The organism is Actinomycetospora sp. CA-084318, from assembly GCF_050955885.1.
Lineage (GTDB): Bacteria > Actinomycetota > Actinomycetes > Mycobacteriales > Pseudonocardiaceae > Actinomycetospora.
In genome coordinates this window covers 5408727-5465291 of sequence record NZ_CP192098.1, presented here as the reverse complement: position 1 = coordinate 5465291, position 56565 = coordinate 5408727, and the positions used below count along the sequence as shown (strand labels likewise).

Genomic DNA, 56565 nt, shown 5'->3' with positions numbered 1-56565 from the left:
GACCAGCGCGAGGACCAGGTAGCTGTCACGCCACGTCAGGATCCCGGCGAGCGCCGCCGTAACCGGGGCAAACACGGTCGAGGCGAACCCCGCCACGAGCGTGAGGGTGGTCAACGGACGCAACCGGTCGGCGCCGAACCACCCGGTGATCGCGGCGAAGGCGGGCGGGTAGAAGGTCGCGGCCTGCCCGAGGCCGGCCACCGCCCACGCGAGGTAGAACCACGGCAGGGCGGGTGCCCGGGCCACGGCCAGGAGGCCGAGCACGCCGAGGACCGACCCCGTCGTCATGACCGGCCGGGGACCCACGCGGTCCAGCAACCGCCCGACGACCACCCCGGCCAGCGCCGAGACGATCGCCCCGAGCGAGAACGCCCCCACCGCTGCCGTCGACGACCAACCGGTCTCGGCCGTGATCGGACCCAGCAGCACCGGGAAGGCGTAGTAGAGGGTGCCCCAGCTCGTGATCTCGGTGACGCAGAGCGCCACCAGGCCCCGTCCGCGAGCGTCCATCGCCCGCGGACGGTGCCACAGCGGACGTCAGATCAGGAGGCCTCGACCTTCGGCATGATGTCGTTCTTGATCCGCTTGAGGTCGTCCAGCGTCTTCGACGTGGGCACGTCGGTGAACGGCGGCCAGATCAGCGGCATCGTCAGGCCGGCCTCCTTGTAGGCCTTGAGCCGGTCGGTGAGCTGGGCCTCGGTCCCGACGAGCAGGTTCGTGGGGACGCCGACGTCGGTCTGGTCGGTCTCGACGTCGGTGATGACCGTCCAGATCATCGAGCAGATCTCGAGGTCCTTCGAGCGCTTCTCGCTCCCGATCTCCTCGAACTGCTGGTCGATGGCGGTGAGCCACTTCCCGAGGCTGGTCGGCGAGTCCTGGATGCCGATGAACCCGTCGAGGTCGTACTTCGAGATCCGCTTGGCGGCCCGCAGCGGGTCCTTGAGGCCGGACATGAAGATCGGCGGCCGCGGCGACTGGAGCGGCTTGTGGCCGAAGCCGCAGGGCTCGAAGTCGGCGAACTCGCCGTGGAACTCGAAGTGGTCGTTGCCCCACACGCCCTGCAGGACCTCGATCGTCTCGCGGACGTGCTTGTGGCGCTTCGGGAAGATGTGCGAGGCGCTCGCCGCGGCGAACTCCTCGGGCATCCAGCCGGCGCCGACGCCGACGTTGAGGCGACCGCCGGAGAGGTGGTCGATGGTGGCGAGCTCGGCGGCGAGGACGCCGGGCGAGCGGAACGGCGTGTCGATGATGCTCTGGCCGATGCGGACCTTCGACGTCTTCGCGGCCAGCCACGGCAGCAGCGGGTAGCCCTGGAACCAGCGCCCCTTCGACTCCACCGGCAGCGCGTTGGGCAGGCCGTCCATCATGCCGAAGGAGTACTCCAGCTCCTGGCGGTCCGAGGCCGCGGGCACGACGATGCGGTCGAGGGTCCAGACGGAGTCGAACTCGAGCTCCTCGGCGAGGGCCGTCAGGTCCTCGAGCTCCTTGATCGACACCTCGGTGCGGAAGTTCGGCAGGTAGAGGGCGAGCTTCATGTCGCGGGTCCTCCTGGGGACGAATCGGTTCGGGTCGAACGCTCTCGGGTGCGGGGGCCGCGGCGACCGCCCGGCGGTCCCAGCCGCGGCGCTGCTCCTGCAGCGAACCACCATGGGTGACCCGCCTCACAAGATTGACAACGCTTTCTCAACGTCGGCACAACGGCGCCCGGCGCCCCCGACCCGGTACTTGTCGGCCGCCCGTGCGGCCCGGCACGATCGACGATCAGCCAGCGGAGGGGGTCGCCGTGGACCCGAACGTCGCCCCGCGGGTCCTCGTCGTCGACGACGACGAGGCCGTGCGGACGGTCGCGTCGTGGCAGTTGGAGTCCGACGGGTTCGCCGTCGACCAGGCCGGGGACGGCGCGGCGGCGCTGGCCGCCATCGACGGCACGCCGCCCGACCTCGTGGTGCTCGACCTGACGATGCCCGGCGTGGGCGGTCTCGACGTGCTGCGCCGGGTCCGCGCGGCGCCCGCGACCGAGGCGCTGCCGGTGATCGTCCTGTCCGGGCGCAGCGGCGAGACCGACCGCATCGTCGGCCTCGACCTCGGCGCCGACGACTACCTGGTCAAGCCGTTCTCGCCGGGCGAGCTCGCCGCGCGGGTCCGGTCGGTGCTGCGCCGCTCGCGGCCGACCGCCCCCGTCGTGGCCGGCGACCTCGCGCTCGACGTCGCGGCCCGCGAGGTGCGCCTCGACGGCGAGACCGTGGAGCTGACCGCCCGCGAGTTCGACCTGCTCGCCTTCCTCGTCGCGCACCCGCGCCAGGTCTTCTCCCGCGCCCAGCTGCTCTGCCAGGTGTGGCGCAGCGAGGGCTGGCAGGGCGAGGCCACCGTCACCGAGCACGTCCACCGGCTGCGCCAGAAGCTGCGGCCCGACCCGGAAGTCCGCCCGCGCATCCGCACCGTGCGCGGCGTCGGCTACCAGCTCGACCCGTGACGCCGGTCGACGACACCCGCGTCCTGCTCGGCCACCAGCACCGGGTGCTCGAGCTGCTCGCGGGCGGGGCGGCGCGCGGCGAGGTGCTCGAGGCCGTGACGCGGTCGCTGGAGGAGCTGATCCCGGGGAGCCGCTGCTCGGTCCTCGTGCTCGACGCGGTCGCGGGCACGCTGCACCACGGCGCGGCGCCGTCGCTGCCCGCCGAGTACTCGGCGGCGATCGACGGCATGGCGATCGGGCACGACGCCGGGTCCTGCGGCACGGCCGCCTACACCGGGGAGGCGGTGATCGCCGAGGACGTCGCCGTCGACCGCCGGTGGACGCGCTACCGGGACCTCGCGCTGCCGCACGGGCTCCGGTCCTGCTGGTCCAGCCCGATCCGGCTCGGCCGGGCGGACGCGCAGCAGGACGCGGTGCTCGGGACGTTCGCGGTGTACCACGAGGCCGGGCACCGGCCCGACGAGCGCGAGCGGCGCCTGGTCGCCCGCTTCACCGACCTCGCCGCGCTCGCCCTGGAGCACGACCGGCTCTACGGCGCGCTCGCGCAGAGCGAGGAACGGTTCCGCCGGGCGTTCGAGGACAACGCGGTGGGGATGGCGCTCACCGACCTCGACGGCCGGTTCCTCAAGGTCAACCCCGCGCTCGCGCGGATGCTCGGCCGCGGCGCCGCCGACCTGCTCGTCGCCGACCTCTCCGCGGTGGTGCGCCGCGAGGACCGGGCCGGTGCCCGCCTGCTGCTGCGCTCGCTGGCCGGCCGCGGCGGGCCGGTGTTCGGCGCCGCGGCGCCCGGCCCGCTGGAGGTCACGCTCGTCCGGGCCGACGGCAGCACGATCGTCGCGGCCCTCTCCGCGTCCGTCGTCGGCGCCGGGGCCCGGCGCCACCTCAGTCTCAACGTGGTCGACGTGACCGCCCGCCGCGCCGCGCAGCGCGACCGGATCGCCCGGCGCGAGGCCGAGCTGGCCGCCCGCGTCGCCGAGGACGCGAGCCGGGCGAAGTCCGAACTGCTCTCCATGCTCTCCCACGAGCTGCGCACCCCGCTGCAGGCGATCATCGGCTTCTCCGAGCTGCTCGGCACCCTCGACCTGCCCCCGGAGCGCCGCGGCGCCGCCCTCGGGCACATCGACTCCGCCGCCCGCCACGTGCTCGACCTCGTCGGCGACGTGCTCGACCTCGCCCGCCTCGAGGCGCGGGCCCTGCCGCTCTCGCCCGCGCCCGTCGACCCGGGGGTGCTCGTCGCCGAGGTGACCGAGCTGCTGGCCCCGCTCGCGGCGGAGCGGGGGATCACGGTCTCCGTTCCCGACGAGGCCTGCGGTGCGGTGCTCTGCGACGAGCGCCGGTTACGGCAGGTGCTGATCAACCTGGTCACCAACGGCATCCGCCACAACCACCGGTACGGCTGGGTGGAGGTCACCGCGCACGAGGACGACGAGGACGTCGTGCTCGCCGTGCGCGACGGCGGGCCGGGGATCGCCCCGGCGCTGATGGACCGCCTCTTCGTGCCCTTCGACCAGCTCGGCGCCGACGCGGGCGGGTCCGGCCTGGGGCTCGCGCTCGTCCGCGGGCTCGTCGAGGCCATGTCGGGCACGGTCGGGGTGACCAGCACGCCCGGGGAGGGGACGACGGTCACCGTGCGCCTCCCGGCCGCCGTCGATGCGGTCGCGACCCGGGCGGGCGTACGTTCGGGTGGTGGGTGATCAGATGCAGGAAGACGAGGTCCTCCGGCTCCTCGCCGCCCGCGGCGACGAGCTCGAGGCGCTCCTGGCGCGCGCGACCCGTCGTCGGGACGAGCACCTGGCCCACGAGGGCCGCGCGGGCACGGTGACCTACAGCCCCAAGGTCTTCGTGCCGCTCACCCGGCTCTGCCGCGACCGCTGCCACTACTGCACGTTCGCCACCGTGCCGGGCCGGCTGCCCGCGGCGTACCTCGAGCTCGACGAGGTCCTCGACATCGCGCGCGCGGGCGCGGACCAGGGCTGCACGGAGGTGCTGTTCACCCTCGGCGACCGCCCCGAGGCCCGCTGGCGGGCGGCCGGCGACTGGCTCGCGGCCCGCGGGTACGCCTCCACGATCGACTACGTCCGCGCCGCCGCCCAGGCCGTCCTCGACGAGACCGGTCTGCTGCCGCACCTCAACCCCGGCGTCATGACCCCCGACGAGCTCGCCGCGCTGCGGCCCGTGGCGCCGTCGATGGGGATGATGCTGGAGTCCACCTCGACGCTGCTGATCGAGCCCGGCGGGGCGCACTTCGGGTCGCCGGACAAGGACCCGGCGGTGCGGCTCACCGCGATCGCCGACGCCGGCCGCGCGCGGGTGCCCTTCACCACCGGCATCCTCGTCGGGATCGGGGAGACGCTGCGCGACCGCGCCGAGTCGCTGCTCGCGCTGGCCCGGCTCGCGGAGGAGTACGGGCACGTCCAGGAGGTCATCGTCCAGAACTTCCGCGCGAAGCCGGACACCGCGATGCGCGGCGAGCCGGACGCGGAGTTCGACGAGTTCGTGGCCGCGGTGGCGGTGGCGCGCCTGCTGATGCCGCTCGGCGTCACGGTGCAGGCGCCGCCGAACCTGGCGGGCGAGCTGGGCGACGCGCAGGATGCGGCCGACGACCAGGCGCTGCTGCTGCGGGCCGGCATCGACGACTGGGGCGGCGTGTCCCCGGTGACGCCCGACCACGTGAACCCCGAGCGGCCCTGGCCGGGCCTCGACGCGCTGGCCGAGGTCACCGCCCGCGCCGGCTTCACGCTGCGGCCGCGGCTCACGGTCTACCCGCGCTACCAGCGCGAGGCGGGCTGGATCGACCCGGCCGTGGCGCCCGTCGTCGGGAAGCTGGCGGACAGCGACGGCCTGGTGGCGCCCCGGTGACCTGGATCGACGCTGCTCGGGAGGACCCGGCGGGCCTTCCCGACGACGGGTACGTCGCGCTGCTGGGGGCCGACGGCGACGAGCTCGAGGAGCTGTGCGCGCTGGCCGACACCGTCCGGCGCCGGACGGTCGGCGACGACCTCACCGTCGTGGTCAACCGCAACCTCGACCCGGGGCTCGTCGTGAAGCCCGAGCACCTCGACGCGCTGGTCGACGAGGCGTGGTCGCTGGGCGCGACCGAGGTGTGCCTGCAGGGGCCGCTGCCCGACGACGCCGGGCCGGACGCGGCGGTCGAGCTGGTCGGGCGCATCACCGGACGGGCGCCGCTGCACGTCCACGCCTTCCGGCCCGCCGAGGTGGAGGCGGCCGCCGTGCGCCGCGGGTCGACCCCGGCGGAGTTCCTGACGACGGCCCGCGCGGCCGGCCTGGGCTCGGTGCCGGGGACGGCCGCGCGCATCCTCGACGACCGGGTCCGGGCCGTGCTGACCGGTGGCACGGACATCCCCGCGGCGCGCTGGACCGAGCTCGTCCGCACCGCGCACCGGGTGGGCCTGCGCTCGACCGCGACGATCGTCTACGGGCACGTCGAGACCCAGGCGCAGCAGGTGGCGCACCTGCGGACGCTGGCGGCGATCCAGGACGAGACCGGCGGGTTCACCGAACTGATCGCGATGCCGCTGGTGGACGTGCCCCCCGGGGTCGACGCCCGGGGCGCGACGGCGCGGGAGACGCGGGCGCTGCACGCCGTCGCCCGCCTGCTCCTGACCGGCCGGATCGACCACGTCCAGGCCGCCTGGCCGAAGCTCGACCGCGACACCGTGCTCGCCGTGCTGCGGGGCGGCGCGGACGACCTCGGCGGGCTGCTCCTGGACGGGACGCTCGACCCGGGTGCGGGCGCGGAGGCCGGCCGGGTGCTCACCGTCGCCGACGTGCACGACCTCGCGGCCGCGCTGGGCCGTCCCGTGCGGCAGCGGACGACGCTCTACGGCGAGGTGGAGCCGGAGCGGGTGACGGTGGCATGAGCCGCGCGGGCACGACCGACGTCGAGGTGGCGATCGTCGGCGCCGGGTTCGCCGGCCTGGGGCTGGCGATCCGGCTCCGCCGGCAGGGGCACCGCGACTTCGTGCTGCTCGAGCGCGCCGACGACGTCGGGGGCACGTGGCGGGACAACCGGTACCCGGGCGTGGCGTGCGACGTGCCGTCGCACCTCTACTCGTTCTCGTTCCGTCCGGCGCCGGACTGGTCGCGGATCTACGCGCCGGGCGCGGAGATCCAGCAGTACCTGCGCACGGCCGCCGCCGACGAGGGCGTGGCCGAGCACGTGCGGTTCGGCGCCGAGATGCGCGAGGCCCGCTGGACCGGGCGCGGCTGGGAGCTGCGCACCGACGCCGGCACGGTCCGGGCCCGCGTGCTCGTCCTCGCGGCCGGGCGGCTGACCGAACCGCGGATGCCGGACATCCCCGGCCTGGACACCTTCGACGGCCCGGTGGTCCACACCGCCCGCTGGGATCCGGCGACGCCGGTCGACGGCCACCGCGTCGGGGTCGTCGGCACCGGCGCGTCCGCGGCCCAGGTGATCCCGCAGCTCGCGGACCGGGCCCGCGAGCTCGTCGTCCTGCAGCGGACCCCGACCTGGGTGGTGCCGCGCGGCGACCGCGCCTACACCGCCGAGGAGCGGGCCCGGTTCACCCGCGACCCCGTCGCCGCCCGCCGCCATCGAGAGGACATCTTCGACGAGGCCGAGCGCGGGATCGCCGCGCGCCGGCGGCTGCGGCCCGCGATCGACGAGCTGCGCGCCCGGGCCCGCGACCACCTGCACGCGCAGGTCACCGACCCCGACCTGCGACGACGCCTGTCGCCGGGCTACGAGATCGGCTGCAAGCGCATCGTGCTCTCCGACGAGCTCTACCCGGCCCTCGACCGGCCGCACGTGACGGTCGAGGACTCGGCGCTGGTCGCGGTGGACGGCTCGACGGCCGTCGCCGGCTCCGGGCGCCGGCACGACCTCGACGTGCTCGTGCTCGCGACCGGGTTCCACTCGACCCGCCAGCCGTACGCCGGGCGGGTGCACGGCCGGACCGGCTCGTTGGAGGACCACTGGGCGGACGGGATGAGCGCCTACGCCTCGACGGCCGTGCACGGCTTCCCGAACATGTTCGTGCTCGACGGCCCGAACGCGAGCCTCGGCCACAACTCGGCCGTCTACATGATCGAGACGCAGATCGACTACGTGCTCGGCGCCCTGGCCCACCTGGGGGCGCGGGGCGGTCCGCTGGAGGTGTCGGCGGCGGCGGAGCACGCGTACGTCCGCGACGTCGACCGCGCCGCCCGCGACACGGTGTGGCTGCGCGGCGGGTGCCGCAGCTGGTACGTCGACGAGGCCAGCGGGCGTCTGACGCTGCTCTGGCCGGGCTCGGCCCGGTCGTTCCGGGAACGCAACGCGGAGTTCGACCCGAGCCCCTATCTCGGTACGGCCGGGGCCGCGACGGCGTGATCGTCCGGTTCGCTGGGTAGGTCAGTCCCCGTCAGGTGCGTCGGGGAGACGAGGGCGGATGTCGGCGACGGTGTACGGGACGGCGGAGCCGGCCCCGAAGACGAAGTTCGAGGAGATCCGCGAGCGCCACCCGTGGCTCGACCATCTCGTGCGGGCCGCGACGCGGTACACCGAGAAGCACGGTGACCACTACGCCGCCGCGATCACGTTCTTCTCGATCCTCGCGCTGGTCCCGCTGCTGATGGTCGCGTTCGCCGCGCTGGCGTTCGTGCTGGCGAACAACCAGGCGCTGCTCGACCGGTTCTCGCTCGGCATCACGCAGGCGGCGCCGCCCGGGCTGGGCGACCTCCTCAACAGCGTGATCAAGCAGGCGATCGAGCAGCGCAACGCGGTCGGGATCATCGGTCTGCTCGGTGCCCTGTTCTCGGGGCTCGGCTGGATGGGCAACCTGCGCGAGGCGCTCTCGGAGCAGTGGGACCAGCGCGGCGAGCCGCCGACGGTCGTCAAGCGCTACGCCGGCGACCTGGTCGCCATGATCGGCCTGGGGCTGGCCTTCGCGGTCTCCTTCGCCATCACCGCCATCGCCACCGGGGCCTCCAACGCCGTGGCGGAGTTCCTGGGGCTCGCCGACCAGACCTGGGTGAAGGTCGTGCTGTTCGTCGCCGGGATCGCGATCACGCTGGTGGCGAACTGGCTGGTCTTCCTCTGGGTGATCGCCCGGCTGCCCCGCGAGCCCGTGACGCTGCGCTCGGCGGGCCGGGCGGCGATCCTCGCCTCGGTCGGGTTCGTGATCCTCCAGCAGGTCATGACCTTCTACATCACGAGCGTCACCAGCTCGCCCGCCGGCGCGGCGTTCGGGCCGATCATCGGTCTGCTCGTGTTCGTCAACTTCGTCTCGCGCTTCATCCTGTTCGTCACCGCCTGGGCGGCGACGCTCAAGGAGAACGAGCGCGAGGACGTCCCCGAGCCCGCCCCGGTGATCGTCCGGCCGGCCGTCACCGTCGCGCGTGGTCCCGGCGCCCGGGCGACGGCGGGCCTGCTCGGTGCGGGCGCCGTGCTCGGGGCCGTGCTGGGGATCAACGGGATGCGTCGCCGCCGGTAGTCACCCCTGTTCCGAGCGAACGGCACCCTCGCGCACATAGATGCTGCGAGAGTGCCGTTCGTTCGGTATGGGTGGGCGGCGGACGGCCGCAGGGCCTACGCCCGGTGGCGGTACCGCGCCACGATCACGACGACGCCGAGCACGACGACCCCGCCCAGCGCGAGCCAGGTGCCCCAGCTCGTGTCGCCGGTCGCGGGGGAGTCGGGGGACCCCTGGGACGCGGGGGAGGCGTCGTCGTCCGGGGAGCCGGCGGCCCCGGGGGCGCGCTCGGTGAGCCGTCCGACGGCGGCGTCGCGCGGCAGGGCGTAGCCGTAGTCGAGCAGCGCGAGACCCTGCTCGACCATCGGGACCGGCCGCTGCTCGCCCCGCATGAGCACGACGACGAGGCGTCGCCCACCGCGGTCCTGCGCGCCGATGTAGGTGTGGCGGGCGTCGTCGGTGAAGCCGGTCTTGCCGCCGAGCGCGCCCGGGTAGCGGAAGATCTTGTTGTCGTTGTCCACGGCGAACGGCGGGGTCGGCCCGAAGCCCGGGAACTGGATCTGCCGGGTGCCGACCGCCTGGGCGAACGCCGGCTCCTGCATGCCGAGCCGGAAGATGCTGGCGAGGTCGTACGCGCTCGAGCTCTGCCCCGGCCCGTCGAGCCCGGACGGGGTGGCGGCGCGGGTGTCGAGGGCACCGATCCCGGCCGCGGTGCGGTTCATGAGGTCGACGGTCGCGGGCACCGACCCGGTGAGCCGGACGGCGAGGGCGTGGGCGGCGTCGTTGCCCGAGGCCATGAGCATCGCGTCGAAGAGCTGGCGCACCGTGTACTGCCCGCCGGGGCCGATGCCGACCCGGGTGCCCTCCTGGTTCGCGTCGTCCTGCGTGCCGGTGAGCACCTGGTCCATCGGCACCTGCCGGGCGACGAGCAGGCCGGTGAGGGTCTTGAGCAGCGAGGCGGGCCGCAGCCGCGCGTGCGGGACCTTCGCCGCGAGGACGGCGCCGGTGTCGAGGTCGGCGACGACGTAGGACTGCACCCCGACCTCGGGCGGGGCGGGCGCGCCGGACGGGACGACGACGCCGCACGTGCCCATCTGCTCGCCGCCCACCGGCTCGGCGGGCACCGGCAGCGGCGCGGGCGCGGTGCCGCCGGGACGCGGCGCCTCGGACGCGTCCACCGGCGGCCCCGGCTGGTTCACCTGCGGGCACGCCGCCTGGGCGGGTGCCGCGACGACCACCGGCGTCCTCGGGGACGCCAGGGCGGCCGGCACGGCGCCGAGCAGGCCGAGGAGGACGACGACCAGCAGGGCCGCGCAGCGGTGGAGCATCGGTGTCCGACCCTAACGGGTGGTCCTGCGGGGCCGGACGACGACGGCCCGCCCCCGGGGTGGGGACGGGCCGTCGTCGGGAACGCGGGAGGGGATCAGCCCTCGTCGTCCTCCGGGGCGTGGTCGCCGTTGAGGCTGATCTCGCGGCCGGAGGTGAGCGCCGGCTTGCGCGCCCCGCGGCGGGCGGCCGGGCGCGGGGCCGGCCCCTGCTGCTGGCCGCCGGAGCCGAGGATGATCTCGGCGAAGGTGGAGAGCGCCTCGTCGAGCTGGCCCGCCTGGCGCAGCTCGGACTCCTCGTTGGAGCGGTTGACCAGCGCGACGACGGCCTCGTGGTCGGGCCGGTTGACCAGGGTCCCGTCGAGCTTGTCCAGCGACGCCTCGAGGGAGGAGGCGAGCGAGGACACGCGGTCGCGGAGGTTGGTCTCGACGCCGTCGACGCGGGCGCCGAGCCCGCTCAGCGTCTTCTCGAGGCTCTCGGTGGTGCCGGTGAGCCGGCCCTCGACGCCGTCGAGCCGGGAGCCGACGGTCTGCTCGACGGTCTCCACCCGGCCGACCAGCGAGTGCTCCACGCCCTCGACACGGCCGTTGAGGCCGTCGAGCCGCCCGGCGAGCTCGTCGAGCTTCCCGGTGAGGTCGCGGGCCGTGGAGCCTGCCTCGTGCCGCGAGGTCTCGGCGTCCGAGCGCGCCGCGTCCCGCACGGCGGCGAGCTCCTCGGACAGGCTGCGCGAGGTCTCGGCGAGCGCGCGAGAGGTCTCCTCGACCTGGCCGCGCAGCGAGGACTCCACACCCTCGAGGCGCTCGCGCACCGGACCGGTGACCGCGGCGGGCATCCCGTCGAGGCGCATCTCGTGCCGGTCGAGGCGGTTGTCGAGGTCGTCGAGCCGCTTGTGCAGGCCGGCGATGCGGTCCTCGAGGCCGTCCATCCGGCCGGCGACGCCCTCGAAGCGGCCGGTGACGCCGTCGAGGCGGCCGTCGATCTGGGCGAACGGCGTCGCGAGCTTGTCGGCGACGCGGTCGACGACGCCCTCGACGAGCCGGGCCAGCGACGAGATCGCCGACTCCTGCGCGTCGAGCTTCGCGACGGTCTCGTCGAGGCGCTCGGCGAGCACGCTCATCTCGGTGCGGTCGGGCACCTCGGCCAGCCGCTTGCGGATGGCGCCGAGGGCGTCGAGGGCCGCGAGCCGACCGTGGATCTCGTCGAGCGAGTCGAAGATCTGCTGCTGCTCGGAGTCCCGCACCTCCGCGGCCCGGACGAGCATGCTGCGCATCCGGTCGAAGGACATGGTCTGGTTGGTGTCGATCACAGTGGAGCCCACTCCTCGCGGGGACACGGCCAGGTCACTCGACGCCGCGCGGTCGATCTCGACTTCGGTCATCGACCACGGAGGCTAGCCAGGCGGTGTGACCCTTTCGGACGCGCCCCTACCACCAGCAGGAGAGGGCCGCCCCGTACGCCACTGGGGTCACGGGTGACGCAGCCGCCCCAGCAGTCTGTCCTCGAGCGCCCGCCAGGCGGCCGCCTCGCGGCTGAACGGCGGCGACGGGGTGAGCCGGTTCGGGTCGGGCCGCAGCACGAACGACACCAGCCAGCCGAGCGCCTCGGACGGCGCGAGCGCCTCCCGCGTGTCCGCGTCGCCCGCCCAGTCGGCGGCGTCGAGGAGCAGTTCGACGGCGAGCTCGAGCTGGGAGGGGTCGACGGCCTCCGGGCCCTCGAGGAGGTCCTCGGCCAGGCCGACCAGGACGTACCGGTTCTCCGGGGCCACCTCCACCTCCAGGTCCCCGCCGACCGCCGCCGTCATGACGTCGGCCCAGGTGGAGACCTCCGCGAGGTCGTGGCCCTCGGCGCCCTCGCCCGCGATCCACGTCCGCAGCGCCCGGCTGCTCGAGAAGACCTCGATGCGGCCGTCGCGCCCGAGGAACACGGGCTCGTCGTCGAGGAAGCAGCGCAGGGTGATGACCTCGCCCTCGGCGGACAGGATCGAGATCGGGTCGATGCCGACCTCCTCCCAGAACCCCGGCTCGGGCTCCTCGGCCTCGTCGACGAGGTCGCTGCGCACCGACTCCCCGGCGGTGTCCGAGCGCAGTCCGTCCGGGGCGTCGGCGAGCGGGCCGTCGACGGCGGAGTCCTGCGGGTCCTGCGCGACGGCCTCGGGGTCCGCCGGGTGGTTCTCGGCGTCCTCGGCGCTGCCCGAGCCGACCGGGTCGTCGTCGGGACCGGCCTCCTCGGTGTCCCCGGGCTCGGCCGGCGGGGTCGCGGTGGCCCGCAGCTTGGCGGCGAGCTCGACGTCGACCTCCGGGACGCGCACGAGGGCGTCCAGCGCGTCGACGACCTCGTCCCACCGCTCGGCGACCACGTCGGCCAGCTCGGCCCACAGGGCCGCGCCGTCCCGACCGCCGAAGACCGCGATCCCGTCCGACAGCGCGGCGAAGGCCGGCGTGGAGTCGAGGACCGCGAGCACCCCCTCGAGGTCGCAGACGTCGGCGAGCGAGCGGGTCATCGCGGTGATCTCCGCGAGGTCGTCGACCGTCCAGGTGTCCGGTTCCTCGGCGACGAGCTCCGGGACGCCGACGACGTCGTAGCGCTGGATGTCCTCCGGCGTCAGCTCGTCGACCGAGAGCCCGCCGACCACGGGCCAGGCGGGATGGTCGACGAGGTCATGGTCGAGTCCGTCGGCGTCGCTGGTGCGGATCCAGGCGGCGAGGTCGGCGGCGTCGGTGAAGGCGAAGACGTGGTCGTCGTCGCCGAGGAACGCCTCCCACTCCTCACCGTCCTCGCGCCAGCGCGGCGCCCAGAGGGTGACCAGGTCCCCGCCCGTCAGCGCGAGGGTGATCGGGACGATGTCCTGGGCCACGGTCGGCCTCCGGTGTCTCCTGCGGGGTGATCACGTGCGGCGGCCACCCTAGGGGCCGCAGCGTGACCAGGCCGTTCGGGGCGCCACCACCCGGTGACGGGCGGGCACTCGCCGGGTGGGCGTCGATGCGGCACCCTGCTCCCGTGCGGTTGCTGCGGACCCCGGACGAACGTTTCGACGGCCTCGCGGGCTTCGGCCACGAGCCCACGTGGGTGGAGGTCACCGATCCCGACGGCGGGGGTGACCCGATCCGGGTCGCCACCTACCGGGTCGGTCCCTCCGGCCCCGGTCCCACCGTGCTGCTGCTGCACGGCGAACCGACCTGGTCCTACCTCTACCGCTCGGTGCTCGACACGTTGGTCGGCGCCGGGGTGCCCGCCGTCGCGGTCGACCTGGTCGGCTTCGGTCGCTCGGACAAGCCCGAGGAGGTCGGCGACCACACCTACGCCCGCCACGTGGAGTGGGTGCGCGAGGCGGTGTTCGACGCGCTGGGTCTGGACGACCTCGTGCTCGTCGGGCAGGACTGGGGCGGGCTGATCGGGCTGCGGCTGGTGGCCGCGTCACCGGGGCGGTTCCGGGCCGTGGTCGCGGCGAACACCGGCCTGCCCACCGGCGACACGGACATGCCCGAGCCGTGGTGGCGGTTCCGGCACGCGGTCGAGCGCGCGGAGCGGCTGGACGTCGGGCGGTTCGTCGCGTCCGGCTGCGTGCGCGGGCTCGGGGCCGCCGAGCGGGCCGCCTACGACGCGCCGTTTCCCGACGACGGCTACACGGCGGGACCGCGGGCGATGCCGCTGCTGGTGCCCACCCGCCCGGACGACCCGGAGACGGAGGCCAACCGGGAGGCCTGGGCGGCGCTCGGGCGGTTCACCCGGCCGTTCCTCGTGGCCTTCTCCGACGGCGACCCGATCACCGGCCCGATGGCGCCCGCGCTGCGCGAGCACGTCCCGGGCGCGGCGGGGCTCGACCACCCCGTGCTGCACGGGGCCGGTCACTTCCTGCAGGAGGACGCCGGCAGCGAACTGGGCTCGGTGGTCGTCGGGCTGGTCCGTCAGATCGCTCGTTAGTGCGATCGGCGTAAGACTTGAGCCCGATGAGCGAGGAACGCTCGAACGAATGAAGTAACCCCGGAGGCCGTGCCCCGCTGCCGTCCCCTGCGTTGGTCGGAACGTGATGGCGCGGACCCGCGACCAGCGGGCCCGTGGACACCTCGACTTCCATGGGGGAATGAACGTGTCGATGTTCCGCAAGACCGTGTTGACGACGGCGATCATCGGTGCCGGCCTCGGCTCGATGTCGGGTGCGGCGTTCGCCGGGGACGACCCGGGCGACGGCGGGCACCACGGCAGCCACGACAAGCACTACAGCAAGTCCTCCGACAGCGGCTGCAGCAACAGCGTCGCCGCCGAGTCGAAGAACGGCTCCGGCCGCTCGCTGGGCGACACCACCGGTGGCGACCAGGACCTGTCGGCCTCGAACCTCTGCCACATCCTGACCGGCAACGAGATCCTCTCGAACAACAACGTCTCGCTGCTCGGCAACGTGACCAACGGCGACACGACGACCCGCACCTCGTCGTCCTCGGTCACCGAGGACCTCACCAGCACGATCGGCGGCGCCGCCGGCTGAGCCGAGCAGCGCGGCTGCGGGCAGGCAGTCGGCGGCCGGGATCGGCCGCACCCACCAGCACGACCCGCACGACCACGGGCCGGCACCCCGGGAGACCTCTCCCGCGGGTGCCGGCCCGTCGTCGTTGTTGCTCCGAGCGGGTGAACATCCCGCACAGATCCCCTGCTCCGGACCCGATCGTGGACGTCGTCGTCACCCGGATCGACATCGGACCGTGACCTTCACTCGATCGAGGCGTTGGAGTCACCGAGTCGTGATGCGTGCGCGCGTCATGACGCACGGTGCGCGACCCGTCCGGTCGCGCGTGCCTGACGACCAGGGGAGAGACCAAGCGTGTCCACGTTCCGCAAGACCGTCCTGACCACCGCCATCATCGGCGCGGGCCTCGCGTCCACGGCCGGCTCGGCCTTCGCGAGCGACTGCAGCCACGACGACCACCACAAGTCGCACGAGTCGCACAAGTCGGTGACGAAGGTCGACAACAGCTGCAGCAACGGCGTCGGCACCGGCGACAAGCAGGGCAACGGCGGCCTCCTGGGGATCGGCAACGTCGCGGACGTCCCGATCACCTCGAACATCTGCAACATCCTGAACGACAACGTGAAGGACAACCTGAACGGCAACACGCTCAACCTCGCCATCCTCTGAGGTCCTCCGCGGACCCCGTCGCCGCGGGCGACCCCCGATCGCCCGCCTGCAGCGACGAGCAGTGAGTGAGTGAGTGAGACGGGCCCCCGCGGGCCGGAGCCGGATCGGCTCCGGCCCGCGATCGTGCGGCCCGTTCCCCGAGTTCCGTGAGCAGGAGAACAGCGTGTCCATGTTCCGCAAGACCGTGCTGACGTCCGCCATCATCGGCGCCGGCCTCGTGACGACCGCCGGCGCGGCCTTCGCCGGCGACGCTCCCACCGGCAGCCACCACGACTCCGGCGACCACGGCCACCACACGTCGCACAAGTCGGTGACCGAGGTCGACAACAGCTGCAGCAACGGTGTCGGCACCGGTCACAAGCAGGGCAACGGTCTCATCGGGATCGGCAACGTCCTCGACGCCCCGATCACGTCGAACGTCTGCAACATCCTGAACGACAACGTGAAGAACAACCTCAACGGCAACCGCCTCTCGGTGTCGGTGGGCCAGAGCCTCGGCGGCCTCCTCGGCGGCACGAGCGCCCCGCAGGTCCAGCAGGCCGAGCCGGTGCAGCAGGCGCAGCCCGTGACCTCGGCGCAGCCGGCCTCGGCCGTGTCGCCGTCGTCGGTGCCCGCAGGCACGACCAGCACGCCGATCCAGGCCAGCTGACGCCACACCCCGCACGACCCACGGCCGGTCCGGAGCTCACCGCTCCGGGCCGGCCGTTCTGCGTTCCACCGCCGCGAGGGGCACACGGGGCAGGTTCCGGACGCCCCCGGGCTGCCTGGTGTCACTCTCGCGCTCGGCTGCGCCGCCCGGGACGCCGGAGGTTCCCGGCGCCGCAGAGGTTCACCTGAAGATCCCGGAAGGGTGACGCACTGTCATCGCCACCACGTCGGTCGCCCGCCGTAGGAGCTCGATCCCTGCGGTATCGCCGCAGGTCAGCGGAGCGTTTCTCCACGAACGGGCGAACGTCGTGACGGAGCCGTGACCTCGGTTCGTCTCCCCGCGTTGAGCGGACTGTGACTGACCGGCGCGCGGCTCGAATCGCCGCCGGACCGAGCAAGCTCCACGATTCGGGGGAATCGAAGATGCAGATGTTCCGCAAGGCCGCCGTCGCCACCGTCATCCTGGGCGCGGGGCTCGCCTCCACCGCGGGTGTCGCCATGGCGCACGAGCACGGCGACGCCGGCAAGGGGTGCTCGAACGGCATCGCCGCCAAGAGCAGCAACGGTGCGGACCGCACCCTGGGCGACACCGTCGGTGGCGACCAGGACCTGTCGGCCTCCAACACCTGCGACATCCTCAACGACAACAAGGTCCTGAGCGGCAACAACGCGGCCGCCGGTGACATCACCAACGGTGACACCGACATCCGCAACGACTCGCGCACCTCGACCTCGACCTCGACGATCGACACGGTGCTCGGCGGTCTGCTCCCCTGATCTCCCGGGGATCACCCCACACGGCCGGACCGGGCCACCACGCCCCGGCCGGACGGCTCCTCCGGGAGCCGTCCGGCTCGCTCCCCTCGCACTCGAGGGCGTGGTGGCCGGGTCCGGCTTTTTCGTGTCGTCACACGATCGGCGGAACGGCCGGAAAGTGCGTACCAGGCGATCGGAATGCGGCGATACCCCGCACGAGTCCGGAGCACGAATCGTCTCCGGCACCGTCGCACCGGGGGGACCCACCATGAAGAACGTCATCGCGCGCGCCGCTCTCGCCACTGCCGTCATCGGGGTGGGACTCGGTTCCACGGCCGGAATCGCGACCGCCGCGCCGAATGCGTCGGCCGGCTCGAGCTCCTGCTCCAACAACGTCTCCGCGGTCTCGAAGACCTCGTCCGGCCGCAGCCTCGGGGACACCACCGGTGGGTCGCAGACCATCCGCACCTCGAACTCGTGCGGCAACGGGAACGGCAACGTGATCGGCAGCGGGAACAACACCGCCGGCGGGAACATCGTCAACGGCAACACCTGGACGACCACCCGCACCACCACCGTGAACCGCACGACCACGGTGAACCGCACCCTGACCTTCGACTCGTTCTTCGGCCCGAACTTCCCGTTCTGAGCCGCACCCGCGCGCACGACCGACGGCCGATCCCCGAGCACCCGGGGGGTCGGCCGTCGTCGTGTCCACCTTCGGGGGACGTCGTGCCCACCCTCGTCACGACCACGCGCCGCGACCCGTTGAACCGGTCGGACCCGGCCCGCCACCTGGCGCTCCCCGGCCCGTCCAACCACTCATCGGGGGTTCGAAACCATGTCCGTCTTCCGCAAGACCGTCCTCGCCAGCGCCATCCTCGGCGCGGGCCTCGCGTCCACCGCGGGGATCGCGAGCGCCCACACCTCGCACCACGCCGGCGGGTGCTCGAACGGCGTCGCCGCCGAGAGCAGCAACTCCTCCGGCCGCAGCCTGGGTGACACCGAGGGCGGCGCGCAGGACCTGTCGGCCTCGAACACCTGCGACATCCTGAACGGCAACAAGGTCGCCAGCGGCAACAACGTCGCCGGCGGCGACGTCGTCAACGGCGACACGACCGACATCACCCGCACCAGCTCCACGGACACGACGCGCACCTCGACGGTCGGCTGACCGCACCCCGCCGTGCCACGGGCCGGCACCCGCCGACGAGGCGGGTGCCGGCCCGTCGTCGTTCCCGGCCCGCCTGACAGAATGTGTGGGAATAAGGTGTCACGCATTTGGTGAACGGGTAACGGCAGCGATTCGGGATCACGAACGGGGGATCGTCGTGATTGTCCCGTGACCACCCCCTGGGCCATCCGTTGACTGCCATGTGACCGTGCTGCGCAATGCCGCGGACCGGCGCTCTTCGTCAGACCGACCTATTTCGGGGGCAATCAGAATGTCGATCCTGCGCAACACTGTTCTCGCGACCGTGGTCGTCGGCGCCGGCCTCGGCGCCATGTCCGGGTCCGCGCTGGCCTGGGACCACCACGGTTCCGAGGGCAAGAGCTGCTCCAACGCGGTGAAGGCCGCCAGCGAGAACGGCGCCGGCAGCACGCTCGGCGACACCACCGGTGGCAGCCAGGACATCTCCGCGGACAACCTCTGCGACATCGCGAACGGCAACGAGCTCCTCTCGAGCAACAACGTGGCCGGCGGCGACATCCGCAACGGCGACCTGACCGACATCACGCGCACCAGCGACACCACCACGACCGAGGAGAGCACCACCACGGTCCCGGCGGCCCCGGTCGACGGCGGCGCGGGCGGCGGCCTCCCGATCCTCGGCGGGCTGCTCGGCCTCTGATCCCCGGTGGGCCGGCGCCGACGCGCCGGCCCGCGGGTCGGACGGCGCGGGGACACCCCGGTCGTTCATCGGAGCGCGGTCCGGCACCGCCGGCCGCTCCGCTCCCCTCGTGGCGCGATCCGACGGTCGCGACGCGCACCGATGACCACCCCGTCCGGGCCCCGATCCCGGACGGTCCGCGGCCCGGTCCCGGGCCCACCTCTCAAGGAGACACCATGTCGATCTTCCGTTCCGCCGCCGTCGGCACCCTGATCCTCGGCGCCGGCCTCGGCGCCTTCACCGGGGTCGCCTCCGCCCACGAGTCGGGCCACGCCGCCAAGGGCTGCTCGAACGAGATCGCGGGCGCGTCGGAGAACGGCTCGGGCCGCAGCCTGGGCGACACGACCGGCGGCGACCAGGCGTTCGACGCCAGCAACGTCTGCGACATCCTGAACGGCAACGAGATCGGCTCGGCGAACAACGTGGCCGGCGGCGACATCGTCAACGGCGACACCCGCACCGAGAACTCCGACGTCACGGAGACCTCGTCGATCGTCGAGACGATCACGGGCCTGCTCCCGATCTGACGCACTCCGCACCGAGCAGCCGGTGCCCGCTCCTCACACCGGAGGAGGGGGCACCGGCTGTTCGTCGTCGCGGGGCCCGTGCACCGGGAGCCCGTCCACCCACGGGTCGGTCGGCCCCTCCCAGTCCCAGCCCCGCATCTGCGCGCGGCTGCGCCGGCTCGAGAGCCCGCGGTAGAGCTCGTACAGGTCGACCCGCAGCACGCTGCGCACGGCGCCCTCGGCGGTGTCCTCCGGGCTGCGCCACTCCGTCCCGCCGGCCCGCACCACCAGCGTCTGCGGTCCCCGGATCCCCTTCACCACCTGCCGCACGAGCACCGACGCGGTCGGCGCCCACCCGTCCCACGGCGGCCGCGGTGCCCCGAGCGCCTCGACGAGGTCGCCCTCGTGCACGGTCAGGTCCCCGACGACGGCGGCCGGGACCCGGCGCTCGTCGAGCGCCTCCGCCGTCGCCGCGAGATGGGTCTCCCACTCGGCGAGCAGCGCGGGCACGTCGAGGCCCGCGCGTGCACGCACCTGCGCGGCGGTCCAGTCCGGCCCCGCGAAGCCCGCGGTGCGCCGGGCGGCGACGTCGGCGGCCGTCCCGACGAGGTGCGCGAGGAGGTCACGGACGGTCCAGTCCGGACACGCGGGCACCGACCGGACCCACTGATCGTCGGGAACACCCTCGAGGAGCGCGACGACGCGGGCGTGACCGGAACGATAGACGTCGGCGACCACGGGCCCAGGGTCCCAGACGACGGGTCCGACTAGGTTGTCCGGCCATGCTGCTCGTCGTGGACCACCCGCTCGCGCGCGTCCGCCTCACCACGCTGCGCGACGCCCGCACCGACCGCGCCGCGTTCCGCGCCGCGGTCCGCGACCTCACGACGATGCTCGTCTACGAGGCCCTGCGCGAGGCGCCGGTGACCGAGACGCGGGTGACGACCCCGGTGGCCGACACCGCCGGGGCCGCCCTGGCCGCGCCGCCCGTGCTCGTGCCCGTCCTGCGGGCGGGCCTGGGCATGGCCGAGGCCGCGCACGCCCAGGTGCCCGGGGCGCTCATGGGGTTCGTCGGCGTGGCGCGCGACGAGGAGACGCTGCAGCCGACGCCCTACATGGAGTCCCTGCCCGACGACCTCGCAGGTCGGCCGGTGTTCGTCCTCGACCCGATGCTCGCGACCGGCGGCTCGATGGCCCACACGATCGACCTGCTGGTCGCACGCGGCGCCGACGACGTGACCGCGGTGTGCGTCGTGGCGGCGCCGGAGGGCGTGGAGCGGCTGCGCGCGGCCCATCCCGCGGTGCGCGTGGTGACCGCCACCGTCGACGAGCGGCTCAACGAGTACGGCTACATCGTCCCGGGCCTCGGGGACGCGGGGGACCGGCAGTTCGGCGCGATGTGAGGCCGATGCAGCCCGCGCGGAGAGCGGTGGCGCGCACCGGGAGAATGAGGACATGAGCGAGTCCGTGCTGACCGCCGTCGCGTGGCCCTACGCGAACGGCCCCCGGCACATCGGCCACGTGTCCGGCTTCGGTGTGCCCTCCGACGTGTTCTCCCGCTACCAGCGGATGGTCGGGAACCGGGTGCTCATGGTGTCGGGCACCGACGAGCACGGGACGCCGATCCAGGTGCAGGCCGACGCCGAGGGGACCTCCCCGCGCGAGCTCGTCGACCGGTACTCCCGGGTGATCCAGGACGACCTGGTGGGCCTCGGTCTGTCCTACGACCTGTTCACCCGCACCTCCACCGACAACCACCACCGCGTGGTCCAGGGGATGTTCGAGGGGCTCTGGAAGAACGGCTACGTGTTCGGGGAGAAGACCCTCGGCGCGATCAGCCCGTCCACCGGCCGCACGCTGCCCGACCGCTACATCGAGGGCACCTGCCCGATCTGCGGCTACCCCAGCGCGCGCGGCGACCAGTGCGACAACTGCGGCAACCAGCTCGACCCCGCCGACCTCAAGGACCCGCGGAGCCGGATCAACGGCGAGATTCCCGAGTTCCGGGAGACCGAGCACCTCATGCTCGACCTGCCGGCGTTCTCCCAGTCGCTCGCGTCGTGGCTGGACACCCGGACGAACTGGCGGCCGAACGTCCTCAACTTCAGCCGCAACCTGCTCGACGACCTGCGCCCCCGCGCGATCACCCGTGACCTGGACTGGGGCGTGAAGGTCCCGCTCGACGGCTGGCGGGACGCGCCGATGAAGCGGTTCTACGTCTGGTTCGACGCGGTCATCGGCTACCTGTCGGCCTCGGTCGAGTGGGCGGAGCGCTCCGGGGACCCGGACGCCTGGAAGCAGTGGTGGTGCGACCCCGAGGCCAGCGCCTACTACTTCATGGGCAAGGACAACATCGTCTTCCACTCCCTCATCTGGCCCGCGCTCCTGCTCGGGCAGAACGGGGCGGGGGACAAGGGCGGGACGCCCGGCGAGTTCGGCACGCTCAACCTGCCCACGGAGGTCGTCTCCAGCGAGTTCCTGACGATGTCCGGGTCCAAGTTCTCGACGAGCCGCGGCACCGTCATCTACGTCGGGGACTTCCTGCGCGAGTTCGGGCCGGACGCGCTGCGCTACTTCATCGCCGTGGCGGGCCCGGAGAACCAGGACACCGACTTCACCTGGGACGAGTTCGTCCGGCGCACCAACTTCGAGCTCGCCAACGAGTGGGGCAACCTCGTCAACCGCTCGGTCTCCATGGCGGCGAAGAACGTCGGCGCGGTGCCGGAGCCGACGCGTCCGGAGGCCGCCGACGCCGAGCTCCTCGCGCAGTCGCGCGCGGCGTTCACCACGGTGGGCGCGCACCTTCAGCGCTCGCGGTTCAAGCAGGCCTCGTCCGAGGCGATGCGCGTCATCGGCGCGGCCAACGCGTACCTGTCGCACCAGGAGCCGTGGAAGCGCAAGGACGACCCGGAGCGGCGGGACACGATCCTGCACACCGCGCTGCAGGTGGTGCAGGACGCCAACACGCTCCTGACGCCGTTCCTCCCGCACGCCGCGCAGAAGGTCCACGAGGCCCTCGGCGGCACCGGGGTGTGGGCGGCGCAGCCGGAGCGCGTCGAGGGCGGCACGACCGATCTCGGCACCACGCACTCCGTGCTCACCGGCGACTACGCCCACGAGCAGGCCCGCTGGGAGTCGACCCCGATCCCCGTCGGCCGGCCGCTGGCCCGGCCCACGCCGCTGTTCGCCAAGCTCGACACGGCGCTCGGCGAGACGGGTCCGTCCTGGGCTCCCATTGGGTAAGGGCGATCGGAACGTCCCGCCCCCCGTCCCGGAGCCGATCCGGGGCGGGGTGATCGACGCCCACACGCACCTCGACGCGTGCGGGGCCACCGAGCCCGACGTGCTCGCCCAGGTGCTCGACCGGGCGGGCACAGCCGGCGTCACGGCCATGGTGACGACGGCCGACGACCTCGCCTCGGCGCAGTGGGCGGCGTGGGCGGCCGGCACGGACGCGCGGGTGTTCGCCGCGGTCGGCCTGCACCCCACGCGCTCGAACGCGCTCGACGACGCCGCCCGGGCCGAGCTGGAGCGCCTGACGGCGCTGCCGCGGGTCGTCGCGGTCGGGGAGTCCGGGCTCGACGACTACTGGACGACGCGCCGGGAGGACTGTGCGCCGCTGGAGGTCCAGCGCGAGGCGTTCGCATGGCACGTCGATCTCGCCAAGCGGTCCGGGCTGCCGCTCGTGATCCACGACCGCGAGGCCCACGAGGGGATCGTCGACGTGCTCCGCGCCGAGGGTGCCCCCGACACCGTGGTCTTCCACTGCTTCTCCGGCGGGCCCGAACTCGCCCGGATCTGCGCCGAGCACGGCTGGCTCATGTCCTTCTCGGGCACCGCCACCTTCCGCAACGCGAACGCCGTCGATCTCCGCGAGGCGGCCGCCCACGCCCCGGCCGACCTCGTGCTGACCGAGACCGACGCGCCGTTCCTGACCCCGCACCCGTTCCGTGGTAGGCCGAACGAGCCGTACGTCGTCCCCCACACGGTCCGAGACCTCGCGGAGCTGCGTGACGAGCCGGTCGAGGAGTTGGCCGCGGCGGCCACCCGGAACGCCCAGCGGGCCTTCCGGCTGGCCGAACAGTCTCAACCGTGACCCTCCGTCGAACGAAGGTGCACGCGGTGACCGCGTTCGTCGTCGGACACCTGCCGTTCGGCGCACCACGTTCGTGTCGGCTTGATGGTTCTGACACCCGGGTCGTTACCGTGCTGTGACTCGCCGGGATGGAACCAACCCCCGGCATCCGGGATGACCCGGAACCTTCCCCAGGGTTCCGGTCGGCTCCGACCCGGATGCGGTTCCTGCCCGGAAGCACGGATGAAGCGGATTCCTCTGTGGCCGTACTGCGCTCCCCTCTCGCGCTGATCGCTGCTCACCCCGCGGCGGTCGCCCGATGAGCACCGACTCGACGCGTACTGCGCTCGCCGACGACTCCAGCACCGCCGACACCGGCTGGTTCGACGCTCTCGAGGAGAGCTGGGACGACGGCTGGGACGGCCTCAACGCCGGGACCGCCGAGTGGCAGGCCGGCCGGCAGTCGCACGCCCCCCGCACGGGTCCGCTCCCCACCTGGGCCGATGACATCACCGGCCCGCTGCCGATCGCGGGGCCGGGCTGGGCAGGCCCCGGCCCCGCGAACGGCGCCACCGGGTCCCTCGCGGTCCCGGACCTCGACGAGTGGAACGACCTCGAGACCCGGACCGGGCTCACCGGGTCCGGCTCCACGGTCACCGCCGAGCCGACCCCCGCCGCCGCGCCGGCCGGTCTCGACCCGCAGACCTACCGCGAGCGCGACCTCACCGACACGGGCCGCTACTCGCTGGCCGTCAAGGGCGGCGTGGCCGCGGCCCTGATCGCGGTCGCTGCCGGTGGCAGCACCGCCGTGGCGCTCGACAAGGAGGTCACGGTCACGGTCGACGGTGTCGACCAGGTCGTGCACACCTTCTCCGGCACGGTCGCCGGCGCGCTGGCGTCGGGCGACATCGAGGTCGGCCCGGCCGACCAGATGTCGCCGTCGCCCACCGCGAAGATCTCCGACGGGGACCGCCTCGTCGTCAACCACTCGCGCCAGGTCAACCTCGTCGTCGACGGCAAGCCGATGTCGATCACGACGACGGCCACGACGGTCGCCGAGGCCCTCGGCCAGATCGGGATGCCGACCCAGGCGCTCGCCGCGTCGGCCCCGCTCGGCTCGCTGATCCCGTCGAGCGGCATGGACCTCGCGGTCCAGCTGCCGAAGAACGTCACCTTCACCGACGGTGGGAACGCCCCGCAGCAGCTCACCACCACCGCGTCGTCGGTCCAGGAGTTCCTGGCCCAGCGCGGGCTGCAGATGGGCCCGCTGGACACGGTCAACGCCGGCGGCCTCGCCAACGGCGCCGCCATCACCGTCGTCCGCAACGCCGTGACCCAGGTGACCGAGACCCAGCCCATCGCGCCCCCGATGCAGACCATCGAGGACGCGACGATGGACGCGGGCACCACCAAGGTCGACCAGCCCGGCCAGGCCGGCGAGCAGGTGCAGACGTTCACCGTCAGCACCACCAACGGCAAGGAGACCGGCCGGACCGCCGCGGGCGCCCCGACCGTCACCAAGGCGCCGGTCGGCGGCGTGATGCGCAAGGGCACCAAGAAGGCCGGCCCCGCCATCGGCGACACCGCCAAGTGGGACCGCATGGCCAAGTGCGAGGCCGGCGGCGACTGGAACATCAACACCGGCAACGGCTACTACGGCGGCCTGCAGTTCGACCGGCAGACCTGGAACGCCTACGGCGGCGGCCAGTACGCGCCCCGCGCCGACCTGGCGACGCGCGAGGAGCAGATCGACGTCGCCGAGAAGGTCCGCGACGCGCGCGGCGGCTACGGCGCCTGGCCGGTCTGCGGCAAGAAGTAGGCGCTCCCCTCCGGGGTGGCAGCGAAGCGTCGTTGCTGCCATCCAGCGGGAGGAGAGCCACATCGTCGAACGGGCCCCGGGGACTCCCCGGGGTCCGTTCGCGTATCCGGGTCGGGGATCATGGGCGGGTGACCCCGGCGCCCGTTCGTCTGCTCGGCGCCGGGGAGATCCGGGGTCTGGCCGCGGAGCTCGGCGTGCGGCCGACGAAGAAGCTCGGCCAGAACTTCGTCCACGACGCCAACACCGTCCGGCGGATCGTGCGGCTCGCGGAGCTCACGCCCGACGACGTGGTCCTCGAGGTCGGCCCCGGGCTCGGCTCGCTGACCCTCGCGCTGCTCGACGAGGCGGCCGCGGTGGTCGCGGTGGAGATCGACCCGGCGCTGGCCGACCGGCTGCCGACCACGGCGGCCGAGCACGCCCCGGAGCGGCCCCTGCACGTCGTGCGGGCCGACGCGCTGCGCATCACCGCGGCCGACCTGCCCGTGGAGCCCACGGCCCTCGTCGCGAACCTGCCCTACAACGTGGCCGTGCCGGTGGTGCTGCACCTGCTGGCCGAGCTGCCGTCGCTGCGCCGCGGCCTCGTCATGGTGCAGTCGGAGGTGGCCGACCGCCTCGCCGCGCGGCCCGGCGAGGCCGCCTACGGGGCGCCCAGCGTCAAGCTCGCGTGGTACGCGGACGCCCGCCGGGCCGGTCCCGTCCCGCGCGGCGTGTTCTGGCCCGTGCCCGGCGTCGACTCCGCGCTCGTGGCCTTCGACCGGCGCCCGGAACCGGCGGGCGATCGTCGGGCCGTGTTCGCGGTCGTCGACGCCGCCTTCGCGCAGCGCCGCAAGGGCCTGCGCGCCGCGCTCTCCGGGTGGGCGGGCTCCCCGGTCGAGGCGGAACGTCGTCTGCGCGCCGCAGGCATCGACCCGACCACCCGGGGCGAGCAGCTCGACGTCACGCGCTTCGCCGCGTTGGCGGCCGTGCCGTCCTGAGCCCGACGGTCCCGAGCGAACGGCCCGCTCGCAGCATCTATGCGCGCGAGAGTGCCGTTCGCTCAGGATGGGGGCCTACGCCGGCGTGGGCAGCAGCCGCCCGACGAGGTCGGAGAGCGTCAGCAGCCCCAGGGAGCGGCCGTCCGACTCCACCAGCGCCAGGTGCGCCCGCTGCTCGCGCATGGTGTTCACCGCGGCGTGCAGCAGCGTGTCCGCGTCGAGCCGCAGCACCGGGCGCATGACCTCCCGGGCCGTGGTCGACGCCGGACGGGTCAGCGTGTCGCGGACGTGCACGTAGCCGACGGGGCGTCCACCCTCGGACACCACGAGCCGCAGGTGCCCGCTGTCGCGGGCGAGGGCCTGGACGGCGGTGACGTCGTCGTCGGCGGCCACCCCGACCGGCTCGCGCGCCAGGTCGCGCACCGGCGTGCGCTCGAGCTCCAGGGCGGCGAGCAGCTGGTCCCGCCGCTCCGGGTCGAGGGCGCCGGTCTCCGCGGAGTGGTCGACGAGCTCGCGCAGGTCGTCCGGTCCGCGGCCGCCGGCCATCTCGTCCACCGGGTCCACCCCGAGGGCCTTGAGGCAGCGGTTCGCGGCCCCGTTGAGCACCACCAGCAGCGGGCGGGTGATCACCATGAAGGCCCGCATCGGCAGGGCCAGCAGCATCGCCGAGCGCTCCGGGTGCGCGATCGCCCACGACTTGGGGGCCATCTCGCCGACCACCAGGTGCAGGAAGGTCACGACGACGAGCGAGATCACGAACGACGCCACGCCGGCCACGGCGGAGGGGACGCCCCAGCCGGTGAGCAGCGGGTTCAGCGCCTCGTCGACCGCGGGCTTGGTCACGGCACCGAGGCCGAGCACGCAGAGCGTGATGCCCAGCTGCGACCCGGCCAGCAGCAGCGAGAGGTCGCGGGCGCTGCGCAGGGCCGCGCGGGCGGACGCGCTGCGCGCGGCCTCCTCCTCGAGCCGGTAGGTCCGCGCCGCGACGAGCGCGAACTCGACCGCGACGAAGAAGGCGGAGGCGACGATCAGGAGGACCGACACGACGATCGCGGTGACGCTCATCGGGAGACCTCCTGGTCCGCCGGGACGGTGACGGGGACCCAGTGCAGTCCGACCTCGGCGGGGACGCGCCGGTCGACACTGCGCACGGTGGCGCGCAGCGTCCGGTCGGGCTCGTCGGGATCGTCGTCGCCGATGGTGATCTCGACGGTGTCCCCGGGCTCGGGCAGCCGCGACAGTTCCGCGACGACGAGGCCCGCGATGGTCTGGTAGTCGCCGGTGGGCAGCTCGGCGTCGATGAGGCGGGACACCTCGTCGACGTGCCGGTCACCGGGCACCACCCAGCCGTCCTCGGCGGGGAGGGCGCGGTCGGCGTCGGCGGGGTCGTGCTCGTCGGTGATCTCGCCGACCAGCTCCTCGGCGACGTCCTCGACGGTGATCACGCCCGCGAGGTCGCCGTACTCGTCGAGGACGCAGGCGAGCTCCTCGCCCTCCGCGCGCAGCTGCTCGAGGACCTGCGGCAGCGGCAGCGTCGAGGGGACGAGCACCGGGGCGCGCATGAGCTCGGACACGGGCGCGTCGGTGGAGCCGGTCCAGGCGAGCACGTCACGCAGGCAGACGACGCCGACGAGATCGGGAGCCGCTCCGACCCCCTCGTCGGGAAGGTCCGGCGGTGTCCCGAGGACGGGGTAGCGGGAGTGTCCGCCCACCATGACGCGCGTCAGCTCGGCGACCGTGTCGTCGGCGCGGACCCACGACACCCGCGGGCGCGGGATCATCGCGGCACGCGCGGTGCGCTCGGAGAAGTCGACCGAGCGGTCGAGCAGCGCCGCGAGGTCGGGGCGCAGGTCCCCGGAGTCGCGCGAGTCGTCGATGATGGCCTCGAGGTCGCGCGGCGTGGCGGAGTGCTCCACGTCGTGGACCGGCTCGATCCGCAGCGCCTTGAGCAGCGCGTTGGACGCCGCGTCGAAGAGCCGGATGAGCCAGCCGAACAGGCCGAGGTAGACCTTCGTGGAGAGGGCGAGCGCCCGCGCGACGGGCTCCGGCCGGGCGATGGCGAGGTTCTTCGGGAACAGCTCGCCGAACACCATCTGCACCACGGTGGACAGCAGCAGGGCGAACACGGTGCCGACCGCGACGCCGACCGCGGTCGGCACGCCGGCGACCCCGAGCAGTTCGCCCACGCCGTCGCCGATGAGCGGCTCGGCCACGTACCCGACGAGCAGGCCGGTGACGGTGATGCCGAGCTGGGCGCCGGAGAGCATGAAGGAGGTGCGGCGCGTGATGTCCAGCGCCCGCACGGCGCCGGCGTCGCCGTCGGCGGCGCGGGCCCGCAGGCGGGCGCGGTCGACGGCCATGTAGCCGAACTCCTGCGCCACGAAGTACCCCGTCGCGGCGGTGATGAGGACGACGACCACCACGCCGAGGAGGATGCCGAGGATCGTGCCGATCATCGGTGGGCCACCACCTGGTCAGGACGACAGGTGGTGTCGGGACTGTGACTGGGGTCCATGGCTCCTTGCCTGAGGGAATCCGTCGGTTGAACCACCAACGTGTGTCCGCTTCGGGAGGTTCCCGGGGACGACCGGTCGTAGACAACCGGCCGGACGGCCTTCCGTACCCTGGACGGGTGCTCTCCGCCGTCGGGCCCCCGGTGACCGTCCGCGTCCCGGCCAAGATCAACCTCCACCTCGCGGTGGGCGACCTGCGCGCCGACGGCTACCACGACCTCGTCACCGTGTTCCAGGCGTTGAACCTGTTCGACGAGGTCTCGGTGGTGTCGACCCACAGCGGGCGACGGTCCGGGGCGGACGCGGTGCCGCGGGGCCCGGGTCGGCTCGACCGCATCGGTGCCGGCGCGCCCGGCGTGGAGCTGCTCGGCGACGTCTCCGAGGCGGACCGCGAGGCGATCCCGGTCGACGCCTCGAACCTGGCCTGGAAGGCGGCCGAGGCCCTGGCCGAGGTCGCGGGCCGGGACCCCGACGTCCGGATCGGGCTGCGCAAGGCGATCCCGGTCGCGGGCGGGATGGCCGGCGGCAGCGCCGACGCGGCGGGCACCCTGCTCGCGCTCTCGACGCTGTGGCGGCTCGACCTCGGTCGGGAGGCGCTGATGGAGGTCGCGGCGAGCGTCGGCAGCGACGTCGCGTTCGCGCTGCACGGCGGCACGGCGCTGGGCACCGGACGCGGCGAGAACCTCGTGCCGGTGCTCTCGCGGCACACCTTCCACTGGGTGGTCGCGCTCTCCGACCACGGCCTGTCCACCCCGACCGTCTTCGGCGAGCTGGACCGGCTGCGCGCGGCGGCGACGCCCGAGAGCCCGGTCAAGCGGGTCGGCAGCGTCGAGCCGGTGCTCGAGGCCGTGGCGTCCGGCGAGGCCCGCTCGCTCGCGCTGCTGCTGGGCAACGACCTGCAGGCCGCGGCGGTCAGCCTCGACCCGGGGCTGCGGCGCACCCTGCGGGCCGGGGTGTCGGCGGGGGCCCTGGCGGGCGTCGTCTCCGGCTCGGGGCCGACCTGCGTGTTCCTGTGCGCCGACGGCCCGTCCGCGGTCCGCGTGGCCGCCGAGCTGTCCGGGGCAGGGGTCTGCCGGACGGTCCGCGTCGCGCACGGTCCGGTGCCGGGCGCGAAGGTGATCGACGGAGACCCGGCCCGTCCGCCCCGCGGTCCCGGCGGTCCTCCCGCGCCGGACCCCGGTCCGAACATGTACGCCTGAAAGGCTGCCGTGCCCAACCTCGTCAACCTCGAGAACGTCGCCATCTCCTTCGGCGGCCCGAAGCCCGTGCTCGACGGCGTGTCCCTCGGTGTCGAGACCGGCGACCGGGTCGGCGTCGTCGGGCGCAACGGCGGGGGCAAGTCGACGCTGATCTCGATCCTCGCGGGGCGCCTCCTTCCCGACGACGGGCGGGTCAGCCCGGTACGCGGGCTGCGGATGGCGTCGGTGACCCAGCAGTCGCAGCCGACCGGCGCCACGGTGCGGGCCTCGGTGCTCGGCGGCGAGGTCCCCGACCACGAGTGGGCCGCGGACGCCCGGTCGCGCACCGTCATCGAGGGCCTGCGCCCGGGCGGCGGCCGCGGGCTCGACGCCTCGGTGGAGGGCCTCTCCGGCGGCGAGCGGCAGCGGATCGCGCTCGCCGCGGCGCTCGTGCAGGACCTCGACCTGCTCGTCCTCGACGAGCCGACCAACCACCTCGACGTCGAGGGCGTCCGCTGGCTCGCCGCGCACCTGCTCGCCCGCCGCACCGCGCTCGTCGTCGTGACGCACGACCGCTGGTTCCTCGACACCGTCGCCTCCCGTACGTGGGAGGTCGTCGACGGCCGGGTGGAGCAGTTCGAGGGCGGCTACAACGACTGGATCTACGCCCGGGCCGAGCGGACCCGACTGGCCGACGCCGCCGAGCAGCGCCGCCGCAACCTCGCCCGCAAGGAACTGGCCTGGCTGCGGCGCGGCCCGCCCGCGCGGACGTCCAAGCCGAGGTACCGCATCGAGGCCGCCGAGGCGTTGATCGCCGACGTCCCCGAGCCGCGGAACTCCGTCGAGCTGGTGACGATGGCCCGCCACCGGCTCGGGCGCACGGTCATCGAGCTCGAGGACGCCTCGCTGACGGTGCCCAGCGAGCCGCCGCGCACGATCGTCGACCGCCAGACCTGGCGGATCGGCCCGGGCGACCGGATCGGCATCGTCGGGATCAACGGCTCGGGCAAGACGACGCTGCTCCGCGCGATCGCGGGGGAGCGCCCCCTCGACGGCGGGAACCGGGTCCAGGGCACCACCGTGCGCCTGGCGCACCTCTCGCAGGACCTCTCCGACCTGCCGCTGCACCGGCGTGTGCTGCAGGCGGTGGAGGACGTCGCGGAGCGGGTGTTCGTCGGGGGCCGCGAGCACACCGCGTCGGCGCTGGCCGAGCGGTTCGGGTTCACGGCCGCGCAGCAGTGGACGCCGGTGTCCGACCTGTCCGGTGGCGAGCGCCGACGTCTGCAGCTGGTGCGCCTGCTGATGACCGAGCCGAACGTCCTCATGCTCGACGAGCCCACGAACGACCTCGACGTGGACACCCTCCAGCAGCTCGAGGACATCCTCGACGGCTGGGCGGGGACGCTCGTCGTCGTCAGCCACGACCGGTACCTCACCGAGCGCGTGTGCGACCGGGTCGTGGCGCTCTTCGGCGACGGGCGCATCACCGACCTGCCGGGCGGCATCGAGGAGTACCTGCGCCGCCGCGACCAGCAGCTGGAGACCGCTCCCACCCGGCGTGAGGGGAACCCTCAGCCTGCTGGGGCGACCGGATCCTCCCCTGACGGCGGCCTGTCGGAGGCGGACAAGCGCGCGGCCCGCAAGGAGATCCAGCGGATCGAGCGGCGGATCGAGAAGCTGGACACCCGCGAGAAGCAGCTGCACACGCTGCTCGCGGACGCGGCCAACGACCCGACCCGCCTGCTCGATCTCGACGCCGAGCTCCGCGCGCTGATCGCCGAGCGCGAGCAGCTCGAGGAGGCGTGGCTCGAGGCCAGCGTCGACTGACCGGGACGTGCCGATCGCGATGACGTGACCGCCCGAAACCGAACCTGTTAGCCTCACGCCTACAACATTTAGGTAGGGGGCGACATGGTGCGCGTGGGTCTGACGGCCGCCCGGCTGGTGGCGTCCGGCGTCGAGCTCGCCGACGAGATCGGGTTCGCCGAGGTGACGCTCTCGGCGCTCGCGCGGCGACACGGGGTGAAGGTCGCGAGCCTGTACTCCCACGTCGCGAACTCGCACGACCTGAAGTCACGGCTCTGCCTGCTCGCCCTCGACGAGATGGCCGACCGCGGCGCCGCGGCCCTGGCGGGGCGGGCCGGCAAGGACGCGCTGGTGGCGCTGGCCGGGGTCTACCGGACCTACGCCCACGAGCACCCCGGTCGCTACGCCGCCGCGGAGTACCCCCTCGACGCCGCGACCGCCGCGACGAGTGCCGGTCCGCGGCACGCCGAGATGGCGCGGGCCGTGCTGCGCGGCTACGACCTGGCCGAGCCGGACCGGACCCACGCCGTCCGCCTCCTGGGCAGCGTGATCCGCGGCTTCGTGAACCTGGAGATCGCCGGCGGGTTCGGCCACAGCGAGCCCGACGCCGACCAGAGCTGGGCGTGGTCCCTCGACGCTCTCGACGCCCTGCTGCGCCGCCCCGCGGTACCGACCTCCCCGGAAGGAAGCACCCCGTGACCACCTCCGCCGAGGCGGGTCCGATCACGACACCGATCACGACGCCGATCACGCCCGCCCTCGTGCGCGGCGCCGCCGAGCTCGAGCCGACCGACCGCGGCCTGCTGCCGCACCGGCTGCCCGCGTGGGCGCGCGCCCAGAGCGACGACCCGCAGCTCGCCGCGGCCGAGGCCCGACCCTCAGGGGTCCGCCTCGCGGTGCGCACCCGCGCGACCGTGATCGAGCTGGAGACGCTGCGCGTGACGACGGTGCACCGCGGCCTCGGCGCGCGCCCGGCCGGGCTCTACGACCTCGTCGTCGACGGTGAGCTCGTCGACCGACGCGAGGGGGCCGGCGGCGACGTCACCACGATCGACCTCGCCACCGGCGCCGCGACGACCGAGCCCGGAGCACCCGGCGTCGTCCGGTTCGACGGCCTGCCCGACCGGGTCAAGGACGTCGAGGTCTGGTTGCCGTGGAACGAGGTCACGACGCTCGTCGGCCTGCGGACCGACGCCCCGGTCGAGCCGCTGCCGGCGGGACGGGTGTGGCTCCACCACGGCAGTTCCATCAGCGCCGGGTCGAACGCCACCGGGACCACCGGGATCTGGCCGGCCGTCGCCGCCGCACGCGGCGGGCTGGACCTGGTCAACCTCGGCCTCGCCGGCAGCGCGCTGCTCGACCCCTTCACCGCGCGCACGATCCGCGACACCCCGGCCGACCTGATCAGCCTCAAACTCGGGATCAACGTGGTGAACGCCGACCTGATGCGCCTGCGCGCGTTCGGCCCGGCCGTCCACGGGTTCCTCGACACGATCCGGGAGGGGCACCCGACGACGCCGCTGCTCGTCGTCTCCCCGCTGTACTGCGCGATCCACGAGGACACCCCCGGCCCGGGCGCGTTCGACCCCGAGGCGCTCGCCCGGGGCGAGGTCCGCTTCCGGGCCACCGGCGATCCGCAGCAGGTGCTGGCGGGGTCGCTGACGCTGCGCGTCATCCGGGCCGAGCTCGCCCGGATCGTGCGCGAGCGGGCCGCGACCGACCCGCACCTGCACCACCTCGACGGCCTCGCCCTCTACGGCGAGGCGGACACCACGGAGCACCCGCTGCCCGACGGCCTGCACCCCGACGCGGCCACCCACGAGCTCATCGGGCAGCGCTTCGCCGACCAGGTCCTGCGTCCCGGTGGGGCCTTCGCCTCCCGCTGAGGCTCACCGGGCCCGGTAGGCCTCCCGGTACGCCGGGAGTGCGTCCGCGCCCCGCACCGCGTCGGCGCTGATCACCTCGTCGACCGGCCGTCCGCGGAGCACCTGCTTCACCGGCCGTTCGAGCTTCTTGCCGGTGAGGGTGCGCGGCACGGCCGGGACGGCGGCGACGAGGTCGGGCACGTGCCGGGGCGAGAGGTTGCGCCGCAGCCCGGTCGCGATCCGGCCGCGCAGGTCGTCGTCGAGCTCGGCGCCGTCGGCGAGGGCGACGAACAGCAGCAGCTCACCCGGCCCGCCGGCGTCGTCCTCGAGGTGGACCACCAGCGAGTCCTCGATCTCGGCCATGTCCTCGACGACGTCGTAGAACTCGGCGGTGCCCAGCCGCACGCCACCCCGGTTCAGGGTCGCGTCGGACCGGCCCGTGATCACACAGCTGCCGCGGTCGGTGAACCGCACCCAGTCGCCGTGTCGCCAGATGCCGGGCCAGGTGTCGAAGTAGGCCTCGCGGTAGCGCTCGCCGTCGGGGTCGTTCCAGAAGCTCACCGGCATCGAGGGCATCGGCGCGCGGACGACGAGCTCCCCCAGCTGCTCGACGACGGCGTGGCCCTGGTCGTCGAAGGCGGCGACGTCGTGCCCGACGCTCGCGCCCGCCATCTCGCCGCGGTACACCGGCTGCCAGGAGCCGCCCCCGACGAAGCCGGTGCACACGTCGGTGCCGCCGCTGAAGGGGTTGAGGACGAGGTCGGGCCCCAGGTGCTCGTAGACCCAGTCGAACGCCTCGGCGGGGAGCGGCGCGCCGGTGGTGCCGATCTGGCGCAGCTCCGGCCACCGGGGCGGGACGACCTCGGCCCTCCGGCACGACATCAGGTAGCCGGGGCTGGTGCCGAACAGGGTCACGCGCTCGTCGGCGGCGAGCCGCCACTGGGCCTCGAGATCGGGGTGCAGCGGGTTGCCGTCGAGCAGCACGATCGTGCCGCGGTGCAGCAGCACCGAGATCGTGATGTTCCACATCGCCCAGGCGGTGGTGGTGAACCACAGCGTCCGGTCGCCCGGGTGGATGTCGAAGTGCAGCCCGAACAGCCGCAGGTGCTCGAGCAGGATGCCGCCGTGGCCGTGCACGATCGCCTTCGGCAGCCCGGTGGTGCCCGAGGAGAACAGCACGTAGAGCGGGTGGTCGAAGGCGACCGGCTCGAACGCGAGCTCTCCCGGCCCGGCGAGCAGCTCGTCCCAGGTCATGGCGTCGGGGACCGGGTGCGACCCGTAGTCCAGGCCGATCGTGTGCCGCACGCTCGGCATCCCCTCGCGGATGCGGGCGAGCTCGTCGCGCTGGTCGATCTCCTTGGCGCCGTAGCGGTAGGAGGCGACGGCGAGCAGCACCGTGGGTTCGAGCTGTCCGAGCCGGTCGACGACGCTGCGGGCGCCGAACTCGGGCGCGCACGCCGCCCAGATCGCGCCGAGACTCGCCGCGGCCAGGAACACGACGATCGTCTCGGGCACGTGCGGCAGGTAGCCGACGACGCGGTCGCCCGTTCCGACGCCGAGCCGCTGCAGGCCGGCCCGCGCCCGGGCCACCTGGTCGCGGAGCTCGCCGAACGTCAGCTCGCGTCGGTCCCGGGTCTGGGAGTGGGCGACGATCGCCGTGCGGTCGGTGTCCTCGTCGGTGCCGAGCATGTGCTCCGCGTAGTTCAGCTGCGACCCCGGGAACCACTCGGCGCCGGGCATCGTCGACGACCCGAGCACCCGCTCGTAGGTGCCGCGCACGCCGTGGAAGTCCCAGATCGAGCCCCAGAACGCCTCGGGCTCGGCCACCGACCAGCGCCACAGTGCGGCGTAGTCGTCGAACTCGAGCCCCCGCTCCGAGGCCAGGTGCCGGAGGTAGGCACCCATCCCGGTGCCCTCCAGCGGGCCGGGCGGGCGGAGCAGGGTGGGGCCGGCCGGATCGCTCACGATCACCCATGATGCCGTGACGGGGGCCACACGGCGAGGGGCGGGTTAGCCTGCGAGCGTGCCCCGCCCGCGTCAGTTCGACGAGGACCGGGTGCTCTCCGCCGTCCGGACGGCGTTCTGGGATCACGGGTACGCGGGCACGTCCCTGGAGACGCTGCTCGCGGCCAGCGGGCTCGGCAAGGGCAGCCTCTACGGGGCGTTCGGCGACAAGCACCGGCTGTTCCTGCGGATCCTGCGGGACTACGACGAGGCCAACGACCGCATGCTGCGGGACCGGCTGGCGCACGCGGAGCGGGGCGTGGACGTGCTCCGGGACTTCGTGCTCGGCGCGGTGGGCGATCCCGCCGGCGAGCACGCCCGCCGCGGCTGCCTGCTGGCCAACTCCGCCGTGGAGCTCTCCGCGACCGCGCCGGACGTCGCGGCCGAGGCCCGCCGCAGCTACACGGCGACCACGGCCGTCCTGGCCGACGCGGTGCGGCGCGCGCAGTTCGAGGGCGACGTGGCCCGGGACGCCGATCCCGACGAGGTCGCGCGGACGGTCCTCGCCGGCCAGCTCGGGCTGGTCGTGCTCGGTCGGATCGGCGAGGACCCGGGGGTGCTCGCGACGCTCGCCGGGGCGTTGCTCGACCGGCTGCTGCCCGCCTGAGCCCTCGCCCGCCGGGGTGACGACCGGCCCGGGCCACGTTCTTGACCGAACGGTCCAGATCGACGAGAGTTCTGGACCGAACGGTCAACAACGGGTGGAGGAGTGTCATGGCGGTGCTCGCGGGCAAGGTCGCGGTGGTGACCGGCGGGAACTCCGGGATCGGTCGGGCGATCGCGCAGGCCTACCGGGTCGAGGGTGCGCAGGTCGTCGTCACCGGCCGTCGTCAGGAGCAGCTCGACGAGGTCGAGGCCGAGCTCGGCCCGGAGGTCACCTCGGTGCGCTGCGACGTGGGGCGGCCCGCGGACCTCGACGCGCTCTACGCGACGGTCGCCGAGCGGTTCGGCCGGATCGACGTCCTCGTCGCGAACGCGGGGATCGCGATCGCCGCGCCGCTCGGGGAGATCACCGAGGAGCAGGTGGACGCGATGTTCACCACCAACGTCAAGGGCACGCTGTTCACCGTGCAGAAGGCGTTGCCGCTGCTCGCCGACGGGGCCTCGATCATCCTGACCGGCTCGACGGCCGCGCACCGGCCCGAACCGGTCCTCCCCGTGTACGGGGCGACGAAGGCCGCGATCCGCAACCTCGCCCGGGGGTTCGCGCACGGCGCCGGGAAGGGCCGGTACCGCGTCAACGTGCTCTCGCCCGGGGCCACCCGGACCCCGGGCCTGCTCGACCTGCTCCCCGCCGACGCCCTGGCGGCCGCCGGGACGAGCACCCCGCTCGGACGGCTCGGCGCCCCGGACGAGATCGCCGCGGCCGCGGTCTTCCTCGCCTCCGACGCCTCGAGCTTCGTCAACGGCTCCGAGCTCGCCGCCGACGGCGGGTACGCGCAGGTCTGACCGGGGTCAGCCGGCCGCGGCCGCGAGCGCCGGCTCGCTGTGGTCCGAGTGCTCGCCGCCCGGGGCGAGGAGCTCCAGCGTCCGCTGCTGGTGCGCCTCCTCCGTGGCGACGTTCACGACGATGAGCTCGTCGGCCTGCACCTCGGCGGCGAGCGCGTCGAGGCCGGCGACCACGTCGGGCCCGGTTCCGACGAGAGTGCGGCGCAGCATGCCGAGCACCTGCCGGCCCTGGGGGTGGTCGCGGAGCACGGCGAGCTGCTCGTCGGTGAGCTCCCGGCCGCGGCCCAGGATGGAGCGCAGCCACTCCAGCTCGGTCCTGCGGTACTGCTCGGTCGCGGTGTCGGGGTCGTCGGCCGCGATCACGTTGGCCGCCGCGATGAAGTGCGGCGCCGCGTCCGGGCCGGCGAGGGGGCCCGCTGGGTCGAACCGGTCGCGGTAGGTGCGGGCCGCCACCTCGAGGTCGTCGGGGGCGAAGTGGGAGGCGAACGCGTAGGGCAGGCCCAGGTGCGCGGCGAGCTGTGCGCCGTAGAGCGATGAGCCGAGGACGTAGAGCGGCACCCCGGAGCTGCGGTGCGGATAGGCGTGCACGCCCGGGATCCGCGTGTCGCCCCGCAGGTAGCCGTCGAGCTCGACGATGTCCGAGGGGAAGTGCTCGGAGGCGCGGGCGTCGCGTCGCAGGGCCTGCATGGTGGCGCCGTCGGTGCCGGGTGCGCGCCCGAGCCCGAGGTCGATGCGCCCCGGGAACAGGGTCTCGAGCAGGCCGAACTGCTCGGCGATCACGAGCGGGGAGTGGTTGGGCAGCATGATCCCGCCGGACCCGACGCGCACGTTCGTGGTGTGGGCGGCGATGTGCTGGATGTAGAGCGAGGTCGCCGAGGAGGCGAGGCCGGGCATGTTGTGGTGCTCGGAGATCCAGATCCGGCGGTACCCGAGACCGTCCGCGGTCTGCGCGAGGCGCACGCTGCGCGCGATGCCGTCGGCCGCGGTCTCGGTCGGCTTCACCCGCGCCAGGTCCAGGAGGGACAGCGGGACGGACGTGGGCATGGCGGGTCCTCTCGTGCTCCTGACGGAACTCTCCGGCGCCCCGCCCCGAGCGGAGGCAGCCTCCGGTCAGCGTACACGGAGGCCGCCTCCGCTAAGCTCCTGAGCGTGAGCGTCGACCGGCCCATGCGCGCGGACGCCCGGCGGAACCGGGATCTGCTGGTCGCGGTCGCCCGGGCGCACGTGCGGACGCACGGGGTGACGACGTCACTGGAGGCCATCGCGCGCGACGCCGGCGTCGGTCCGGGGACGTTGTACCGGCACTTCCCCGACCGCGAGAGCCTGCTCGCCGAGGTCCTGCAGGTCGAGAGCGACGAGCTCGCGCAGGCCCGTGACCGGGTGGCCCACGAGGTCGACCCCGCGCGGCGACTGGACGCCTGGCTCGCCGAGGTGGAGCGGCACATGGCGACCTACCGCGGCCTGTCCGGCCCGCTCGTCGGGGCCCTCGACGGTGCGGCCACCCCGCTCGGCCTCGCCTGCCAGGAGATGGTCGCGACCACCGAACGGTTCCTGGCCGAGGCCCGCCAGGCCGGGGCGGTCCGCGCCGAGGTCACCGCCCACGACCTCGTGGGCTGCGCGGCCATGCTGGCCTGGCTCGCCTCGACCGGCCCCGCGGGCGCCCGCCAGGCCGACGGGGCCCGGGGCATCCTCCGGCACGGTTGGTGCGCTCCGCGCACGTGAGCAGAAAGGGGGGTGATAGCCCCACTTTCTGCTCACCTGGCCGGAGGCCGACGGGGAGGCCCGGCCCGGTGCTGCCAGGCTGTGGCGGTGCCCCGCTGGTTCCGCCGCCGCACCTCCGACGACGACGCCGGAGCCGCTCCGTCGCCCCCCGCGCCGCACCGCGACCCCGCGCCGTTCACGGACCCCGAGCGCGACGCCCTCGCCGCGCACGGCTTCGCCCTGTTCGCGGGCCGGATCGTCCTCGACGCGGAGCCGCCCCTGCCGCCCGCGCGCCTCGACGAGATCGAACGGGCTTGCGCGGGCCCGCTCCCGACGGCGCTGCGGGAGCTGTGGTCCACCACGGCCGGCGGCCGCCTGGACTACGACCTCGACGCCCGCGTCGGCGACCACCTCGTGGCGCTGAGCTGGAACGAGCTCTTCTTCCGCGGCAGCGACGGCTACCGGGACCTCGACGGCTGGATGGCCCACGAGCTCGAGCTGGCCGAGGACGCCGCCCGCGAGCACGGGACCGAGCCGGTCACCCGGCTCGACGCACTCCCGATCGGCGGGTTCGAGTACCTCGACCGCATCTACGTCCGGACCGCGCCCGGCCCCACCGCGGGGCACGTCGACGCGTGGGTGCAGGGCCTCCCGCCCGGCTGGCCGCACGCCCTGCACGGCGACGCCGTGCTCCCGCTGGCCGACGACCTCCGCTCCGCCCTCGCCGACCTGCACCTCACCCACGACCCGCTCGACCCCGAGCGGAGGTACGGCGCCGGGAGCGATCTGCTCGACCGGCTCGAGCAGGCCCGGGCGGCCGGACTCGACCCGGCGCTCGCCGACCGGCTGCTGGCCCACTACCGCGAGGCCGTCGTCGACTGGCGGGCGCTGCTCGACGAGGGCCGGCTCGCCGAGGATACTCGCGCGGCCCGTCTCGCCCTGCGCCACGCCGTGACCACCGACGACGCGGCTCTCGTCGCCCGCCTGCACGAGGTCGGCGTCGACCTCGACGGCCCGCTCGCCGGGAGCGCCCGCGCGACCGACGTCGCCCTGACCCACGACGCCGGGGCCGCTCTCGCCGCGCTGCTCGACGTCGACGCCGCCGTCGCGCCCGACCTCCTCGACGGGATCCACGGCCCGATCTCCCCGGACCTCGTACGCCGCCTGCTCGCGCTCGGCGCCCGGCCGAGCGGGCAGGCCGTCACCCGCTGCATCGAGCACGGCGCGGATGCCTCGGCCGGGCTGCTGCTCGCCGCCCTCGGAGACCGGGCCGACGAGGCCGAGCAGCACCGGGCGCGCACGCTCGCCGACCTGGAGCGCACCGTCGCCGAGGTCCGGTCCGGCCGCGCGGGCCACTACCTGACCATCGACGAGCTCGAGACCCGGATCGAGCGCCTGCGGGGCGCTGCGCGCTCGTGAGCAGACAGGGGGGTCATCGCCCCACTTTCTGCTCACGTGGCCGGAGGCCACTCAGTGGAAGCGGTTCTGCGCCGGTTCCAGCCCCTCGGTCAGCAGCGCCTCGACGGCGTCCGCGGCGAGCTCGAGGGAGACGTCCAGCTCCTTGCGCTCGGTCGACGACCAGCGCTTGAGCACGAAGTCCGCCGGGTCCTGCCGCCCCGGCGGGCGGCCGATGCCGAAGCGCACCCGCAGGTAGTCCTTCGTGCCGAGCGACTTCGAGATCGACCGCAGACCGTTGTGCCCGCCCTCGCCGCCGCCGCGCTTCAGCCGGACGACACCGAAGTCCAGGTCGAGGTCGTCGTGGACCACGATCAGGTCCTCGGCGGGGACCGAGAAGAAGCGCAGGGCGTTCGTCACCGGGCCGCCGGAGAGGTTCATGTAGCCGCGCGGCTTGACCAGCACGGCCTTCCGACCCACGAGCCGCCCCTCGGCGACGTCGGAGCCGGACTTCCGGTGCGCGGAGAACCGGCCACCGACGCGCCCGGCGAGCACGTCGGCGACCGCGAACCCCACGTTGTGCCGGGTGCCCTCGTACTCGGCCCCCGGGTTGCCGAGCCCGGCGACGAGCACGGGACCCGCGCCCGTCGTCGGGAACGTCATCAGCTCTCGTCCGAGCTCTCGGCGTCGGAGGAGCCCTCGGCGTCGGCGTCGGAGTCGGAGGCGCTCTCCGAGTCCTCGGCGGCCTCGTCCTCGGGTGCGTCCTCCTCGACGCCGGCACCCTCGATGTCGAGCTCCTCCTCGAGCTCGTCCTCGGTCGGCGCCTCGGTGACGTTGACGACCAGGAGCTCGGGGTCGGAGAGCAGGGTGGCGCCGTCGGGCAGCCGGATCTCGCCCGCGAGGAACTGCGTGCCGATCTCCGCCTCGTCGATCACGACGGTGATCTCCTCGGGGATGTTCAGCGCGTCGGCCTCGATGGAGAGCGTGTCCTCGTTCTGGAAGACCAGCGTGCCGGCGGCGGCCTCGCCCAGCGTGACGACGCGGACGTCGACCTGGACCTTCTCGCCCCGCTTGATCGACACCAGGTCGACGTGCTCGATGAAGCCCTTGATGGGGTCCCGCACGACGCTCTTGGTGAGCGCGAGCTGCTCCTTGCCGACCCCGGTGACGGTGAGGACGGCGTTGCGGCCGTTCTCGCGCATCACGGCGGCGAACTCGACGGTGTCGAAGCTCAGGTGGACCGGGTCGGTGCCGCGCCCGTAGAGGACGGCGGGGACGCGGCCGGCGCGGCGGGTGCGGCGCGCGGCACCCTTGCCGAACTCGGTGCGGGACTCGGCGGCGATCTTGACGTCAGCCATGGCTGGTGGTGCTCCTGCGGTGGTGCGGACTCGGCGGACGACGCCGGGCACCACGGCGGGTCACGCCGGGATGCTCACCGCGTCGATCACGGCCGGTGGACCGGCCCTCGCCGAAGTGGATCGTCGCCGAGTCTACCGACCGCTCAGGCGTTGCCGTCGAACAGGTTGGTCACCGAGCCGTCCTCGAACACCTCGCGCACCGCGCGGGCGATGACGGGGGCGATCGAGAGCACCGTGAGCTGCGGGAACCGCTTCTCGTCCGGGATCGGCAGCGTGTTGGTGATGATGACCTCGCGGGCGCCGCAGGTCGAGAGGCGCTCGACCGCCGGCCCGGACAGCACGCCGTGCGTGGCGGCGATGACGACGTCCGACGCGCCGTCGGCGAGCAGGGCCTCGGTGGCCTTCGCGATCGTCCCGCCGGTGTCGATCATGTCGTCGACGAGGATGCAGCAGCGGCCCTGCACGTCCCCGACCACGCGGTTCGCGACGACCTCGTTCGGGCGCGTCTTGTCGCGGCTCTTGTGGATGAAGGCCAGCGGGACGCCGCCCATCGTGTCGGCCCACTTCTCGGCGACGCGCACGCGGCCGGAGTCCGGGGCGACGACGGCGAGGTCCTCGTCGGCGTACGCGTCGCGCAGGTGCTCGGCGAGCACCTTGTTCGCGAGCAGGTGGTCGACCGGCCCGTCGAAGAAGCCCTGGATCTGGTCGGTGTGCAGGTCGATCGTCATGATCCGGTGGGCGCCGGCGGTCTTGAGCAGGTCGGCCACCAGGCGCGCCGAGATGGGCTCGCGGCCGCGGTGCTTCTTGTCCTGCCGGGCGTAGCCGTAGAACGGCACGACGGCGGTGATCCGCTTGGCCGACGCCCGCTTCAGGGCGTCGATCATGATGAGCTGCTCCATGAGCCAGGTGTTGATCGGCGCGGTGTGGCTCTGGATGACGAAGGCGTCGGAGCCGCGCACGGACTCCTCGAAGCGGACGAAGATCTCGCCGTTGGCGAAGTCGTACGCGGCCTGCGGGGTGATGGTGACGTCGAGCTCCTTCGCGACCTCCTCGGCCAGCTCCGGATGGGCCCGCCCCGAGAAGAGCATGAGGTTCTTCTTCGGGGTCGTGGACACTGCGCTCACGTCTACTGCTCCTCCTGGTCACGGCGGTCGGGCGCCGATGCCGATCCGCCCGGTCCCCCCTCGGGTGACGACGCCCGGCCGGCGGCCTCCGCGGCCGCGGTGCCCGGTCGTCGTCGTTCCACCCAGCCCTCGATCGTCCGTTGCGGACCCGATGACACCGCGAGCGTGCCCGGGGGGACGTCCTCACGGACCACCGTGCCCGCTCCGGTGTAGGCGCCGTCCCCGATGGTGACGGGCGCCACGAACGTGTTGTCGCTGCCGGTCCGGACGTGGTCGCCCACCACGCTACGGTGCTTGGCCACCCCGTCGTAGTTGACGAAGACGCTCGAGGCGCCGATGTTGCTGCCCTCGCCGATCGTCGCGTCGCCGACGTAGGTCAGGTGCGGCACCTTCGAGCCCCGCCCGATGCTCGCGTTCTTGACCTCGACGAAGGTGCCGATCTTCCCGCGCTCGGCCAGCTCGACGCCGGGGCGCAGGTAGGCGAACGGACCGACGGAGGTCTCGGGGCCGACGACGGAGTTGCTGCCGTGGGTACGGACCACGGTGGCCCGCGCGCCGACGGCGACGTCGGTGAGCGTCGAGTCCGGGCCGACCGTGGCCCCCTCGCCGACGCTGGTGGTGCCGTGCAGCTGGGTTCCGGGGAGCAGGGTGACGTCCCGCTCGAGCCGGACGCCCACGTCGATCCAGGTGGACCGCGGGTCGATGACGGTGACCCCGGCGCGCATCGCCCGCTCGAGGACGCGGCGGTTGAGCTCCGCGCCGAGCGCGGCGAGCTGCACGCGGTCGTTCACCCCGGCCACCAGCCAGGGGTCGGACAGCTCCACCGCGCCGACGTCAAGGCCCTCGCGGTGCGCGACGGCCACCACGTCGGTGAGGTACAGCTCGCCCTGTGCGTTGTCGGTGCCCAGGCGCGCGAGCGCGCTGCGCAGCAGGCCGAGGTCGAAGGCGTAGACCCCCGAGTTCACCTCGGTGATGGCCAGTTCCTCCAGCGACGCGTCGGACTGCTCGACGATGGCGGTCACGCCGCCCTTCTCGTCGCGCACCACGCGGCCGTAGCCCGTGGGGTCGTCCATCTCGGCCGTCAGCAGCGTGACGGCGTTGCCCGCGTCGTCGTGCTCGGCGACCAACGCCCGCAGCGTCGCCGTGTCGAGCAGGGGGACGTCGCCGTAGGAGACGAGCACGGTGCCGGAGGCGGCGGCGGGCAGGGCGTCGACGCCGCAGGCGACCGCGTGCCCGGTGCCGCGCCGACGGTCCTGCACCGCCGTGCGGACCTCGCGGCCGAGCTCGGCGCCGACCTGCGCGCAGTGCGTCCCGACCTCCTCGCGGCCGTGGCCGACCACGACGACGAGGTGCTCGGGGGTGGTGCCCGCCGCGGCGTGCAGGGCGTGCCCGAGCAGGCTGCGACCGCCGACCGGGTGCAGCACCTTGGGGGTGGCCGACCGCATGCGGGTGCCCTCACCCGCGGCGAGGACGACGACCGCGGTGGGGCTCGGCGGCATCGGCTCTGCAGCTCCTGATCGGGTGGGGTGGTCGGCGGGGACGCCGTCGGGGCCGTCGCGGAGCACACGCACCGGCGCCCCGGAACTGGACCGATCCTCCCACCCCGGTCGGACGTGACCGGCCCCGGGGGGAGCGGCTCGGCCGCTCTCGCGGTCGGACTCCGCCGCGCTGCGTCATCCCCCGACGAGCAGGCCGCCGGCGGGGGTGTCGGTGCTCGCGTCGAGGACCACGGCGCCGCCGCCCGCCCGCTTGGCCTCGTACATCGCGCGGTCCGCCCGCGCGAGGAGCGTCCCCGGGGTCACTCCGGAGTGCGTGGTACCGGCGACGCCCACCGACAGCGAGACCCACGAGCCGTCGCCGACCGCCACCGCCGCGACCGCCGCCGCGGCCCGTTCCAGGGCGGCGCGCGCGTCGGTCTCCGAGCTGCCGGGCAGCACGGCCACGAACTCGTCGCCGCCGTAGCGCGCCACGAGGTCGTCCGCCCGCAGGCACCGGCGCAGGGTCTCCGCGACCAGCCGCAGCACCTCGTCGCCGCGGGCGTGCGAGACGCGGTCGTTGATCGTCTTGAACCGGTCGACGTCGACCATCGCGAGGGCGAGCGCCGACCCGCGGCTGGCGACCGTCGTGAGGTGGTCGGCCAGCGCGTCGTCCAGGGCCCGCCGGTTGGGCAGGCCGGTCAGTGGGTCGGTCCGGGCCTGTGCCGCGACCTCGCCGTGCTCCCGGCGCAACTGCTCGTGGGCGATGCGGGTCCGCAGCGAGAGCACCCGGGCCTGCTGCAACGTCCACAGCTCCCGCTCGAGGTCGGCGGTGTAGTCGCGCAGGGCGCGCCGTCCCGGGACCCCGCCGAGGTGCTCGGCCGTGACGTGGACCAGCTCCCGGCTCACGGCCAGCGCCAGGCCGGGTTCGCCGCGCGGGCGCCGGTCGCGGGCCGCGGCCAGGCACGTCGCGGCCTCGTCCGCGCGCCCGAGGGCCACCAGGGCGCGGGCCCGGGCGAGGACGACGAGGAGGTGGTCGCAGAGGCCGGCCGCGGGCTCGTCGTCGGCGCCCAGCGCCTCCAGGTCGGCGCGGGCCGTGCCGGTCACCTCGGCCGCGGACCGCCCGGGGGCGTCCGGTCGGCGGGCGAGCGAGACCAGGGCGCGCTGCGCCCGACGGTGGTCGGTCCCCAGCAGGGCGGGCTCGGCGTGCAGGGCGCCCGCGCGGTGGGCGGCCTCCTCCAGGTGCGCGGCGCCCTCCCGGCCCGCCCGCTGCAGCCGCAGCCCCCAGCCGGCGAGGACGCGGACGAGCTCGTGCTCGCTGCGGGCCGCGGCGAGCAGGTCCCCGTCGTCCTCGGCGATCACCCGCGCCCGGGCGAGGAGCGGCTGGGCGCTCTCGTGCAGGCCGAGCGTGGCCAGCGTGGAGGCGACGAGGCGGTAGGTGTCCTGCAGGTTGCCGCGGTGCTCGCGCTCGGAGGGGGCCCGGTCGACGGCGGCCTGCTCGTCGAGCCGGGTCAGGGCCCGGGTGGCCGCGGCGAGCGCCGACTCCTCGTCGTCGGCGAGCATCGCGCGGCGCGCGAGCAGCGCCTCGGCGTCGACGGCGAAGAGGGTCAGACCGTGCTCGGCGACGAGGGCGACGAGCTCGTCGAGCATCCGCTCGGCGCCGTCCGTGTCGACGGGCGGGCGCCCGGGGCGCGGACCGGTCCCGGCGCCCCGGACGGCGAGCAGGCCCGCGGCGGCCTCGCGCAGCAGGACCGCCCGGGTGGCGGGGTCCCGGGGCCGGGCTCGCCCGACGAGGTCGACGAGGGTGGCGAGGTCGGTCGCGGCATCGGGGTGGGGCACGCGGGCCGCGCGGGCGCCCGCCGCCCGGGCGTGGGCGAGCAGGCTGGCGCGTGGTGCGTCGTCGGCGTGGGCGAGGATCCCGTCGCGCAGGTCGTGGACCCGGGGCGTGGGGTCGTCACGGTGGGCACGGCCGTCACCCGGACGTTCCACGCGCCATCCCTCCGACGGACCCGGTGGAGACCCGGGCCACCCGCTGTCGATCACGGAGCGCGGACCTTTCGTCGCTCCGTGTCACGGGAATTGTGCACATGCGGACGCCCGGGGCGCAGCCCGGGTGGCTCCGCGTCGTTGGAGCGGTATGGCGCAGAGCGGAGCGGTGACCGGCGGCGGCGTGACGACCCCCCGACTCGTCTCCCCGGCCGGCCGGCGGGCGGTCCTCCCGGCGGTGGGTCTCGGGGTGCTCGTCGTGGGCGTGCTCGCGGTGCAGGTGGCCGGGACCTCGTCCGCGGGCCCCCTCGACCGCTCCCTCGCCGCCCTCGTGCCCATGCACCACGGGGTCCGCGCCGCGGTGGGAGAGGTCCTCGCCGCGCTCGGCGACCCCGTGCCGGTGGCGGTCCTGCTGGTGCTGCTGGCGGCGGTGGCCTGGTGGGGCCGCGGCGGTCGGGGGCTCGCCCTCGTGCTGGTGGCGCCGCCGGCGGCGATGGTGCTGACCTCGCTGGTGCTCAAGCCCATCGTCGGGCGGACCCGCGGGGGCGAGCTGGCGTTCCCGAGCGGTCACACCACGGCGGTGGCCTCGCTCGCCGCCGTCGCCGTGGTGCTCGTGCTCTCGGCCCCGACGCTCGCCCGCGCCCGCCGCGTCGCTGCCGTGGTGGCGCTCGGCCTGGGCGTGCTCGCGGTCGGGGTGAGCCTCGTCGGCCGTGACCTGCACGACCCCAGCGACGTGGTCGGCGCGCTCGCCGTGGTGCTCGCGGTCATCGGCCCCGCCGCCCTCGCGGTCGACGCGTTCGCCGACCTCGCCGCGGCCGAGCCCGAGTCCGACGCCGAGGTGACCCGCCGCCTGCCGGTGCTGCGCTGAGCCGCGGCCCGGCCGGTCACGCCTGGGCGGTCGACCGGTCGTTCGCCTCGTGCGGGAGGTGGCGGGAGAGCGTGACCACCGTGCCCGGCTCCGCGCGCTCGACCCGCGTCTCGGCGAGGCGCTCCATCATCTCCAGCCCGCGACCGCGGGACGAGGGGCCCGCCGGCGGGTCGCGCCAGCGACCCCGGTCGGTGACCACCACCGCGACGGTCCCGTCGTGCACCCGGGCACGCAGCGACATCGGGCCCGGGTCGAGGTCCGCGTAGGCGTGGTCGACGACGTTCTCCAGCGCCTCGCTCGCGGCGAGCACGAGATCGTCCGCCAGATCCTCGAGCTCGTCCCCGGTGGAGGTGGTCGGCGCGGACCGGACGACGTCGTCGAGCACCTCGCCGAGCCACCGGCGCAGGGCGCGCCGGAAGGCTCCGACCTGCGGCGGCGCGGCCTGGGCGGTCAGGTCGAGGTCGGGCGGGGCCTGCGGGGTCACGGAAGGGTCGGCTCCCCGGTGCGACGACTGAGACCTCCGCTACTACCCCCGTTCCCGCCGCCGGAAACGACCGCCGGTCAGGGCGTGGCGGTGCGGACCCGCTGCTCGACCGGGAGATAGCCGGTGCGGTCGTCGAGCGGCGTCCGGACGTCGTAGCGGCACTCGTCGTGCACGACGGCCGGGCCCCAGACCCACACCCGCGGTGCCTCCCGCGGGGCGAGACCGACCACGCGCACCGTGCCGTCGGCGTCCGGCGCGACGGCCCGCAGGCACACCGGGCACCGGGTGGCGGGTGCCGTGGCGGAGCGCGGTCGGGTCGGTGTGCTCATCGGCGGCGCTCCCGGGCGAGGAGGGATCTGCCCGCGCGGGCAGGAGTGACCCGAAGAGATTGCACGCAACCGATCGGAGAGGCAAGGGCCCGTCCGGGCGGACGGGTGGTCCTGCGCCGCCGGGCTCAGCGACGGGCGACCTGCTGCTCCTGCAGGGTGGTCGCGGTGCGCAGCCGCTCGGCGAGCTCGTCGAGCTGGCCGCGCAGGGCGGCGAGCTCGGACCCGCTCATGCCGGTGGCGCGCTCGACGTCACGCTGCACGGCACGGGCCCGGTCGTAGAGCTCCCGGCCCTCGTCGGTGCAGGCGATCTCCAGGGTGCGCTCGTCCTCGGGTCGGCGGCGCCGGGTGACCCGACCCTGCTTCTCCAGCCGCTTGAGCAGCGGGGAGAGGGTGCCGGAGTCGAGGTGCAGCTGCTCGCAGAGGAAGCCCATGGACACGGCGTCGTGCTGCCAGAGCACGAGCATCACCGCGTACTGGCTGTACGTCAGCCCCAGGGCGTCGAGGCCCTGGCGGTAGCAGGCGGTCATCGCCCGGGAGGCAGAGTGCAGTGCGAAACACAGCTGCCCGTCGATCGTGAACGGCTGCGTACCCGTTCCTGCCTCGGCCGTGGTCATTCTCTGAGGGTAAACGCTTGTTGCGCTTCGTGTGAGATCCTCACTGTCCGGACACTGATCGATCCGGAGCGTCACACCCGCGGCAGCAGCCCCGCCCGCTCGAGGATGCCGAACAGGTCGGTGGTGAGCGGCAGCCGGGCGAGCTCGGCCGCCGTGAACCAGCCGGCGTCCGCCGCGTCGTCCCCGGCCCGCAACTCGCCCCCGACGACGTCCGCGGTGAAGTCGTGGATCTCGAAGACCACGTCGTCGGGGCCCGGGCGCTCGAGCACGAGCCACTCCGGTCCCACCGTCACGACGATCCCGGTCTCCTCGGCCACCTCGCGGGCCGCGGCCTCGGCCGGCGACTCGCCGGGTTCGACCCGCCCACCGGGCAGGGTCCAGCGCCCGGCCTGCGGTGCCCGGCCCCGACGGACGAGCAGGAGGCGACCGGCGGCGTCGTGGACGACGGCCCCGGCGGCGGCGACCCGCGTGCCCTCCACGACGCTCCTGCTCGCTCGACGTGCTGCTCCGCCGCCTGGATTCGAACCAGGATCATCGGAACCAAAATCCGAGGTGTTGCCCTTACACCACGGCGGATGGGCGGACCGGCGGTCCGCAGCGCTCATGGTGACACGGCGCGCCGGAGAGTCCCCGGTCGCGCCCGTGACCGGGGACCGGCGCCCTCGTTGATCCCCACCAGGAGCCGCGGTCGGGACGCATGACGTGACTCACGCGGGGCCGGCGCGCAACCCGCCCGGCGCACGTGCGTCTCTCGTGGTGGAGAACCCGATCCGCCGGCCGGTGGCGGACGCCGTGCGAGGGAGGTGGGCGCGTGGAGCGGACACACGAGGTGTGCGCGGGCCACCCGCCCGGCCACCCGCACCACCGCACGGGCGACGATCGACGTCGGGCGACGGGAGTGCGGCCAGCGGGCCGCGTCCCGGCGCTCAGAAGAGGGGCGAACGCGTGAGCGGCACCGAGCTGGACGGCCGGACCGATCCGGCCGACACCGGCGAGATCCCGGCCACGCCGGAGCGGGGCGGAGCGCGACCCGCGGCGGCGGAGACGCAGCGGAGCGGAGCCCGACCGCGCGCTTCGGAGACGCAGCGGAGCACCCGGGCGGGCGGGGCGCCGACCACCACGGCACACCCGCCGTCGGGCGAGCCCGCGGGCGCTCCCGAGCCGTTCGTGGACCCGGACCCGACCGCGCCGGGCTTCATCCGCATCTGGGACGACGAGGGCCCCGGGCAGCCGGGCAGCGTCGCCACCGCCACGAGCTGGCAGTCGAAGTTCGCGCTGGCGGTCGCGGCGAGCGACCTGCTGGTGCTGGCCGTGTGCGCCGTGCTCGGCGCCCTGATCGGCTTCGGCGCGGGCAGCGCGGACCGCGGCACCAACCCCTGGGCGCTCGCCGCCGTCTCGATGGTGCTGGTGCCGTTGGCCATCGGTGCGTCCCGGGCCTGGGACCCGCGGGTGCTGGGGCAGGGCTCCGAGGAGTGGAGCCGCCTGATGCGCGGCTACGTCACCGCGGCGATCCTGCTCGCGCTGGCCGGCCTCGTGCTCGAGCGCACCGGTGTGCGGCCCTGGGTGTTCGGCATCCTCCCGATCGCCGGGCTGCTCTCGATGGCCGGCCGGTACACGCTGCGCCGCTGGCTGCACCAGGCCCGCAAGCGTGGCCGCGGCCTGCTGCCCGTGCTCGCAATCGGCACCGAGGAGTCGGTGCGCGACCTCATCGAGCGCACCCGGCGCGTCGCCCACATCGGCTGGGTGGTCACCGGTGCCTGCACGCCGACCGGCCTCGGGGAGGACGGCCAGGGCCACGTCGCGGGCGTGCCGGTGATCGGCGACCTCGACTCGCTGCCCGCCTCGGTGCGCTCCGGCCGCTTCGGCGTCGTCGCCGTGGCCCAGACCCCGGGCTGGAGCCCGAAGCGCCTGCACCGCCTCGCCTGGGACCTCGAGGGCACCGGCTCCGAGCTCGTCGTCGACCCCGGCCTCATGGAGGTCGCCGGGCCGCGGCTGCACGTGGCGCCGGTGGACGGCCTGCCGCTGCTGCGTCTCACCGAGCCCCGGCTCTCGGGCGTGCCGCGGATCGGCAAGCTGCTCGTCGACCGGGTGGCCTCGATCGGGCTGGTGCTGGCCCTCGCGCCGGTGTTCCTGCTCATCGCGCTGTTCGTCAAGCTCGACGGCGGGCCGGTGTTCTACCGGCAGACCCGCGTCGGGCTGCGCGGCCGGACGTTCCGCATGGTCAAGTTCCGCTCGATGGTCCCGGACGCGGACCGGCTCCGTGCCCAGGTGGTCGCGGGCGGTAACGACGGGTCGGGTCCGCTGTTCAAGCTGCGCCGCGACCCCCGGGTGACCCGGATCGGCTCGATGCTGCGCCGCTACTCTCTGGACGAGCTCCCGCAGCTGTTCAACGTCGTCGGGGGCTCGATGTCGCTGGTCGGGCCCCGCCCGCCGCTGCCCGGAGAGGTCGACGCCTACTCCGACGCCGCCAAGCGCAAGTTCCTGGTGCGGCCGGGCATGACGGGTCTGTGGCAGGTCAGCGGCCGTTCCGATCTGTCGTGGGAGGAGTCGGTCCGGTTGGACCTGCGCTACGTGGAGAACTGGTCGCCCGCCATGGACCTGGTCATCCTGTGGAAGACGGTCTCGGCCGTCTTCCGGGGTGACGGGGCCTACTGATGGGGGCGCCGAGCCTGGCCTGCCGCCTGTGCGGCTCGACGGAGCTGGAGAGCTTCGTCGACCTGGGGGCCACCCCGCCCTGCGAGCTGTTCCTCACCGCCGAGGCGCTCGAGGGCCCGGAGCCGACGTTCCCGCTCCACCCGCGGGTCTGCCGCTCGTGCCTGCTGGTGCAGCTGCCGCCGCTGATCGACCCGGACGAGACGTTCACGGAGTACGCGTACTTCTCGTCCTTCTCCACCTCGTGGGTCGAGCACGCGCGCCGGTTCGTCACCGCGGCCACCGAGCGGGCGGGCCTGACGAAGGACTCGCTCGTTGTCGAGGCCGCCTCGAACGACGGCTACCTGCTGCAGCACGTCGTCGCCGACGGCATGCGCGCGGTCGGCGTCGAGCCGAGCGTGAACGTGGGCCAGGCGGCCCGTGACAAGGGCGTCCCCACCGTCACGGCGTTCCTCTCGCCGGAGACCGGGGCGGCGGTGCGGGCCGAGCACGGTCCGGCCGCCCTCGTCGTCGCGAACAACGTCTACGCGCACATCCCCGACGTCGTGGGCTTCACGCAGGGGCTGCGGGCGATGCTGGCCGACGACGGGTGGGTGTCGATCGAGGTCCAGCACCTGCTGACCCTCGTGGCCTACCGGCAGTTCGACACGATCTACCACGAGCACTTCCAGTACTACACGGTCGGCACCGCCATCAAGGCGCTGGCCAGCGGCGGGCTCGACCTGGTCGACGTCGAGCTGGTCCCGACCCACGGCGGGTCGATCCGGCTGTGGGCCCGGCCGAGCGAGCTGGGGGCCGAGCGCTCACCCGCCGTCGGGAAGGTCCTCGCGGACGAGGCCAAGGCGGGGCTGGACACCGTCGAGGGCCACGCGGGCTTCGCGCGGGAGGTCTCGCGCATCCGCAACGACCTGATGCGCTTCCTGATCGACGCGGCCGACGCCGGCAAGACGGTGGTCGGCTACGGGGCGCCGGGCAAGGGCAACACGCTGCTCAACTACTGCGGCATCCGCCCCGACCTGCTCGCCTACACCGTGGACCGGAACCCCTACAAGCACGGGCGGTACACGCCCGGCACGCGGATCCCGATCCACCCGCCGGAGCGCATCGACGCCGACCGGCCCGACTACGTGCTCGTGCTGCCGTGGAACCTCCGCGACGAGATCACCGCCCAGCTGGCGCCGGTGGCCGAGTGGGGCGGCAAGCTCGTGTTCCCGATCCCGGCCCTCGAGGTCGTGGAGCCCGGCAGCAGCCCTGCCTGAGTCAACCCGAGAGGTACTGCAGTGAAGGTCGTCCTGTTCTGCGGCGGTTTCGGCATGCGGATGCGGGATGGGGACTCCGACGTCCCCAAGCCGATGCAGATGGTCGGGCCGCGCCCGCTGATCTGGCACGTGATGCGCTACTACGCCCACTTCGGGCACAAGGAGTTCATCCTGTGCCTGGGCTACGGCTCGCACCACATCAAGGACTACTTCCTGAACTACCGCGAGACGGAGTCGAACGACTTCACCCTGCGGGAGGGGCAGATCGAGCTCGGCGGCTCCGACATCGCCGACTGGACGATCCACTTCGTCCACACCGGCCTGGAGTCGCCGATCGGTGAGCGGCTGCGGCGGGTGCGCCACCTCGTCGAGGACGACGAGATGTTCCTGGCGAACTACGCCGACGTCCTCACCGACGCCCCGCTCGACCAGATGGTCAAGCGGTTCTCCGACTCGGACGCCGAGGCGGCGCTGCTGGCGGTGCTCCCGCAGGCGGTGTTCCACATCGTCGAGTCCGACGCCGACGACCGGATCACCTCGATCCACCCGGTCACCGACATGGGCGTGCGGGAGAACGGGGGCTACTTCGTCCTGCGGCCCTCGGTCATCGACCGCATCCCGGAGAACGGCGACCTCGTCGGCGACGCCTGCACCGCGCTCGCGGCCGAGGGCAAGCTCATGGGCTACCCGTACGAGGGCTTCTGGCTCCCGGCGGACACCCTCAAGGAGCGCAACCAGCTCGAGGCCTCCTACCGCGCGGGCACCCGCCCGTGGATGCTGTGGGAGAAGGAGCCGGACATGACGCCGCTGGAGAGCCTCGTCACCCGCGAGCTGCAGCACTGACGTGATGCGGCGGCTGGTCCCGGAGCAGCTCGACGAGCTGGTCCTGCTCGGCGCGCACTGCGACGACATCCCGATCGGCGCGGGCGGCACGGTCCTGACGATCTGCCGCTCCCGCCCGGGGCTGCGGGTGCGCGCGCTGGTGCTCTCCGGGGGCGGCACGCCCCGCGAGGCCGAGGAGCGCGCGGCGCTGGCCGCGTTCTGCCCGGGGGCCTCGCTGGAGGTCACCGTGCTGGACATGCCGGACGGGCGCCTGCCCCACCACTGGGACTGGGCGAAGGAGGCGCTGGAGTCCTTCCGGCGCACCACCGAGCCCGACCTGGTGCTCGTCGGCCACCGCGCCGACGACCACCAGGACCACCGCGAGCTCGCCCGGCTCGTCCCCACCGTCTTCCGCGACCACGCCACCCTCGGCTACGAGATCCTCAAGGCCGAGCCGGACCTGGCGCAGCCGCCGCTGCTCTGGCCGCTATCGCAGGAGGCCGTGGACGACAAGATCCGGCTGCTGCACGAGCACTACCCCTCGCAGACCGGTCGCACCTGGTTCGACGACGAGGCCTTCCGCGGCCTCGCGCGGATCCGCGGGGTGCAGGCCGGGGTCCGCTACGCCGAGGGCTTCCACCCGACCCGCCTGCTGGTGGGTGTCTAGAACACCGAACGGAGCTGTTGCACGTGCGCGTCCTGCTGACCGGCCACCAGGGCTACCTGGGGACCCTGGCCTCCCCGATGCTCGCCGCCGCGGGGCACGAGGTCGTCGGCCTCGACTCCGGGCTGTACGCCGACTGTGTCCTCGGGTCGCTGGAGCAGCCCGACCCGCCCGCGCTCGCCGTCGACCTGCGCGACGTCACCGTCGAGCAGCTGCAGGGGTTCGACGCCGTCATCCACCTCGCGGCGCTGTCGAACGACCCGCTGGGCTCGCTCGCCCCGGAGCACACCTACGACATCAACCACCACGCCTCCACGCGGCTCGCGCGGCTGGCGAAGGAGGCCGGGGTCGGTCGCTTCGTCTACGCCTCGACCTGCTCGGTGTACGGCGCGTCCGGCACCGACGACGTGCTCGACGAGGAGGCGCCGATGAAGCCGGTGACCCCCTACGCCGAGTCGAAGGTGCGCGTCGAGTCGGACCTGGTCGACCTGGCGTCCGACGAGTTCGTGCCGGTCTCGATGCGCAACGCGACCGCCTTCGGCTTCTCGCCCCGGCTGCGCGCCGACATCGTGCTGAACAACCTCGTCGGCCACGCGGTGCTCTCCGGCCGCATCCTGGTGATGAGCGACGGCACGCCGTGGCGTCCGCTCTGCCACGGCCGCGACATCGTCTCCGCCGCCATCGCGGCCATGGAGGCGCCGGCCGAGGTCGTCCGCGCCCGGGCGTTCAACGTGGGCCGCACCGACAACAACGTGCAGGTCCGCGACATCGCGGAGGCGGTCAAGGTCGCGGTGCCGGAGGCCGAGCTGATCGTCACCGGCGAGACCGGCGGCGACCCGCGCTCGTACCGCGTGGACTTCTCCCGCATCGAGAAGGAGCTGCCGGAGTTCCGCGCGTCGTGGTCGCTGGCCGACGGCGCCGCCGAGCTGCTGCGCGAGTACCGCGCCCGCGGTCTGACCCAGGAGTCGTTCGACCGGCGCTTCACCCGCCTCGCCGTGCTCCACGCCCGGCAGGAGGCCGGGACGCTGGACGCGACGCTGCGCCCGGTCTAGGCCGCCGCTGGCCCGGCGTGAGGGGAACATCCGCCCGCCCCACCCGCGTGAGGGGACCCCTCACGCGGGGTGGGGCGGGGCGATCCTCCCCTCACAGCGTGGCGAGGAGGTCCTGCCACGAGCCGGCCGTCCGGTCGCGCTCGGAGATCGCGGTGACCTCGACCGGCCAGTCGATGGCCAGGTCGGGGTCGTCGTGGGCCACCCCGATGTCCTCGCCGGGCGCGTGCGGCCGGTCGATGCGGTAGCAGACGTCGGCGTCGGTGATCGCCTGGAAGCCGTGCAGCAGCCCCGCGGGGACGTACAGGTGGTGGTGGTCGACGTCGTCGAGCCGGAAGCTCGCGACGGTGCCGAACGTGGGCGACCCCCGGCGGGCGTCGACCAGCACGTCGTGCACCGCCCCGTGCGCCACGCGGACCAGCTTGGCCTCGCCGGCCCCGCGCCGGCCGTGCATCCCGCGGATCGTGCCCGCCCGGGAGCGGGACTGGCTGTCCTGGGCCAGGGCGCCGAGGTCGACGCCGTGCTCCGCTCCGATCGCGGTGTCGAACGTGCGGGTGAAGAACCCGCGGTCGTCCCGGTGGGGGGTGGGGACGAACACCAGGACACCGTCGATCGCGCTCGTGCGAACCTCCATCACCGAAGCCTCCCATCCGGGTCGAGCTTCGCTCCGCTCCGTCTCCCACCATCCGTCGTCAGGAAGGACCGACCCGTGTCGACCCGCGAGGTCTCCGAGACCGTGACCTGCCGCTGGTGCGGCTCGACGTCGGGGACGGTGGTGCTCGACCTGGGCGACCAGCCCGCGGCCGACCACTTCCCGGCGGTCGACGACCCGGGTCCGGACCCGGTCCACCCGCTGCGGATGTGGCTGTGCTCCGGGTGCGGCCTGGCGAACCTCGCCGAGGACCCGACGACCCCGGAGGAACCGCGCGGCGCCGAGCCGCAGGCGATGATCGACCAGGCCCGCGACGCGGTCGGCCGGGTGCGCGACGCCGGGCTGCTCTCGGCGCCGGACGGGACCGCCCGGACGACGGTGACGGAGTTCGGCAGCCCGCACGGCGGGTCGTGGCTCGACCTGCTCGCCGACGTCGGGCTGTCCCCCCTGCCGGAGGGGGAGGGCGCGGACCTCGTCATCGACTGCTTCGGACTGATGCACGACGCCGACCAGGCCGCGGGTCTGGCGCGCCGGGCCGCGGCGGTGGCGCCCGAGGGCACCCTGCTGCTGCAGTTCCACACGCTCGCCGCGATCGTCGCCGACGGCGGGTGGAACGCGCTGCGGCACGGGCACTTCGCCTACTACTCGACGCCGGTGCTGGTGCGCATGCTCGCCGAGGTCGGGTTCGAGGCCACGCACGCCTTCCGGTTCGACCTCTACGGCGGGACGGTGCTGCTCGCCGCCCGTCGGCACGGCGTGGGCGGGCCGACGGAGCCCGCGTCGGTGGACGCGCTCGTCGCGGCGGAGACGGCCGCGGGGGTCCTCGACCCGGCGGTCGTCGGGACCCTCGAGGGCGCGACGGCGGCGAGCGCGGACGCGCTGGCCGAGCACCTCTCCGCCGTGCGCGACGCGGGGCGCTCGGTGCTCGGCTACGCCGCGGCGTCGCGGGCGGTGCCGCTGCTCAACCGGGCCCACATCGGGCCGGACCTGCTCCCGGCGGTGGCGGACGGGTCGCCGGGCAAGCAGGGCCGACGCTTCCCGGGGGTGCCGGTGCCCATCGTGGGTCCCGACGAGGTGGCGCGGCGGGGGCCGGACGAGGTCGTCCTGTTCGTCACCGACCTGCTCGAGGAGATGCGGGGCCGCATCCCGGAGGTGGAGGCCGCGGGCGGGCGGTGGGTCGTCGTCGACCCCGTCGTGCGGGTGGCGGAGCCGCGGGCGTGAGGTGACCCATGTCACCGGGGGCGCACGCGCGCGAGCGGCGCGGCGTCTTGCGGAACGGCCCCG

General features: G+C 74.2%; 55 protein-coding genes and 1 tRNA gene (1 of these 56 cut by a window edge). 35 read left to right on the top strand and 21 right to left on the bottom strand.

All coding sequences use genetic code 11. The features are described from left to right. Nucleotides 1-510: the beginning of an MFS transporter gene (locus ACQPYX_RS26625; protein WP_433800332.1), read on the bottom strand. It extends 645 nt beyond the left edge of the window; only the first 510 of its 1155 coding nucleotides appear in the window; it begins with the start codon at nt 508-510; its stop codon lies off the left edge, out of view. 32 nt (nt 511-542) lie between these two features. Continuing rightward, nucleotides 543-1535: an LLM class flavin-dependent oxidoreductase gene (locus tag ACQPYX_RS26620; RefSeq protein WP_433800331.1), complete on the bottom strand. Its 993-nt coding sequence runs from the start codon at nt 1533-1535 to the stop codon at nt 543-545. Nucleotides 1536-1783: 248 nt separating this feature from the next. Here ACQPYX_RS26620 and ACQPYX_RS26615 point away from each other — a divergent pair, with 248 nt between their 5' ends. Genes ACQPYX_RS26615 through yhjD form a run of 6 tightly spaced genes read left to right on the top strand, consistent with a single transcriptional unit; the run spans nt 1784 to nt 8928 of the window. Next, nucleotides 1784-2473: a response regulator gene (locus ACQPYX_RS26615; protein WP_433800330.1), complete on the top strand. Its 690-nt coding sequence runs from the start codon at nt 1784-1786 to the stop codon at nt 2471-2473. After that, entirely contained in the window at nt 2470-4167 is a 1698-nt protein-coding gene (locus tag ACQPYX_RS26610; protein WP_433800329.1) for an ATP-binding protein, read from the top strand. Before ACQPYX_RS26615 ends, ACQPYX_RS26610 begins: the two co-directional genes overlap by 4 nt. A gap of 4 nt (nt 4168-4171) precedes the next feature. Further along, nucleotides 4172-5332, top strand: coding sequence for a 7,8-didemethyl-8-hydroxy-5-deazariboflavin synthase CofG (gene cofG, locus ACQPYX_RS26605; protein WP_433800328.1), 1161 nt, complete (start codon nt 4172-4174; stop codon nt 5330-5332). After that, nucleotides 5329-6354 carry an FO synthase gene (locus ACQPYX_RS26600; RefSeq protein WP_433800327.1) on the top strand — a complete coding sequence of 342 codons (1026 nt, stop codon included), beginning with the start codon at nt 5329-5331 and terminating at the stop codon, nt 6352-6354. Before cofG ends, ACQPYX_RS26600 begins: the two co-directional genes overlap by 4 nt. Continuing rightward, a complete protein-coding gene (locus ACQPYX_RS26595) occupies nt 6351-7826 on the top strand; it encodes a flavin-containing monooxygenase (RefSeq protein WP_433800326.1) in 1476 nt (491 codons plus the stop codon). Before ACQPYX_RS26600 ends, ACQPYX_RS26595 begins: the two co-directional genes overlap by 4 nt. A gap of 58 nt (nt 7827-7884) precedes the next feature. Beyond that, the gene (gene yhjD, locus ACQPYX_RS26590; protein WP_433800325.1) at nt 7885-8928 is read left to right on the top strand and encodes an inner membrane protein YhjD; all 1044 of its coding nucleotides are present in this window, start codon (nt 7885-7887) and stop codon (nt 8926-8928) included. A gap of 95 nt (nt 8929-9023) precedes the next feature. On the opposite strand, the gene ACQPYX_RS26585 is transcribed toward yhjD, so the two are convergent. From ACQPYX_RS26585 to ACQPYX_RS26575, 3 genes are all read right to left on the bottom strand, one after another. Further along, a complete protein-coding gene (locus ACQPYX_RS26585; RefSeq protein WP_433800324.1) occupies nt 9024-10235 on the bottom strand; it encodes a D-alanyl-D-alanine carboxypeptidase family protein in 1212 nt (403 codons plus the stop codon). Nucleotides 10236-10330: 95 nt separating this feature from the next. Then, on the bottom strand, nt 10331-11611 hold the full coding sequence (locus tag ACQPYX_RS26580; RefSeq protein WP_433800322.1) for a PA containing protein: 1281 nt from the start codon (nt 11609-11611) through the stop codon (nt 10331-10333). An 87-nt stretch (nt 11612-11698) separates the two neighbouring features. Then, complete coding sequence (locus ACQPYX_RS26575; RefSeq protein ID WP_433800321.1) at nt 11699-13087, bottom strand: primosomal protein; 1389 nt, start codon at nt 13085-13087, stop codon at nt 11699-11701. A gap of 143 nt (nt 13088-13230) precedes the next feature. Here ACQPYX_RS26575 and ACQPYX_RS26570 point away from each other — a divergent pair, with 143 nt between their 5' ends. The 9 genes from ACQPYX_RS26570 (at nt 13231) to ACQPYX_RS26530 (ending at nt 19187) form a co-directional block, all read left to right on the top strand. Continuing rightward, entirely contained in the window at nt 13231-14154 is a 924-nt protein-coding gene (locus tag ACQPYX_RS26570; protein WP_433800319.1) for a haloalkane dehalogenase, read from the top strand. A 160-nt stretch (nt 14155-14314) separates the two neighbouring features. Then, nucleotides 14315-14716: a hypothetical protein gene (locus ACQPYX_RS26565; RefSeq protein WP_433800317.1), complete on the top strand. Its 402-nt coding sequence runs from the start codon at nt 14315-14317 to the stop codon at nt 14714-14716. A 333-nt stretch (nt 14717-15049) separates the two neighbouring features. Beyond that, the gene (locus ACQPYX_RS26560; RefSeq protein WP_433800315.1) at nt 15050-15364 is read left to right on the top strand and encodes a hypothetical protein; all 315 of its coding nucleotides are present in this window, start codon (nt 15050-15052) and stop codon (nt 15362-15364) included. 169 nt (nt 15365-15533) lie between these two features. Beyond that, nucleotides 15534-16013 carry a hypothetical protein gene (locus ACQPYX_RS26555; protein WP_433803809.1) on the top strand — a complete coding sequence of 160 codons (480 nt, stop codon included), beginning with the start codon at nt 15534-15536 and terminating at the stop codon, nt 16011-16013. Between the two features lie 422 nt (nt 16014-16435). Next, nucleotides 16436-16789 (top strand): hypothetical protein, encoded by a 354-nt coding sequence (locus tag ACQPYX_RS26550; RefSeq protein WP_433800313.1) that lies wholly within the window; start codon nt 16436-16438, stop codon nt 16787-16789. A gap of 247 nt (nt 16790-17036) precedes the next feature. Further along, on the top strand, nt 17037-17417 hold the full coding sequence (locus tag ACQPYX_RS26545) for a hypothetical protein (RefSeq protein ID WP_433800312.1): 381 nt from the start codon (nt 17037-17039) through the stop codon (nt 17415-17417). Nucleotides 17418-17609: 192 nt separating this feature from the next. Beyond that, nucleotides 17610-17942, top strand: coding sequence for a hypothetical protein (locus ACQPYX_RS26540; protein WP_433800310.1), 333 nt, complete (start codon nt 17610-17612; stop codon nt 17940-17942). Between the two features lie 271 nt (nt 17943-18213). Next, the gene (locus ACQPYX_RS26535; protein ID WP_433800309.1) at nt 18214-18621 is read left to right on the top strand and encodes a hypothetical protein; all 408 of its coding nucleotides are present in this window, start codon (nt 18214-18216) and stop codon (nt 18619-18621) included. 215 nt (nt 18622-18836) lie between these two features. Continuing rightward, nucleotides 18837-19187 carry a hypothetical protein gene (locus tag ACQPYX_RS26530; RefSeq protein WP_433800308.1) on the top strand — a complete coding sequence of 117 codons (351 nt, stop codon included), beginning with the start codon at nt 18837-18839 and terminating at the stop codon, nt 19185-19187. 33 nt (nt 19188-19220) lie between these two features. Here ACQPYX_RS26530 and ACQPYX_RS26525 read toward each other — a convergent pair whose 3' ends face one another. After that, nucleotides 19221-19904 (bottom strand): maleylpyruvate isomerase family mycothiol-dependent enzyme, encoded by a 684-nt coding sequence (locus tag ACQPYX_RS26525; protein WP_433800307.1) that lies wholly within the window; start codon nt 19902-19904, stop codon nt 19221-19223. Nucleotides 19905-19948: 44 nt separating this feature from the next. On the opposite strand from ACQPYX_RS26525, the gene upp reads away from it, so the two are divergent. The 5 genes from upp (at nt 19949) to rsmA (ending at nt 26034) form a co-directional block, all read left to right on the top strand. After that, nucleotides 19949-20569 carry a uracil phosphoribosyltransferase gene (gene upp / locus ACQPYX_RS26520; protein WP_433800305.1) on the top strand — a complete coding sequence of 207 codons (621 nt, stop codon included), beginning with the start codon at nt 19949-19951 and terminating at the stop codon, nt 20567-20569. 52 nt (nt 20570-20621) lie between these two features. After that, entirely contained in the window at nt 20622-22409 is a 1788-nt protein-coding gene (gene metG, locus ACQPYX_RS26515; RefSeq protein ID WP_433800304.1) for a methionine--tRNA ligase, read from the top strand. Further along, on the top strand, nt 22402-23262 hold the full coding sequence (locus ACQPYX_RS26510) for a TatD family hydrolase (RefSeq protein ID WP_433800302.1): 861 nt from the start codon (nt 22402-22404) through the stop codon (nt 23260-23262). Before metG ends, ACQPYX_RS26510 begins: the two co-directional genes overlap by 8 nt. A 298-nt stretch (nt 23263-23560) precedes the next feature. Then, a complete protein-coding gene (locus ACQPYX_RS26505; protein WP_433800300.1) occupies nt 23561-25060 on the top strand; it encodes a transglycosylase family protein in 1500 nt (499 codons plus the stop codon). Nucleotides 25061-25188: 128 nt separating this feature from the next. Next, the gene (gene rsmA, locus ACQPYX_RS26500) at nt 25189-26034 is read left to right on the top strand and encodes a 16S rRNA (adenine(1518)-N(6)/adenine(1519)-N(6))-dimethyltransferase RsmA (RefSeq protein WP_433800298.1); all 846 of its coding nucleotides are present in this window, start codon (nt 25189-25191) and stop codon (nt 26032-26034) included. Between the two features lie 75 nt (nt 26035-26109). On the opposite strand, the gene ACQPYX_RS26495 is transcribed toward rsmA, so the two are convergent. Both ACQPYX_RS26495 and ACQPYX_RS26490 read right to left on the bottom strand, forming a co-directional pair. After that, nucleotides 26110-27099, bottom strand: coding sequence for a CNNM domain-containing protein (locus ACQPYX_RS26495; RefSeq protein WP_433800296.1), 990 nt, complete (start codon nt 27097-27099; stop codon nt 26110-26112). After that, nucleotides 27096-28490 carry a hemolysin family protein gene (locus tag ACQPYX_RS26490; RefSeq protein ID WP_433800294.1) on the bottom strand — a complete coding sequence of 465 codons (1395 nt, stop codon included), beginning with the start codon at nt 28488-28490 and terminating at the stop codon, nt 27096-27098. Before ACQPYX_RS26490 ends, ACQPYX_RS26495 begins: the two co-directional genes overlap by 4 nt. 176 nt (nt 28491-28666) lie before the next feature. Here ACQPYX_RS26490 and ACQPYX_RS26485 point away from each other — a divergent pair, with 176 nt between their 5' ends. From ACQPYX_RS26485 to ACQPYX_RS26470, 4 genes are all read left to right on the top strand, one after another. Continuing rightward, nucleotides 28667-29746: a 4-(cytidine 5'-diphospho)-2-C-methyl-D-erythritol kinase gene (locus ACQPYX_RS26485; protein ID WP_433800292.1), complete on the top strand. Its 1080-nt coding sequence runs from the start codon at nt 28667-28669 to the stop codon at nt 29744-29746. A gap of 9 nt (nt 29747-29755) precedes the next feature. Beyond that, complete coding sequence (locus tag ACQPYX_RS26480; RefSeq protein WP_433800290.1) at nt 29756-31552, top strand: ABC-F family ATP-binding cassette domain-containing protein; 1797 nt, start codon at nt 29756-29758, stop codon at nt 31550-31552. An 84-nt stretch (nt 31553-31636) separates the two neighbouring features. Continuing rightward, a complete protein-coding gene (locus ACQPYX_RS26475; protein WP_433800288.1) occupies nt 31637-32230 on the top strand; it encodes a TetR/AcrR family transcriptional regulator in 594 nt (197 codons plus the stop codon). After that, nucleotides 32227-33417, top strand: coding sequence for a GDSL-type esterase/lipase family protein (locus tag ACQPYX_RS26470; protein WP_433800287.1), 1191 nt, complete (start codon nt 32227-32229; stop codon nt 33415-33417). Before ACQPYX_RS26475 ends, ACQPYX_RS26470 begins: the two co-directional genes overlap by 4 nt. Before the next feature lie 3 nt (nt 33418-33420). Here ACQPYX_RS26470 and ACQPYX_RS26465 read toward each other — a convergent pair whose 3' ends face one another. Beyond that, complete coding sequence (locus ACQPYX_RS26465; RefSeq protein WP_433803808.1) at nt 33421-35301, bottom strand: acetoacetate--CoA ligase; 1881 nt, start codon at nt 35299-35301, stop codon at nt 33421-33423. Between the two features lie 118 nt (nt 35302-35419). Between ACQPYX_RS26465 and ACQPYX_RS26460 the strand changes: the two genes are divergently transcribed. After that, nucleotides 35420-36007 (top strand): TetR/AcrR family transcriptional regulator, encoded by a 588-nt coding sequence (locus tag ACQPYX_RS26460; protein WP_433800285.1) that lies wholly within the window; start codon nt 35420-35422, stop codon nt 36005-36007. A gap of 107 nt (nt 36008-36114) precedes the next feature. Beyond that, nucleotides 36115-36849 carry an SDR family NAD(P)-dependent oxidoreductase gene (locus ACQPYX_RS26455; protein WP_433800283.1) on the top strand — a complete coding sequence of 245 codons (735 nt, stop codon included), beginning with the start codon at nt 36115-36117 and terminating at the stop codon, nt 36847-36849. A 6-nt stretch (nt 36850-36855) separates the two neighbouring features. Here ACQPYX_RS26455 and ACQPYX_RS26450 read toward each other — a convergent pair whose 3' ends face one another. Continuing rightward, nucleotides 36856-37893, bottom strand: coding sequence for an LLM class flavin-dependent oxidoreductase (locus ACQPYX_RS26450; protein WP_433800282.1), 1038 nt, complete (start codon nt 37891-37893; stop codon nt 36856-36858). A 105-nt stretch (nt 37894-37998) separates the two neighbouring features. Between ACQPYX_RS26450 and ACQPYX_RS26445 the strand changes: the two genes are divergently transcribed. Both ACQPYX_RS26445 and ACQPYX_RS26440 read left to right on the top strand, forming a co-directional pair. Continuing rightward, nucleotides 37999-38571 carry a TetR/AcrR family transcriptional regulator gene (locus ACQPYX_RS26445; RefSeq protein WP_433800281.1) on the top strand — a complete coding sequence of 191 codons (573 nt, stop codon included), beginning with the start codon at nt 37999-38001 and terminating at the stop codon, nt 38569-38571. A gap of 87 nt (nt 38572-38658) precedes the next feature. Then, nucleotides 38659-39969 (top strand): hypothetical protein, encoded by a 1311-nt coding sequence (locus tag ACQPYX_RS26440; RefSeq protein ID WP_433800279.1) that lies wholly within the window; start codon nt 38659-38661, stop codon nt 39967-39969. Between the two features lie 51 nt (nt 39970-40020). Here the strand turns inward: ACQPYX_RS26440 and pth are convergent, their stop codons facing one another. From pth to ACQPYX_RS26415, 5 genes are all read right to left on the bottom strand, one after another. Next, nucleotides 40021-40608, bottom strand: coding sequence for an aminoacyl-tRNA hydrolase (gene pth, locus ACQPYX_RS26435; protein WP_433800277.1), 588 nt, complete (start codon nt 40606-40608; stop codon nt 40021-40023). Continuing rightward, complete coding sequence (locus ACQPYX_RS26430; RefSeq protein WP_433800275.1) at nt 40608-41303, bottom strand: 50S ribosomal protein L25/general stress protein Ctc; 696 nt, start codon at nt 41301-41303, stop codon at nt 40608-40610. The genes pth and ACQPYX_RS26430 overlap by 1 nt, the downstream gene beginning before the upstream one ends. A 143-nt stretch (nt 41304-41446) precedes the next feature. Beyond that, nucleotides 41447-42427 (bottom strand): ribose-phosphate diphosphokinase, encoded by a 981-nt coding sequence (locus ACQPYX_RS26425; protein WP_433800274.1) that lies wholly within the window; start codon nt 42425-42427, stop codon nt 41447-41449. A 2-nt stretch (nt 42428-42429) separates the two neighbouring features. Further along, entirely contained in the window at nt 42430-43926 is a 1497-nt protein-coding gene (gene glmU, locus ACQPYX_RS26420) for a bifunctional UDP-N-acetylglucosamine diphosphorylase/glucosamine-1-phosphate N-acetyltransferase GlmU (protein ID WP_433800272.1), read from the bottom strand. A gap of 174 nt (nt 43927-44100) precedes the next feature. Then, on the bottom strand, nt 44101-45891 hold the full coding sequence (locus ACQPYX_RS26415; protein ID WP_433800271.1) for a diguanylate cyclase domain-containing protein: 1791 nt from the start codon (nt 45889-45891) through the stop codon (nt 44101-44103). 148 nt (nt 45892-46039) lie between these two features. On the opposite strand from ACQPYX_RS26415, the gene ACQPYX_RS26410 reads away from it, so the two are divergent. Further along, entirely contained in the window at nt 46040-46756 is a 717-nt protein-coding gene (locus tag ACQPYX_RS26410) for a hypothetical protein (protein ID WP_433800269.1), read from the top strand. Nucleotides 46757-46772: 16 nt separating this feature from the next. Here ACQPYX_RS26410 and ACQPYX_RS26405 read toward each other — a convergent pair whose 3' ends face one another. The 5 genes from ACQPYX_RS26405 to ACQPYX_RS26385 form a co-directional block, all read right to left on the bottom strand. Further along, nucleotides 46773-47240 (bottom strand): ATP-binding protein, encoded by a 468-nt coding sequence (locus ACQPYX_RS26405; protein ID WP_433800267.1) that lies wholly within the window; start codon nt 47238-47240, stop codon nt 46773-46775. Nucleotides 47241-47317: 77 nt separating this feature from the next. Further along, nucleotides 47318-47569, bottom strand: a complete 252-nt coding sequence (locus tag ACQPYX_RS26400; RefSeq protein WP_433800265.1) for a hypothetical protein — start codon at nt 47567-47569, stop codon at nt 47318-47320. 125 nt (nt 47570-47694) lie between these two features. Then, nucleotides 47695-48183: a MarR family winged helix-turn-helix transcriptional regulator gene (locus tag ACQPYX_RS26395; RefSeq protein WP_433800263.1), complete on the bottom strand. Its 489-nt coding sequence runs from the start codon at nt 48181-48183 to the stop codon at nt 47695-47697. A gap of 71 nt (nt 48184-48254) precedes the next feature. Then, entirely contained in the window at nt 48255-48662 is a 408-nt protein-coding gene (locus tag ACQPYX_RS26390; RefSeq protein WP_433800262.1) for an NUDIX domain-containing protein, read from the bottom strand. Between the two features lie 26 nt (nt 48663-48688). Continuing rightward, nucleotides 48689-48759, bottom strand: a tRNA-Gln gene (locus tag ACQPYX_RS26385). A 369-nt stretch (nt 48760-49128) separates the two neighbouring features. Here ACQPYX_RS26385 and ACQPYX_RS26380 point away from each other — a divergent pair. The 5 genes from ACQPYX_RS26380 to ACQPYX_RS26360 are packed head-to-tail and all read left to right on the top strand — an operon-like array spanning nt 49129 to nt 54632. Then, nucleotides 49129-50838 (top strand): exopolysaccharide biosynthesis polyprenyl glycosylphosphotransferase, encoded by a 1710-nt coding sequence (locus ACQPYX_RS26380; protein ID WP_433800261.1) that lies wholly within the window; start codon nt 49129-49131, stop codon nt 50836-50838. Then, nucleotides 50838-52094 (top strand): class I SAM-dependent methyltransferase, encoded by a 1257-nt coding sequence (locus ACQPYX_RS26375; RefSeq protein ID WP_433800259.1) that lies wholly within the window; start codon nt 50838-50840, stop codon nt 52092-52094. Before ACQPYX_RS26380 ends, ACQPYX_RS26375 begins: the two co-directional genes overlap by 1 nt. Before the next feature lie 21 nt (nt 52095-52115). Next, on the top strand, nt 52116-52937 hold the full coding sequence (locus tag ACQPYX_RS26370; RefSeq protein WP_230758176.1) for a sugar phosphate nucleotidyltransferase: 822 nt from the start codon (nt 52116-52118) through the stop codon (nt 52935-52937). A 4-nt stretch (nt 52938-52941) separates the two neighbouring features. Continuing rightward, nucleotides 52942-53583, top strand: a complete 642-nt coding sequence (locus tag ACQPYX_RS26365) for a PIG-L deacetylase family protein (protein WP_433800257.1) — start codon at nt 52942-52944, stop codon at nt 53581-53583. A 23-nt stretch (nt 53584-53606) separates the two neighbouring features. Continuing rightward, nucleotides 53607-54632, top strand: coding sequence for an NAD-dependent epimerase/dehydratase family protein (locus ACQPYX_RS26360; RefSeq protein WP_433800256.1), 1026 nt, complete (start codon nt 53607-53609; stop codon nt 54630-54632). Nucleotides 54633-54723: 91 nt separating this feature from the next. Here ACQPYX_RS26360 and ACQPYX_RS26355 read toward each other — a convergent pair whose 3' ends face one another. After that, nucleotides 54724-55263, bottom strand: coding sequence for a dTDP-4-dehydrorhamnose 3,5-epimerase family protein (locus ACQPYX_RS26355; RefSeq protein ID WP_433800255.1), 540 nt, complete (start codon nt 55261-55263; stop codon nt 54724-54726). A gap of 75 nt (nt 55264-55338) precedes the next feature. Here ACQPYX_RS26355 and ACQPYX_RS26350 point away from each other — a divergent pair, with 75 nt between their 5' ends. Continuing rightward, the gene (locus ACQPYX_RS26350; RefSeq protein WP_433800254.1) at nt 55339-56502 is read left to right on the top strand and encodes a class I SAM-dependent methyltransferase; all 1164 of its coding nucleotides are present in this window, start codon (nt 55339-55341) and stop codon (nt 56500-56502) included. Nucleotides 56503-56565: the final 63 nt, after the last annotated feature.

Bases quoted from the DNA above. Each gene is read 5' to 3' on its own strand.
- ACQPYX_RS26620 (WP_433800331.1), bottom strand. From the start codon at position 1,535: ATGAAGCTCGCCCTCTACCTGCCGAACTTCCGCACCGAGGTGTCGATC.
- cofG (WP_433800328.1), top strand. From the start codon at position 4,172: ATGCAGGAAGACGAGGTCCTCCGGCTCCTCGCCGCCCGCGGCGACGAG.
- ACQPYX_RS26595 (WP_433800326.1), top strand. From the start codon at position 6,351: ATGAGCCGCGCGGGCACGACCGACGTCGAGGTGGCGATCGTCGGCGCC.
- yhjD (WP_433800325.1), top strand. From the start codon at position 7,885: ATGTCGGCGACGGTGTACGGGACGGCGGAGCCGGCCCCGAAGACGAAG.
- ACQPYX_RS26585 (WP_433800324.1), bottom strand. From the start codon at position 10,235: ATGCTCCACCGCTGCGCGGCCCTGCTGGTCGTCGTCCTCCTCGGCCTG.
- ACQPYX_RS26580 (WP_433800322.1), bottom strand. From the start codon at position 11,611: ATGACCGAAGTCGAGATCGACCGCGCGGCGTCGAGTGACCTGGCCGTG.
- ACQPYX_RS26565 (WP_433800317.1), top strand. From the start codon at position 14,315: ATGAACGTGTCGATGTTCCGCAAGACCGTGTTGACGACGGCGATCATC.
- ACQPYX_RS26555 (WP_433803809.1), top strand. From the start codon at position 15,534: ATGTTCCGCAAGACCGTGCTGACGTCCGCCATCATCGGCGCCGGCCTC.
- ACQPYX_RS26550 (WP_433800313.1), top strand. From the start codon at position 16,436: ATGCAGATGTTCCGCAAGGCCGCCGTCGCCACCGTCATCCTGGGCGCG.
- ACQPYX_RS26545 (WP_433800312.1), top strand. From the start codon at position 17,037: ATGAAGAACGTCATCGCGCGCGCCGCTCTCGCCACTGCCGTCATCGGG.
- ACQPYX_RS26540 (WP_433800310.1), top strand. From the start codon at position 17,610: ATGTCCGTCTTCCGCAAGACCGTCCTCGCCAGCGCCATCCTCGGCGCG.
- ACQPYX_RS26535 (WP_433800309.1), top strand. From the start codon at position 18,214: ATGTCGATCCTGCGCAACACTGTTCTCGCGACCGTGGTCGTCGGCGCC.
- ACQPYX_RS26530 (WP_433800308.1), top strand. From the start codon at position 18,837: ATGTCGATCTTCCGTTCCGCCGCCGTCGGCACCCTGATCCTCGGCGCC.
- upp (WP_433800305.1), top strand. From the start codon at position 19,949: ATGCTGCTCGTCGTGGACCACCCGCTCGCGCGCGTCCGCCTCACCACG.
- metG (WP_433800304.1), top strand. From the start codon at position 20,622: ATGAGCGAGTCCGTGCTGACCGCCGTCGCGTGGCCCTACGCGAACGGC.
- ACQPYX_RS26505 (WP_433800300.1), top strand. From the start codon at position 23,561: ATGAGCACCGACTCGACGCGTACTGCGCTCGCCGACGACTCCAGCACC.
- ACQPYX_RS26495 (WP_433800296.1), bottom strand. From the start codon at position 27,099: ATGAGCGTCACCGCGATCGTCGTGTCGGTCCTCCTGATCGTCGCCTCC.
- ACQPYX_RS26490 (WP_433800294.1), bottom strand. From the start codon at position 28,490: ATGATCGGCACGATCCTCGGCATCCTCCTCGGCGTGGTGGTCGTCGTC.
- ACQPYX_RS26475 (WP_433800288.1), top strand. From the start codon at position 31,637: ATGGTGCGCGTGGGTCTGACGGCCGCCCGGCTGGTGGCGTCCGGCGTC.
- ACQPYX_RS26465 (WP_433803808.1), bottom strand. From the start codon at position 35,301: ATGGGTGCCTACCTCCGGCACCTGGCCTCGGAGCGGGGGCTCGAGTTC.
- ACQPYX_RS26455 (WP_433800283.1), top strand. From the start codon at position 36,115: ATGGCGGTGCTCGCGGGCAAGGTCGCGGTGGTGACCGGCGGGAACTCC.
- ACQPYX_RS26450 (WP_433800282.1), bottom strand. From the start codon at position 37,893: ATGCCCACGTCCGTCCCGCTGTCCCTCCTGGACCTGGCGCGGGTGAAG.
- pth (WP_433800277.1), bottom strand. From the start codon at position 40,608: ATGACGTTCCCGACGACGGGCGCGGGTCCCGTGCTCGTCGCCGGGCTC.
- ACQPYX_RS26430 (WP_433800275.1), bottom strand. From the start codon at position 41,303: ATGGCTGACGTCAAGATCGCCGCCGAGTCCCGCACCGAGTTCGGCAAG.
- glmU (WP_433800272.1), bottom strand. From the start codon at position 43,926: ATGCCGCCGAGCCCCACCGCGGTCGTCGTCCTCGCCGCGGGTGAGGGC.
- ACQPYX_RS26410 (WP_433800269.1), top strand. From the start codon at position 46,040: ATGGCGCAGAGCGGAGCGGTGACCGGCGGCGGCGTGACGACCCCCCGA.
- ACQPYX_RS26400 (WP_433800265.1), bottom strand. From the start codon at position 47,569: ATGAGCACACCGACCCGACCGCGCTCCGCCACGGCACCCGCCACCCGG.
- ACQPYX_RS26395 (WP_433800263.1), bottom strand. From the start codon at position 48,183: ATGACCACGGCCGAGGCAGGAACGGGTACGCAGCCGTTCACGATCGAC.
- ACQPYX_RS26375 (WP_433800259.1), top strand. From the start codon at position 50,838: ATGGGGGCGCCGAGCCTGGCCTGCCGCCTGTGCGGCTCGACGGAGCTG.
- ACQPYX_RS26365 (WP_433800257.1), top strand. From the start codon at position 52,942: ATGCGGCGGCTGGTCCCGGAGCAGCTCGACGAGCTGGTCCTGCTCGGC.
- ACQPYX_RS26355 (WP_433800255.1), bottom strand. From the start codon at position 55,263: ATGGAGGTTCGCACGAGCGCGATCGACGGTGTCCTGGTGTTCGTCCCC.